This window comes from Siminovitchia terrae (genome assembly GCF_003605405.2).
GTDB classification, from domain to species: domain Bacteria; phylum Bacillota; class Bacilli; order Bacillales; family Bacillaceae_C; genus Siminovitchia; species Siminovitchia terrae.
On sequence record NZ_QYTW02000021.1, the window covers coordinates 1 to 56340 of the forward strand.

A 56340-nucleotide genomic window follows, 5' to 3' on the forward strand; every position below is an offset into this window, starting at 1 on the left:
AAAAAATTCCCTTCCTCAGGCATTCGCACAATAGCATGCCGCTTTCGCACGATTCGCCCAGATTTCGCACAATAAGTGGTTCATAGCAAAAAACATGAACCAGAGGTTAAAATAATAACTAGTTCGAAGTAAAAAAACATGATCCAGAAGATAAAAGATGAAGAAATTCTCTTTTTCAGCCATTCGCACAATAACATGCCGTTTTCGCACGATAATGTCTAATTTCGCACGATAAAATGAAAAATCGCACGATAAACTCGATTTTCGCACGATTCGCCAGGATTTCGCACAATAACCGGTTCATAGCGAAAAACATGACCCAGAAGCTAAAGCAATAACCGATTCGAAGTAAAAAACATGTTCCAGAAGGTAAAAGATGAAAAAATTCTCTTCCTCAGGCATTCGCACAATAACATGCCGTTTTCGCACGATAATGTCTAATTTCGCACGATAAAATGAAAAATCGCACGATAAACTCGATTTTCGCACGATTCGCTAGGAATTCGCACAATAAGAGCGAAAAACTTGGGCCAGAGGCTAAAATAATAACTGGTTCGAAGCAAAAAAACTGGATCAGAGCTAGTTCGCAGTCAAAGACAGGGCTCACAGGTAAAATAAATTATGTAATTTCCTCCAAAATCCAAAGTTTGTCTCCTCGGGATGTTGAATGCTTAGCGCCTTCCTTTTGCTTTTGGGATCGTTGAACAGACTTAACAACTTGCTGTATTTCCCACTGCAATCATACATCATCTACAAAACTATCCTTTAAAAATAAAGCCTTTAACTTCATTCAGAAGAAGTCTCCCACATCTGTAAGTGGAGAAATGAATGCATATTGGTATTCCATTCAGTGGGGGTTCAAACCCCGGCTGAATAAAGTTAAAGCCTCCGGCGTATGCCACAGATTTTATCGAGCGGAGCGCGATAAAATCTGGGCAAAATTGATATCATAAAGATTGATTTCAACTAAATACTTTCCTAGAATTAAATGAACTACGCCTAGGAGGAAAAGGGTATGACGATATTTGACATTACTGTTCAAAGTACAGATAGTAAAGAAATTTCCTTAAGTGAATTTCAAGGGAAAGTGTTGCTTATTGTCAATACAGCTAGCAAATGCGGGTTTACTCCTCAACTTAAAGAGTTGCAGCAGCTTTATGATACATACAAAGATCAAGGTTTCATCGTTCTTGGTTTTCCGAGCGATCAATTTATGAAACAGGAATTTGATGATATTCAACAGACGTTGGATTTTTGCCAAAAGGATTATGGTGTGAGTTTCCCGATCTTTGCCAAAGTCCAAGTAAAAGGTGAGGGGGCTCATCCGTTATTCAGGTTTCTGGCCGATTCGAAGGAGGGTTTTGTGACAAAGGACATCAAGTGGAATTTTACAAAATTTTTGATCGATCGACAAGGCCGCGTTGTAAAGAGGTATGCGCCGCAGACAAGGCCTTTGAAAATTAAACAAGTCCTTGAGGATCTATTATAGAAAGGCAATTCCCAAAGTGTTGAGATCAATCCACATCCAAGTCTTTTGTCCTAATTTGCTTTTGGAAGTGTTGACTCCATGAAAAGATGGGTAAGATAAAATAACGTATTGATTGTCAATGGGGCCGTATATTTTGTATAATATAAGTCAAATATAGTCAAAGTCAAGCAAGGTAAGGAGGTGCTTGATGTGCGAAATATATCCGATATTATTGAAAATTATTTAAAGCAAGTTTTGGAACTAAGTGAAAGCGAAATCGTAGAAATAAAAAGAAGTGAAGTGGCAGATAAATTTCAATGCGTCCCATCCCAAATAAACTATGTCATTAACACCCGATTCACTATGGAAAGGGGATACATGGTAGAAAGCAAGCGAGGCGGGGGAGGCTATATTCGCATTTCAAAGGTTAGGCTGCATACTCAGGCTCATTTGCTTGATCAATTGAAGGTTTTAATTGGTCAAAAGATATCACAAAATAGAGCAGAGGATGTTGTCGTGAGGTTGTTGGAAGAAGGTATCATATCAGAACGTGAGGCGAAGATTATTTTAAATATGATTGACCGTTCTGTGTTGTATATAGATCTACCAGAAAGAGATGAATTAAGAGCCAGGATGCTGATGGCCATACTACGGACAATAAAATATGACTAGGAAAAAGGAGGAGGGCTTTGATGATTTGTCAAGAATGTAAAGAAAGGCCGGCCTCTCTGCATTTTACAAAAGTAGTGAATGGGGAGAAAACGGTTGTCCAACTATGTGAGCGATGCGCGCAGGAAAAGGGTGAAATGTTTCTGTTGGAAGGAGATTCGGGCTTTCCAATCAATGCCTTGCTTGCTGGGCTATTGAATCCATCCTTTCATAGTACTGCTTCTCACTCTGCGCTTGGAAGCCAGATTATCCAGTGTAATGTTTGCGGTATGACCTATCAGCAATTCGCGGATATTGGCCGTTTTGGTTGTGCCAACTGTTACAGTGCTTTTAGGGAACAGTTGATACCCATATTAAAAAGGTTGCATAGCGGAAACATAACTCATGGTGGAAAGGTTCCAACGAGGATTGGCGGATCCTTGCACTTGAAAAAGAAGATTAAGGAAAATAAAAACGAGCTTGCTGTTTTGATTGAACAAGAAGAATTTGAAAAAGCCGCAGAGATACGCGACCAAATCCGCTCCCTTGAAAAAAAATTAGCTGAAGGGGAGGAGAAAACGGAATGAGTCTCGAAAAGTTTCTTAATCAGGCTGTCAGTTCCTGGATGAGCTCAGAAGGCCCCGATTCTGATATTATTCTCAGCTCCCGGATAAGATACGCTAGGAATTTACGTAATTATATGTTTCCTACTTTGTTTACTAATGATGAAGCAAGGGAAATAATTAGCAAAACGAGAAGTATTTTTGAACAAAAAGCTAACAACGACTTTGGTAAACTAGAATTCTTGGAAATTGATGATTTGAAAGGTCTGGAAAAAAGGGTGCTGGTGGAAAAGCATTTGATCAGCCCACGCTTGGCTGAACATGCAACACATGGGGCTGTTTTGCTCTCAGAGCAGGAAGATATCAGCATCATGATCAATGAAGAGGATCATATCAGGATTCAATGTTTGTTCCCAGGCCTTCAAATAAGCGAAGCGCTGGAACGGGCAAATGTTATTGATAATACCCTAGAGGAAAGGATCGATTATGCATTCGATGAGAAGTTGGGATATTTAACAAGCTGTCCAACCAATGTCGGTACTGGGCTTCGGGCATCTGTTATGGTCCACTTACCTGCCCTTATTTTGACCCATCAAATGAACCGAATTATTCCAGCAATTAACCAACTGGGACTTGTGGTACGTGGCATTTACGGGGAAGGCAGCGAAGCTTTGGGAAATATTTTTCAAATATCCAACCAAATTACGCTAGGGAAGTCTGAAGAAGACATCATTGGTGATTTGATTAGCGTTGTCCAGCAAATAGTTGCGCAGGAAAGAGCAGCAAGAGAAGCGCTGGTAAAAACATCAAGCATTCAATTAGAAAATAAAGTTTTCCGTTCCTACGGAATTTTAGCGAATAGCAGGATTATTGAAACAAAAGAAGCTTCTGAATGTTTATCTGATGTCAGATTGGGCATAGATACAGGATATATTACTCATCTTTCCAGAAATATTTTAAATGAATTGATGATCTTGACTCAACCGGGGTTTTTACAACAATATGCAGGAGGGCCGCTTCGTCCTGTGGAACGAGATATCAAAAGGGCGGCATTGATACGGGAAAGATTGAAACTAGAAGAGAGTCGGACAGGAGGAGATTAGTATGATGTTTGGTCGTTTTACAGAGAGAGCTCAAAAAGTATTAGCCCTTTCACAGGAAGAAGCAGTTCGCCTTGGACACGGAAATATCGGAACTGAGCATATTTTACTGGGATTGGTCAGAGAGGGAGAAGGGATAGCGGCTAAAGCGTTATACGGACTCGGTCTGGGTTCGGAGAAGATCCAAAAAGAGGTAGAGAACTTGATTGGCCGCGGAAAAGACACATCCCAAACCATTCATTATACGCCGCGTGCGAAAAAAGTGATTGAATTGTCAATGGATGAAGCAAGAAAGCTCGGCCATTCATACGTTGGCACTGAACATATACTGCTTGGGCTCATTCGTGAAGGGGAAGGGGTTGCGGCAAGAGTATTAAATAATCTCGGTGTGAGCCTGAACAAAGCTCGCCAGCAGGTGCTGCAACTGTTGGGCAGCAATGAAGCAAGCAGCCACGGCGGAACTTCCGCAAGTGCCAATACTCCTACACTTGACAGCCTGGCAAGAGATTTAACAGCGATAGCGAGAGAAGGAACCCTAGATCCTGTTATCGGTCGTAATAAAGAGATCCAAAGGGTTATTGAAGTATTGAGCAGGCGCACCAAGAATAATCCGGTCCTCATTGGTGAACCCGGAGTTGGTAAAACTGCGATTGCAGAAGGTCTTGCACAGCAAATTATCAATAACGAAGTGCCTGAAACCCTCCGTGACAAGCGGGTGATGACACTTGATATGGGGACTGTCGTGGCAGGTACCAAATATCGTGGTGAGTTCGAAGACCGTTTGAAAAAGGTCATGGATGAAATCAGGCAGGCAGGTAATATTATTCTATTTATCGATGAACTTCATACATTGATCGGCGCAGGGGGAGCAGAAGGAGCTATTGATGCATCAAATATTTTAAAGCCGTCGCTTGCTCGTGGAGAACTACAATGTATCGGTGCTACAACTCTGGATGAATACCGTAAGTACATCGAAAAGGACGCTGCTCTAGAGCGGAGATTCCAACCCATACAAGTAGATGAACCGACAGTTGAAGAATCCATCCAAATATTGGAGGGGCTCCGTGATCGCTATGAAGCTCACCACAGGGTATCGATTACAAATGACGCAATTGAAGCAGCAGTAAAATTGGCAGACCGTTTTATTTCAGACCGTTTCCTTCCCGATAAGGCGATTGACCTAATTGATGAAGCAGGTTCCAAAGTTCGGCTTCGATCCTATACAACACCGCCAAATTTAAAAGAATTGGAAGTGAAGCTTGAATCCATCCGCAAAGAGAAAGATGCAGCCGTTCAAAGCCAGGAATTTGAAAAAGCTGCTTCTTTAAGGGATTCAGAGCAAAAGCTCCGCGAGGAGCTGGAAGAAACGAAGAAGACATGGAAAGAAAAACAGGGCCAGGAAAATACAGAAGTGACGGTCGAAGATATTGCACAAGTCGTATCAAGCTGGACTGGTGTTCCTGTATCCAAGCTTGCCTCAACGGAAACAGAAAGATTGTTAAAACTCGAAGAGATCCTGCATTCACGGGTTATCGGACAGGAAGAAGCAGTTAAATCTGTTGCAAAAGCGGTACGAAGAGCAAGGGCAGGGCTTAAAGATCCGAAGCGTCCGATCGGTTCCTTCATCTTCCTTGGGCCGACTGGTGTAGGTAAGACAGAGCTGGCAAGGGCGCTTGCAGAATCCATGTTCGGAGATGAGGATGCCATTATCCGCCTTGATATGTCCGAGTATATGGAAAAACATTCAACGTCTCGTCTTGTTGGATCGCCTCCTGGATATGTTGGGTTTGAAGAAGGCGGCCAGTTAACTGAAAAGGTACGTCGTAAACCATATTCTGTCATCTTGCTGGATGAAATTGAAAAGGCCCACCCTGATGTATTTAACATTTTACTTCAGGTATTAGAGGACGGACGCTTGACTGATTCGAAGGGAAGAACCGTCGACTTCCGAAACACTGTTCTCATTTTGACATCGAACGTTGGAGCACAGGCATTACAGCGCAATAAATATGTCGGCTTTGCCATTCAGGATGGAGAGCAGGATTATAAAGACATGAAAGGCCAGGTCATGGAAGAACTGAAAAAGGCATTCCGTCCCGAGTTTTTGAACAGGGTCGATGAAATCATTGTCTTCCATGCTCTGGAGAAACCGCACTTGAAGGAAATTGCTACGTTGATGGCCAATCAATTGATTTCCCGCTTGAAGGAGCAGGATATGGAGCTTGAGTTGACCGATGCAGCAAAAGATAAAATCACAGAAGAAGGATTCGATCCTGAATACGGAGCTCGTCCGCTCAGAAGGGCCATTCAAAAGTTTGTAGAGGACCGACTCTCAGAGGAACTGCTGAAAGGAACGATTAAGATGGGGCAAAAAGTCGTTGTTGACGTAGAGGACGGAGAATTCAAAGTAAGAGCAGCAAGAGAAGGGTCTGCTATTTCCTAATATCTTAGGGGTACATGGAGAACGGAGCCGTGTACCCCATCTTTGTTTGTCAGCTCTGACGGACAGAAGAATAGGGCATCTTAATATGAGTTTGACGATAAACAGGAAATGCCAATGTCCCTGAGCAACGGACAGGGGTAGCTGAGCATTAATTGTTGGCAGAAGCTCAAGCTTTCCAGAATGTGCGTTTTGAGACTGTCGGTGTCCGAACTCTTAAGATCACAAGCCTAAAAGAAAGTGCGTCAAAGCCCGTTCAAAAGGAAGCATCAAAGCAAGCTGAAAGCCTTCCCTCAGGTCTTTACGCTTTTGTTGTTGAATCATGCTGATTTGACATCTACCTGACACACAGGTCCTTTATAGTTAACAGATGAGAAGGGGGAAGAGAGTAATTGGCGAAGAAAAAGACAAAATTCATGTGTCAAAGCTGTGGATATGAATCCCCTAAATGGATGGGACGTTGTCCTGGCTGTGGAGAATGGAATCAAATGGTTGAAGAGGTGGAAATCACCGGAAAGGGTAGAAAAGGATCTCTAAGCCCATCTGATGAAGCGGGAGCTAAAGCGGCGCCGATTACCACCATTCAAACTGAAAATGAACCGAGGGTAGAGACAAAGCTAAAAGAGTTCAACCGTGTGCTGGGTGGTGGAGTTGTCTCCGGTTCTCTCGTGTTAATCGGCGGGGATCCGGGAATCGGGAAATCAACTCTGCTCCTGCAGGTATCCTCCCAACTGGCAGATACGGATAAAAAAGTGCTCTATATTTCCGGCGAGGAATCTGTCAAACAGACAAAATTAAGAGCGGACAGGCTTCATGTTTCTTCCCCCAGCCTTTATATCTATGCAGAAACGAATCTCGAATTTATTCACCAGACAATCTCAGATTTATCCCCGGATTTTGTAGTAGTCGATTCGATTCAAACCGTCTATCATCCTGAGGTCACTTCTGCACCAGGAAGTGTTTCTCAAGTTCGTGAATGTACCGCTGAGCTAATGAAAATTGCGAAGACGAAAGGAATCGCCATTTTCATAGTAGGGCACGTAACAAAAGAAGGAGCCATTGCCGGACCAAGGCTTTTGGAGCACATGGTGGATACTGTTCTGTATTTTGAAGGGGAAAGGCATCATACATATCGCATCCTTAGGGCGGTAAAAAACCGTTTCGGCTCAACAAATGAAATCGGCATTTTTGAAATGAAAGAGTTTGGCTTGGATGAAGTAGAAAATCCTTCAGAGATTTTTCTAGAAGAGAGGTCAAAGGGGACGTCAGGCTCAACGGTTGTTGCATCAATGGAAGGGACAAGGCCGGTGCTTGTGGAAATACAGGCGCTGATTGCGCCGACAAGCTATGGAAATCCACGCCGGATGGCCACCGGTATTGATCATAACCGAGTCTCCTTGTTGATGGCAGTATTGGAAAAACGGGTGGGGTTACTATTGCAGAACCAGGATGCCTATTTAAAAGTGGCTGGTGGAGTAAAGCTAGACGAGCCGGCGATCGATTTGGCTATAGCTGTGAGCATTGCATCAAGCTTCCGAGACCAGCCGACAAGACAAGCAGACTGCATCATCGGAGAAGTGGGATTGACCGGGGAAGTGCGGCGTGTCTCTAGGATTGAACAGAGAGTGCAAGAAGCTGCCAAATTGGGTTTTACCCGAGTCTTGGTTCCCGATAAAAATATTGGCGGTTGGAAAGTGCCCGAAGGAATTGAACTGATTGGTGTAGCAACAGTCGAAGAAGCGCTGCGACAAGCTTTTAATTGAGCTATGTGAATCATAATTGTTACAGAAGTGAAATAGACTCACTAAAGTCATTTTGCTAAAGTAGTAGTAAGTGGGCAGAACACACTAGAGTTATATTAGTATAATATTTTTGTGGGAAACAAGAATGATTCTATAATTAATTAGGGCCTTCATGTTTTTAAAATAGGTAAGTTGCTTATAATTAGGATAAGGAGGTGAGAGCATGTTAAAACGAATAGTTCAGGCGTGTTTTTTGCTTATTGGAGGAACTCTTGGTGTTTTCTTCGTTCCTGAACTTTTAAAATTGGCTTCTCTAGATCAAATCGTTTTAATTAATAATCCATTAGTAAATGCTCTTATAGGTGCTATCATACTTTATGTCATTACTTTTTGGGCGGTTGACCATGTTGTCCATTTTGTTAAATGGTTTGAAGATCGCATTGTCAAAGCCCCTGTCTCAGATATTTTATTTGGAAGTCTGGGATTGATATTCGGACTGATTATCGCCTTCCTGGCAGGACTGGCCATTAACCAGACTGAATTACCTATCGTAAATGAAGTGGTTCCAATATTACTGACCCTGCTGATGGGGTATCTTGGTTTTCAAGTCGGTTTTAAAAAGAAAGAGGAGTTAACAAGTTTCTTCTCCTTCAATCGTGCAAATAAAAAGAAAGAGGATCCAGAAGAGGCCGCCAATCAATCCAAGTACTCTTCAAGAAGGTTGAAAATCCTCGATACAAGTGTCATCATTGATGGAAGAATTGCAGATATATGCCAGACAGGCTTTTTGGACGGTGTTCTTGTTATCCCCCATTTTGTGCTTGCAGAATTGCAGCATATTGCGGATTCTTCGGACGCGTTGAAACGAAACCGTGGAAGGCGCGGACTTGATACATTGAACCGCATCCAGAAGGAAATCAACATCGAAGTGGAAATGTACGAAGGAGATTTTGAAGACGTTCAGGAAGTAGACAGCAAGCTTGTCAAACTGGCCAAGTTAATGAACGGAACAGTTGTCACGAATGACTTCAACTTGAATAAAGTGTGTGAAATCCAAGATGTTCCCGTATTGAATATCAATGATCTTGCAAACGCAGTAAAGCCGGTTGTATTGCCTGGGGAAGAGCTGAATGTCCAGGTCATTAAAGACGGTAAAGAATACAATCAAGGTGTTGCTTATCTTGACGATGGAACAATGATCGTTGTGGAAGAAGGAAGAGATTATATTGGCAAAAGAATTGATGTCATTGTCACAAGTGTTTTACAGACATCTGCGGGTCGAATGATTTTTGCCAAGCCAAAATTATTGGAAAAAGCTTTATAGGAACAGGAGAATTTTAGTTGGATTATCAGGTGATCATCCCCGCCGCGGGATCGGGAAAAAGAATGGGCGCAGGTCGAAATAAGCTATTCATTGAAGTTGCCAATCGGCCGGTCATCCTCCATACACTGGATGTGTTTGCATATGACCCCCACTGTAAAAAAATAATCCTGGTTGTTCAGTCGGGCGATGAAAGTCACTTCAAAGACATTCTGACTGGGCATCCAGGACATGAAAAAATCGAATTTGTTTTTGGCGGTGATGAGCGCCAGCACAGCGTATTTAATGGATTGAAAGCTGCCAGTGAACAGATCATTCTCGTTCATGACGGCGCCCGCCCTTTCATCCGCCAGCATACGATCAGCCGGCTTGTTCAGTCGGCACATGACAATGGAGCTGCGATAGCAGCTGTCCCTGTAAAAGATACAATAAAAAGAGCAGATCAGAATCAAGTGGTTGAGACAGTCGATCGATCGGGCTTGTGGCAAATTCAAACTCCACAAGCTTTTCGTTTGCCAATTTTAATGAGTGCACATAAGCAAGCCGAGGAACAAGGTTATTTAGGAACGGATGAAGCCTCTCTTGTTGAAAAAATCGGCCTGCCTGTCATGATTATAGAAAGTGACTACGATAATATTAAATTAACGACCCCCGAAGATTTGTATTTTGCCGAAGCTATTTTGGCAAAAAGAAAAATGGGGGATAAGTGAGGGGGAACAATAAATATATGTTTAGAGTTGGGCAAGGATTTGATGTACATGAGTTTGCAGAAGGCAGGCCTCTAATTATAGGCGGCATCCGCATTCCTCATGAACGGGGGCTCATTGGCCATTCAGATGCAGATGTCTTATTACATACAGTTGCCGATGCCTGCCTGGGAGCTATTGGAGAAGGCGACATTGGCCGGCATTTTCCAGATACAGACATGGCGAATAAGGATCTAGATTCCGCCCGCTTACTTGCGTATGTATGGCAGCTTGTAAAAGAAAAAGGTTATAAGCTCATGAACGTTGATTGCACAATTATGGCTCAGAAACCTAAAATGGCACCATATATTGAAGCGATGAGGGAGAGAATCGCTGAATTGCTTGAAGCGGACAAAGAACAGGTGAATGTAAAAGCAACGACAACAGAGCGCCTTGGATTTGTTGGGCGGGAAGAAGGCATTGCTTCGCAAGCTGTAGTTTTGATTACAAAATCGAATGATTAGAAGCGTCGGCTTTCAAGAACGCCAGTGTTATTGTAAAATAAAAGCAATAGCGTAGGTGCCTTTGGTGTGATAAAAGATAAGGAAGTGCGAGAGTATCTGTTTATCAGCGTGAAGCAAGGTGAACGCAAGAGGGCATAGTTAATTGGCAGCCGGATAACATGTCCGGCAGGCTTCAAACGCGATATCCTGTCGCTTCGCCTGCACTAGTACTTTCTGTACGTTGGAACGAATGTTTACTTGTCACAGGGGAGCACGAAGTCTGCTAGTTGAAGCTAGGCGCAATGTTTTTCTAGTCTAGACAATTCATCATACTAAAGCAACTATGGAAATATTGAGGAGGCATTACACATGTCAAATGACATAAGGGTACGTTACGCGCCAAGTCCTACAGGGCATCTTCATATAGGAAATGCACGTACTGCACTATTCAATTATTTATTTGCCCGCAATAAGGGTGGGAAATTCATCATTCGGATCGAAGATACGGACCAAAAAAGAAATATAGAAGGCGGAGAGCAGAGCCAGCTGACCTATTTGAAATGGCTGGGCATCGATTGGGATGAGAGCATTGACAAAGACGGAGGCTACGGCCCATACCGCCAATCGGAACGCAATGACATCTACCAAAAATATTATAATCAGCTTTTGGAGAGCGGACAGGCTTATAAATGCTACTGTACGCCGGAAGAATTAGAAGCGGAAAGGGAAGCGCAAATTGCCCGTAAGGAAATGCCGCGTTACTCTGGAAAATGCCGTCATTTAACAGCAGAAGAACAGCAAAAACTCGCAGCGGAAGGCCGCGAACCAAGCATTCGCTTCAAAGTTCCTTCTGGAAGAGAATTTGCTTTTAATGATATGGTTAAAAATAAAGTTTCGTTTGATTCCGATGGGATCGGTGATTTTGTCATCGTAAAAAAAGACGGCATTCCAACGTATAACTTTGCCGTTGCCGTTGATGACTATTTAATGGAAATCAGCCATGTTTTACGTGGGGATGACCACATATCCAATACACCAAAACAATTGATGGTTTATGATGCTTTTGGGTGGGAACCTCCGGTTTTTGGCCACATGACACTCATTGTCAATGAGAGTCGCAGGAAGCTCAGCAAGCGGGATGAATCAATCATCCAGTTTATCGAGCAGTATGCGGACCTAGGGTACATTCCAGAAGCTTTATTCAACTTTATTGCTTTACTCGGATGGTCGCCTGAAGGTGAGGAAGAGATTTTCTCAAAACAAGAATTAATCGACATTTTCGATGCCAATCGCTTGTCGAAATCCCCAGCTTTGTTCGACAAAAACAAGCTTGCTTGGACGAATAATCAGTACATGAAAAAGCAGGACTTGGATAGAGTTGTCGAATTTGCCATGCCGCATTTGAAAAAGGCGGGATTAGTCCCTGAACAGCCGACAGTGGAAGAAGAAAAATGGGCACGGAGCCTCATTGCTCTTTATCAAGAGCAGATGAGCTACGGAGCGGAAATCGTCGAGTTTTCCAAGCAATTCTTCCAGGATGATATTCAATTTGGCGATGAGGAAAAGGCTGTTTTAGAAGAGGAGCAAGTACAGGAAGTACTTCAGGCATTTTATCATCAGGTTTCGGAATTGGATTCGTTTGAAGCAAGCGAAATTAAAAAGGCCATGAAAGCCGTCCAAAAAGAAACCGGGCATAAAGGCAAGAAGCTGTTTATGCCAATCAGAGTTGCTGTTACAGGCGAAATGAGAGGCCCAGAGCTTCCGAATGCAATTGAATTGTTAGGGAAGCAAAAAGTAAAATTGCGGCTTGAGCGCTTGATTCAAGGATAAAAAAGACGCTTGTTAGGAAAGGCTTCAGTTTTGTCTAGCTCCAGCGCAAGGATTAGGCTGCTCCCGTGTAATGGCTGAGTACTGCTCCTTGGGAGTGATCTTGTGATTGTTTCCTAAGTCTGCTCGCCTTTGTGCTTTCCTATTAACATTTTGAACAAAATGTAATATATTATAGTCATAGTTAAAAGCAATGACGAGGAAAAGTAGGGAATCGATGCTAATCAGAGAGAACCGCCACTGGCTGAGAGCGGTTTGAGCTACTCGATTTTTGAACATGCACCTCGGAGCCTTACGTTGAACGGCTGTTGCCAATTAAACGCAAGCGGGTACCCTCCGTTACAAGGGATAAGTTGGGGTGTGAGAATGTTTTAAGACACCCAACCAGAGTGGAACCGCGCCGTAAGCGTCTCTGTATATAGAGACGCTTTTTTATTTTCGGAAAAAAGAGAGGAGTGATCACCATGTTCAAACGAATGAAGGAAGATATTGAAACAGTGTTTGATCAGGATCCGGCTGCCCGCACAAGCATTGAAGTCATCTTGACATATTCCGGCTTGCACGCCATTTGGGCTCACAGAGTTGCCCATGTATTCTTTAAAAGGAAGATGTTCTTTATTGCAAGGCTGATTTCACAGATTAACCGTTTTTTTACCGGGATAGAGATTCACCCGGGAGCGAAAATCGGCCGCCGTTTCTTTATTGACCACGGAATGGGAGTGGTAATTGGTGAAACTTGCGAAATCGGTGACGGCGTCACCGTTTACCAAGGGGTGACACTCGGAGGAACAGGGAATGAAAAAGGTAAGCGGCATCCAACTATTAAAGACAATGCTTTAATTGCAACTGGTGCGAAAGTCCTTGGCAACATTACTATTGGAGAAAACTCTAAAGTCGGCGGAGGCTCGGTCGTTTTAAAAGATGTTCCTCCGAATTCGACTGTAGTCGGGATTCCGGGGCGGGTTGTCGTTAGAGATGGAGTAAAGGTAAGGAAGGATCTGAACCACAGTGATCTGCCAGATCCGATTTCAGATAAATTGGTAACTATGGAGCAGGAAATTGCCCGCTTGAATATGGAGCTTTCAACCCTAAAGAAAGAGAGGAGTCATTCAGGATGACAATCAGAATTTACAACACATTGACACGGCAAAAAGAGGAGTTCGTTCCGCTCGAAGAAGGAAAGGTTAAAATGTATGTTTGCGGACCAACTGTTTATAACTATATTCATATTGGGAATGCCCGCCCGGCGATTATATTTGATACGGTCCGCCGTTATTTGGAATACAGGGGCTATGATGTCCATTATGTCTCCAATTTCACAGACGTTGACGACAAAATTATTAATGCGGCTAAAGAACTTCAAATGGACGCACTCACGCTTGCAAACCGGTTTGTTGATGCTTTTTTCGAGGATGTTCTTGCCTTGGGCTGCAAAAAAGCCGATGATCATCCAAGGGTGACGGAAAATATAGATGTCATTATCGAATTTATTGAAGTGCTCATTCAAAAAGGATATGCCTATGAATCTGGTGGAGATGTTTATTACCGAACAAGGAAATTTGAGGGGTATGGAAAACTGTCGCACCAATCGGTTGATGATTTGAAGGTCGGTGCCCGTATCCAACCTGGTGAATTGAAAGAAGATGCCCTTGATTTCGCCCTTTGGAAATCGGCAAAGGAAGGGGAAATCTTCTGGGATAGTCCATGGGGAGAAGGCCGCCCTGGCTGGCACATTGAATGCTCAGCAATGGCGAGAGAATACCTCGGTGACACAATCGATATTCATGCGGGGGGGCAGGATTTGACTTTCCCTCACCATGAAAATGAGATAGCCCAATCTGAAGCCATGACTGGAAAGCTTTTTGCCCGCTATTGGATGCATAATGGCTATATTAATATCGACAATGAAAAGATGTCTAAATCACTCGGGAATTTTGTGTTGGTCAATGACATCATCAAGCAAATCGATCCGCAGGTTCTAAGATTTTTCATGCTGTCTGTACATTACCGAAATCCGATCAACTACTCAGAAAATCTCGTAGCGGATGCAGGTGCTGGACTTGAAAGGCTGAAGACGTCTTACCAAAACTTGAAACACCGGCTTGAAACAAGCGCTGACCTAGCGGGTGATGGGCAGGAATGGATAGATAAAATAAAAGCTCTACATCAGGAGTTCATAGACAAGATGGATGATGACTTCAATACAGCTGATGGTATCTCTGTCCTCTTCGAACTGGCAAAGCAAGCTAATTATTATTTAATGGAGAAAAATACATCTGTTGCTGTTATCCAGGCATTCATGGCGGAATTTGAAGATTTGTTCCCTGTATTGGGGCTTGAACTGGAAACGGAAGAGCTGCTGGATGAGGATATCGAACAACTCATTGAACAACGGAACCAGGCCAGAAGGGATCGCAATTTCCAACTGGCAGATCAAATCCGCGACCAGCTAAAAGACATGAATATCATTTTGGAAGACACGGCACAAGGCACTAGGTGGAAGCGGGGATGACCATGAATCTTCCGCCAAAAGTGGATTATAAACAGTTGAATAGTTTGGCACTCGCCTATATGGGCGATGCTATTTATGATGTTTTCATTCGCGGCTGTTTGTTGGAAAACGGGAAAACAAGGCCTAATAAGCTTCATTTGGAGGCCACTCGCTACGTTTCAGCAAAAGCACAGGCGGCCGCTTTGAAGGTATTGATCGATACCGACTTTTTATCAAAGGAAGAACTCGAAATTGCCAGGCGGGGCAGAAACGCCAAGTCAGGAACGGTCCCCAAAAACACCGATGTTCAAACATACAGGCACAGCACTGCTTTGGAGGCGTTGATTGGCTGGCTATACTTGGCAAATAAGCAAGAACGTTTGGAAGAGTTGATTGAAAAAACCATCGAAGTTATAAATCAAGAAAGAGGAGGAGCTATATGAGCCAGCAGTGGATTGCAGGGAAAAACCCCATATTGGAAGCACTCAGGTCGGAACGAGACATTCATAAAATCTTGATAGCTGAAGGATCCCAAAAAGGGCAGATGCAAGCCATCGTTAAGCTGGCCAAAGAAAAACGGGTCCAGATTCAATATGTCCCAAGAAAAAAAATCGATCAGATGACTGAAGAAAACCACCAAGGTGCCATCGCGGAAGTGGCCGCCTATCGGTATGCTGATTTGGAAGAGCTGTTCGAGCAGGCAGCATTAAAGGGAGAAGATCCCTTTTTCCTTATACTGGACGAGCTCGAGGATCCGCATAATCTCGGCTCCATTCTAAGGACAGCGGATGCAGCGAGTGTTCATGGAATCATTATCCCGAAAAGGCGGGCAGTTGGTCTGACATCAACGGTTGCGAAACTATCGACTGGTGCGATTGAACATATACCGGTTGCGCGCGTAACGAATCTTGCTAGAACAATTGATGAGTTAAAAGACCGGGGCATTTGGATCTTTGGGACGGATGCTGAAGAAAGTACGGATTACCGCCAGATGGACGCTTCCCTTCCTCTTGCCGTTGTCATTGGCAGCGAAGGCAAAGGAATGAGCCGGTTGGTTAAAGAAAAATGCGATTTTCGGATACATTTACCAATGGCTGGGCACGTAACATCATTAAACGCTTCTGTGGCGGCTGCTCTTTTGATGTATGAAGTATACCGCAAGCGCCAGCCGTTGGAGAGGTGAGTACATGGATATTTTGATCGTCGACGGTTACAACATGATCGGTGCCTGGCCCGAGCTTGTTCAACTAAAGCAAAAGGATTTGGCGGAGGCAAGGGACAGGCTCATAGAAATATTGGCAGAGTATCAGGGGTTTACTGATTTCAAAGTGATTGTTGTTTTTGATGCTTATGATGTAAAAGGGATTGAAAAAAAATATACGAAGCATCGCGTTGATGTGATTTATACAAAGTCGGAGGAGACTGCCGATGAACGGATTGAAAAATTGGCTAATGAGCTAAACACCCGTACAACGCAAGTTTATGTGGCTACTTCTGATTTTACTGAACAGTGGGCGGTTTTTGGACAGGGAGCTCTGAGGATATCAGCCCGAGAGTTGTTGGAGGAAATATTAGACACAGAACGCAGAATTGAAAAGAAGGTCGAAAAAACGCAAGAAAAGGCTCCTTTACGCAGGATAAATTTAAGTCAGGATATGACAGAAATCTTTGAAAAGTGGAGACGAGGAAAAAAATGATTGGTTGACGTTAGAAAATTCTGTCATGTATAATAATTCTATCGACGGTTTTACAGGAGCGGGGGATCAGAGTGATTTCATACATTAAACTAGATAAAGACACAGCTTTTGATTTGCTGGAAGATGAAGCGCTGATTGAACTGGTACACAAAGGTAATAGTGAAGCTCTTGATTATCTAATTAAAAAATACCGTAATTTTGTAAGGGCGAAAGCCCGGTCCTATTTTCTGATAGGAGCGGACAATGAAGATATTGTACAGGAAGGCATGATTGGGCTTTATAAAGCAATCCGTGATTTTAAGGAAGAAAAACTCGCCTCATTCAAAGCTTTTGCTGAACTTTGCATTACGAGACAAATCATTACCGCCATCAAAACTGCTACCCGTCAAAAACATATTCCACTTAACTCATATGTTTCCTTGGACAAGCCCATTTATGATGAAGAATCAGACCGGACACTCATGGATGTCATTTCCGGAGCAAAAACCATGAATCCGGAAGAACTACTCATTCATAGGGAAAGGTTTAATAGTATAGAAGATAAAATGACAGAACTGCTAAGTGATTTGGAAAGGAAAGTGCTTGCCCTTTATTTGGACGGGCGCACTTACCAGGAAATTTCCTATGAGCTAGACCGGCATGTGAAATCGATCGATAATGCTCTCCAAAGGGTGAAAAGAAAGCTGGAACGCTATTTGGAATTGCGTGAAATCACTTTTTGAACGCCGTACGCCATATTGACGATACTTTCTTTTCGTGGTATTTTTTAAAAGATATGTTGATATAAGGTGCGGTTGTGATGAAAAGCAAAATTATATGGGCTTGCAGTGATTGTGGTTCTAGAAATTATACGACGGACAACAGAGAGAAGTCATCCAAGAGGTTGACAATCAAGAAGTATTGTAAAAACTGCAATGCACACACAGTCCATCAGCAAACAAAATGACCCTTGTAAAAGAAGTCCGTTCATTTACAGATGTTGGAGGTTCGATCATGTCAAGCATAACTCAATTTTTCCGCAATGTCGGCTCGGAAATGAGAAAGGTGAGCTGGCCTAAACGGAAAGAACTTGTAGGATACACCATAACGGTTGTCACAACAGTCGTGATACTCGCTCTATTTTTTGCGCTTGTCGATCTGGGAATTTCTAGAACTGTTCGGTTCTTTCTAGATCTATAAAACAACTGACTTTTATTTGATAAATTTGTATATAAGCCTTCTTCTCGTGGTATAATATAAGAACAATAAAAATGCCGCCGTATTTTCAAAAAAGCCCGGTCAACGGGTTTTTTCACTTGCTTAAAGAAAAGCAAAAGCGCCCGTTTAGCGACGTACAAACTGGAGATGCGGAAGACGGCCGTTTAGGGGAGACAAGCGCTGGCAGGCTCAGAACGCGACATCCTGTCTAGCACATCCTATGCGCTGGAGGGCAATCTTGTGAAGTCGTTCTTTGACTTCATTGGATTGACCGAAGCGACCTTGAGCCCCTGCCGTCTGAAGCTAGACACCGGAGCACTCCATTAATGAGATAAAGGAAACACGGCACGAAGGCCTCAGGACGCGACATCTTGTCCGTCGGAGATAAAATTTAGATTAAATAGGGAGGGAAGGACATTCAGTCCCGCTCAATGGAAAAAAATTGGTACGTTGTCCACACATATTCCGGATACGAGAACAAGGTGAAAACGAATCTTGAAAAAAGAGTAGAATCTATGGGGATGCAAGATAAGATTTTCCGCGTTATTGTTCCAGAAGATGAAGAAACAGCCACGAAAAACGGAAAGACAAAAACGGTTAAGAAAAAGGTTTTCCCTGGGTATGTACTGGTTGAGCTCATCATGACGGATGATTCTTGGTACGTCGTAAGGAACACTCCGGGAGTAACAGGATTTGTCGGCTCCGCAGGCTCTGGTTCTAAACCGACTCCGCTTTTGCCAGAAGAAATCAATTATATATTAAGAAGAATGGGCATGGAGAAGACTCCTATCGACGTGCAGTTTGAAGAAGGCGAATCCGTAACGGTGAAAGAAGGGCCGTTTGCTGAATATACGGGTAAAATTGATTCGCTAGATTTGGACAAGGGTAAAGCGAGAGTGCTTGTGAATATGTTCGGACGTGAAACCCCTGTTGAACTTGACTTTGCACAAATTGAAAAAATAACATAAAATAACTTGTTTTTTGACATCAAAAGTGGTAATATTTTTTAGGTTAGATCTCGTAAGAGACGTTATGAAAGATGAGTGGGAGGGGAAAGACCCCTATTACCACATCACGGACTTAAGGAGGTGTGTCTCGTGGCTAAAAAAGTTATCAAAGTAGTAAAACTTCAAATTCCTGCGGGTAAAGCAAACCCAGCTCCGCCAGTTGGACCGGCATTGGGTCAAGCAGGTGTAAATATCATGGGATTCTGTAAGGAGTTCAATGCCCGTACATCAGATCAGGCGGGATTGATTATTCCGGTTGAGATCACTGTGTTTGAAGACAGATCCTTTACATTCATTACTAAAACTCCGCCTGCGGCTGTTCTATTGAAGAAAGCGGCTGGCATTGAATCAGGTTCCGGGGAACCGAATAAAAAGTCGGTTGCTACCGTAAAACGCGATAAAGTACGTGAAATCGCTGAAACAAAAATGCCTGACCTAAATGCAGCAAGTGTTGAAGCAGCTATGCAAATGGTTGAAGGCACTGCACGCAGTATGGGAATTAAGATCGAAGACTGATCGTTTAGGAGGTTGCAGAGCTGCATTCTTGTACCCTGCAACCTTTATTCGTGGGAGGTTTTTCCGCTAAAACCACAATATAGGAGGATTAATGATGGCTAAGAAAGGCAAGAAATATCTCGAAGCTTTAAAGCTTGTCGACCGTTCAAAAGCTTATGCAATCAATGAAGCAATTGAACTTGTCAAAAAAACAGACTTCGCTAAGTTTGACGCTACTGTTGAAGCGGCATTCCGTCTTGGAGTAGACCCGAAAAAAGCGGACCAACAAATCCGTGGCGCGGTTGTACTACCTAACGGTACTGGGAAAACTCAACGTGTCCTTGTTTTTGCAAAAGGGGAAAAAGCGAAAGAGGCTGAAGCAGCTGGCGCTGATTATGTAGGGGATGCAGAATTCATCAACAAAATCAACCAAGGTTGGTTTGACTTTGATGTAGTTGTTGCCACTCCAGACATGATGGGTGAAGTTGGTAAACTCGGACGTACGCTTGGACCAAAGGGTCTAATGCCTAACCCGAAAACAGGAACAGTTACATTTGATGTTGAAAAAGCTGTAAATGAAATCAAAGCAGGTAAAGTGGAATACCGTTTGGATAAAGCTGGTATCATCCATGTACCGATTGGAAAAGTTTCCTTTGAAGACGAAAAACTTCAAGAAAACTTTACAACGATCTTTGATACAATTCTAAAAGCTAAACCAGCAGCTGCTAAAGGAACATTCATGAAAAATGTTTCCATCACATCTACGATGGGACCTGGAATCAAGGTGGATCCTTCTACAGTAACTGTAAAAGCATAAGTTGACAACATTTTATCTTGTTGATAGAATATAAAAGTTGAAAAAATAACATTTGTACCGTAGACAGCAGGTGCTCCATGGAGCTTAATATCCCGCCGAGGTCATTGCGATATATTATATTCAATCTGTTTGTGCAGATTGGACGCAAAACCTCCATGTCTATTGCCTGGAGGTTTTTTATATTTATCCGGTATGAATGTTCATCTGAGAATTGGGAGGTGTAAGGATGAGCAAAGTAATTGAGCAAAAGAAACAAATCGTTGAAGAAATTGCAGGTAAAATGAAAGCTAGTGTATCTACTGTTATCGTAGACTACCGTGGTTTGAATGTGGCTGAAGTGACTGAGCTTCGCAAACAGCTTCGTGAAGCAGGCGTTGAATACAAAGTTTACAAAAACTCTATGGCACGCCGTGCAGCTGAGGAAGCTGGCCTTGCTGAACTTAACGAGCAGCTTGTAGGTCCAAATGCGATTGCATTCAGCACTGAGGATGTAGTTGCCCCTGCGAAAATCTTGAATGATTTCGCAAAAGATCACGATGCTTTAGAAATTAAAGCAGGTGTCATCGAAGGAAACGTTGCTACAGTTGAGGAAATCAAGGCGCTTGCAAGTCTTCCTTCCCGCGAAGGATTGCTTTCCATGTTGCTTAGCGTTCTTCAAGCTCCAATGCGTAACTTCGCACTTGCAACTAAAGCTGTTGCTGACCAAAAAGAAGAAGCGTAAACTGGGCATAGTCATATAAAATTTTTAAAAAATCTGGAGGAATAAATCATGACGAAAGAACAAATCATTGAAGCTGTCAAAGAAATGACAGTTCTTGAGCTTAACGATCTCGTAAAAGCAATTGAAGAAGAATTCGGCGTAACTGCTGCTGCTCCTGTAGCTGTTGCTGGTGGAGCTGCTGCTGCAGATGCTGGTGCAGAGCAAACAGAATTCGATGTAATTCTTGCTAGCGCTGGCGCACAAAAAATCAAAGTTATCAAAGCTGTTCGTGAAGCTACAGGCCTCGGCTTGAAAGAAGCGAAAGAGCTTGTTGATAACGCTCCTAAACCAATCAAAGAAGGCGCATCTAAAGAAGAAGCTGAAGAGCTCAAAGCGAAACTTGAAGAAGTTGGAGCAGAAGTCGAAGTTAAGTAATGATGTATTGATAGAAAAGCTCGCTTATTTAGCGGGCTTTTTTCGCACTTTTACTAGAAATGCGTAAACGCCTGTTTATTGACACACAGTCTGGGGTGTATCCGACGAGAGACAAGGTGACGAAGACAGCCTCAATTCGCTGCATCCTGTGTGTCGCTAGACAACGAGAAAAGCATTAGCTCCTATTTTCGACGTTTTTTTACCAATCGGAGGTTGCTATGACAGAGCATTATTATTCGCGTAAACCTGAAGTGGGCAGTGATCCTATTTACTGGGATGCGAGGTTACGGGATCATTCTTTTCGTTTCAAGACAGACCGCGGTGTTTTTTCAAAGCAAGAAGTGGATTTTGGTTCCCGGCTTTTGATTGATACTTTTGAAATACCGGATGTTAGCGGTCCTTTGCTTGACCTAGGGTGTGGCTATGGTCCTATCGGGTTAAGCCTTGCCAAGGACTTCCCAGAGAGAATGGTCCACATGGCTGATATTAATGAGCGTGCGGTTGGATTGGCGAAAGAAAATGCAGCTGCCAATCATATCGAAAATGTGAAAATCTATGAAAGTGACGGCTTCCAAAGTGTTGAAGAAAAAGGTTTTGCTGCCATATTGATCAACCCGCCTATCAGGGCCGGGAAACAGGTCATCTTCAACATGTTCGAAAAAGCCTTTCGTCATCTCGCAGATAATGGTGAACTGTGGATTGTGATTCAGAAAAAACAGGGCGCCCCTTCCACAAAAGTAAAATTGGAAGAGATCTTTAGTCAAGTCCAGACTGTGGGTAAGAAAAAAGGCTACTATATTTTTCAATCAAAAAAGTTTGCATCTCTTTGACTCTTGTGCTAATATTGTAAGATGCTAATACCATGCTTTCCATAATAAAGCTAATAGTTGTATATTTATTGGCTATTATGGGAAAAATTATTTAATATAGGTTCGTCTCAGGAAATTGTGGTTTTCAAAGTAAAACCATTTTTCTTTTTGTAAGAAAAAAAGTGTAAAATTAGACGAAGGTTATTATTCGAATTATGATGTGGTAGGTCTAGCTCCAGGCGCCATTGGCTCGAGGTCACAAGCCAAATTGCTGTGGTGGCTGAAAAGCTGCCTCCTCGCCATTCGTCTTGTGCTTGCCTCCTAAGGCTGCGCGCCTTACGCTTTTCTTTTTGTCTGATGATTCGTATCCTGCTTGATTAGAGCGGATAGGATGAATAAAATGCATGATTTTTGAGGGGTGAATCAGTTGACAGGTCAACTTGTTCAGTATGGACGGCACCGCCAGCGCAGAAGCTTTGCTAGGATCAGTGAAGTATTGGAACTGCCAAACCTTATTGAAATTCAATCTTCCTCTTATCAATGGTTTCTTGATGAGGGCTTAAAGGAAATGTTTCAGGACATCTCCCCAATTGAAGATTTCGCCGGGAATCTATCATTGGAATTTATCGATTATAGTCTCGGTGAACCAAAATATTCTGTGGAAGAATCTAAAGAGCGCGATGCCACATATTCCGCTCCGCTTCGTGTCAAATTGCGTCTTTTAAATAAAGAGACCGGCGAAGTTAAAGACCAGGATGTGTTCATGGGAGACTTCCCGCTGATGACAGAAATGGGAACATTCATCATCAATGGGGCAGAGCGTGTCATAGTTTCACAGCTGGTGCGTTCTCCAAGTGTTTATTACAGCGCTAAGATTGATAAGAATGGTAAGAAAGGCTTCACTGCCACTGTCATTCCGAACCGCGGCGCATGGCTGGAATATGAAACAGATGCGAAAGATGTTGTGTATGTCCGTATCGACCGGACGAGGAAACTGCCGGTAACGGTTCTTTTGCGTGCACTGGGTTTTGGTTCTGATCAAGAAATCATCGAATTAATAGGAGATAACGAGTATCTCCGAAACACACTGGAAAAAGACAACACAGAGAGCGCTGAAAAAGCGTTGCTTGAAATCTATGAACGTCTTCGCCCAGGTGAACCTCCAACAGTTGAGAACGCGAAAAGCCTTCTTGTTTCGCGCTTTTTCGATCCAAAAAGATACGATTTGGCCAACGTTGGACGTTATAAAATCAACAAAAAACTCCATATTAAAAATCGTCTTTTCGGTCAACGGCTGGCAGAAACCTTGGCCGATCCCGAAACCGGCGAAATTATTGCGGAAAAAGGCACTCTACTCGACCGCCGCACATTGGACAAATTGATTCCTTACCTTGAAAAAGGCGCAGGTTTCAAAACATATAACAATCATGGCGGTGTGCTGGAAGAGGACATTACCGTTCAAACTATTAAAATATATGCTCCGCATGATGATGAAGAAAAAGAAATCAATGTCATCGGCAATTCTTTCATAGAGGAAGAAATCAAGAATATTACGCCTGCCGATATCATTGCTTCCATCAGCTATTTCTTTGATCTTCTTTATGGAGTCGGTGATACAGATGATATCGACCATCTGGGTAACCGCCGTCTTCGTTCTGTTGGAGAACTGCTTCAAAACCAGTTCAGAATTGGATTGTCTCGTATGGAGAGGGTTGTGCGTGAGCGGATGTCTATCCAGGACATCAATACAATCACTCCACAGCAATTGATCAATATTCGTCCGGTTATTGCATCCATTAAGGAGTTTTTCGGAAGCTCTCAGTTGTCACAGTTCATGGACCAGACGAATCCATTGGCAGAATTGACTCATAAACGGAGACTTTCTGCTCTTGGACCAGGTGGTTTGACACGTGAACGTGCCGGGATGGAAGTTCGGGACGTCCACTATTCACACTATGGACGTATGTGCCCGATTGAGACACCAGAGGGCCCGAACATCGGATTGATCAACTCGCTGTCCACTTTTGCGAAGGTGAATCGCTTCGGTTTTATTGAAACACCTTACCGTCGTGTTGACCCTGAGACAGGTGCGGTCACTTCTCAAATTGACTATTTAACTGCAGACGAAGAAGATAACTATGTTGTCGCGCAGGCAAATGCTCCATTGACAGAGGAAGGCACTTTCGAAAATGACGAAGTCATTGCTCGTTTCCGTGGGGAAAACACCGTGATTAGAAGAGACCGGATTGACTACATGGACGTTTCTCCCAAGCAGGTTGTGTCTGCTGCAACAGCATGTATTCCATTCTTGGAAAACGATGACTCCAACCGTGCCCTAATGGGAGCGAACATGCAGCGACAGGCCGTTCCTCTTATGCAGCCGGAAGCACCGCTTGTAGGTACTGGAATGGAGTATGTATCTGCGAAGGATTCAGGTGCTGCTGTAATTTGCAAGCATAATGGTGTTGTGGAACACATCGAGGCGCGAGAAATTTGGGTACGCAGAATCCAGGAAATTGACGGGCAGGAAGTAAAAGGCGATCTTGATAAGTACCGCCTGCAAAAGTTTATCCGTTCTAACCAAGGAACCTGCTATAACCAGCGCCCGATCGTAAGTGTAGGCAACCGTGTTGTCAAAGGTGAAATCCTTGCAGACGGTCCATCCATGGATCAAGGGGAATTAGCACTTGGCCGAAACGTCCTCGTAGGATTTATGACATGGGAAGGCTATAACTACGAAGATGCGATCATCATGAGTGAAAGACTTGTAAAAGATGATGTTTATACATCGATTCATATTGAAGAATATGAATCTGAAGCTAGGGATACAAAACTTGGTCCTGAAGAAATGACAAGGGATATTCCAAACGTCGGGGAAGATGCCCTTAAAAACCTTGATGAGCGCGGAATCATCCGTATTGGTGCGGAAGTCAAGGACGGCGACCTGTTAGTCGGAAAAGTAACACCAAAAGGTGTAACAGAGCTGACAGCTGAAGAGCGCCTGCTTCACGCCATCTTTGGTGAAAAAGCACGTGAAGTCCGGGATACTTCCCTCCGAGTGCCTCATGGCGGCGGCGGAATCGTCTTGGATGTAAAAGTGTTCAACCGTGAAGACGGCGACGAGCTTTCTCCGGGTGTGAACCAGCTTGTCCGTGTATATATCGTTCAGAAAAGGAAAATCTCTGAAGGGGACAAAATGGCGGGACGCCACGGTAACAAAGGGGTTATCTCCCGCATTCTTCCGGAAGAGGATATGCCATACATGCCTGACGGCACACCTATCGATGTCATGCTTAACCCACTTGGGGTTCCTTCAAGGATGAACATTGGCCAGGTGCTTGAGCTGCATTTGGGTATGGCCGCGAGATACTTGGGACTGCATATGGCATCTCCAGTATTTGATGGTGCAACCGAAGAGGATGTATGGGCAACGATTGAAGAAGCCGGCATGGCTTCTGATGCGAAAACGGTCCTTTATGACGGACGAACAGGGGAAGCTTTTGATAACCGTGTCTCCGTTGGAGTCATGTATATGCTGAAACTTGCGCATATGGTTGATGATAAGCTGCATGCTCGTTCAACAGGCCCTTACTCACTCGTTACTCAGCAGCCGCTTGGTGGTAAAGCCCAGTTTGGCGGTCAGCGTTTCGGGGAGATGGAGGTATGGGCGCTTGAAGCATACGGTGCAGCATACACTCTTCAAGAAATCCTTACGGTAAAATCTGACGATGTGGTTGGACGTGTGAAAACATATGAGGCAATTGTTAAAGGTGAAAACGTCCCAGAACCGGGCGTTCCAGAATCATTTAAGGTTCTGATCAAAGAACTGCAAAGCCTTGGAATGGATGTTAAAATCCTGTCCGGGGACGAACAGGAAATTGAAATGCGCGAGCTTGAGGACGATGATGATCTTCACCAGGCAGACACATTGAACATTGCTCCTGAAACTAAAGTGGAAGAAACAGCTGCTACAAAGGAGTAAATGATGTCAGATAAGGCAATTAGGGTAAAACCTGTATATGAAAAGGGAGGTAGGCCCCTTGCTGGATGTAAATAACTTCGAGTATATGAAAATCGGTCTCGCTTCACCCGATAAGATCCGTTCATGGTCTTTTGGTGAAGTAAAAAAACCGGAAACAATCAACTATAGAACTTTAAAGCCGGAGAAGGACGGTCTTTTCTGCGAGCGGATCTTTGGTCCGACAAAAGACTGGGAATGCCACTGTGGAAAATACAAACGAGTGCGATATAAAGGAGTCGTTTGTGACCGCTGTGGCGTGGAAGTGACCAGGGCAAAAGTCCGCCGTGAGCGCATGGGGCACATCGAACTGGCTGCTCCTGTTTCTCACATCTGGTACTTCAAAGGAATTCCAAGCCGGATGGGACTTCTATTGGATATGTCCCCCCGGGCTTTGGAAGAAATTATTTATTTCGCTTCTTACGTAGTGACAGATCCTGGAGACACTACGCTTGAGAAGAAACAGCTTTTATCTGAAAGGGAATATCGTGCTTATCGTGAAAAGTACGGTTCTACTTTCAATGCTGGAATGGGTGCGGAGGCTATTAAAAAGCTTCTGCAGGACATAGATCTTGACAAAGAAGTTGAGATCTTGAAAGAAGAACTAAAGACAGCACAAGGCCAGCGGCGTACACGTGCTATCAGAAGGCTTGAGGTGCTAGAGGCCTTCCGTCACTCCGGAAATCATCCGGATTGGATGGTGCTTGATGTACTTCCAGTTATCCCGCCGGAATTGCGCCCTATGGTTCAACTTGAGGGCGGTAGGTTCGCTACATCGGATCTGAACGATTTGTACCGTCGTGTGATTAACCGGAACAACCGTCTGAAAAGACTCTTGGATCTTGGAGCTCCCGGCATTATCGTCCAAAATGAAAAGCGGATGCTGCAGGAAGCTGTTGATGCTCTCATTGATAATGGACGAAGAGGCCGTCCGGTTACAGGACCTGGAAATCGTCCGCTCAAATCCCTCTCACATATGCTGAAAGGTAAGCAAGGGCGTTTCCGTCAAAACTTGCTCGGTAAGCGGGTAGACTATTCAGGCCGTTCCGTTATCGTCGTCGGACCAAGTCTGAAGATGTATCAATGTGGTCTTCCAAAAGAGATGGCTTTGGAATTGTTCAAACCATTTGTTATGAAGGAACTCGTTGAAAAAGGCTTGGCTCATAATATTAAAAGCGCCAAGCGTAAAATCGAACGTGTTCATCCGGAGGTTTGGGATGTACTGGAAGAGGTCATCCGCGAACACCCAGTACTTTTAAACCGTGCACCGACATTGCACAGGCTGGGAATTCAGGCGTTTGAGCCAACTCTTGTCGAAGGAAGGGCAATCCGCCTTCATCCGCTTGTATGTACGGCTTATAATGCGGACTTTGACGGTGACCAAATGGCTGTCCATGTTCCGTTATCCGCTGAAGCCCAGGCAGAAGCAAGGCTTTTGATGCTGGCAGCGCAGAACATCTTGAACCCAAGGGATGGTAAGCCAGTTGTTACACCTTCTCAGGATATGGTTCTCGGGAACTATTATCTGACACTGGAGCGCGAAGGTGCTACAGGAGAGGGTATGGTATTCGGCAATGCAGATGAGGCGCTTTTGGCGTATTATAACGGATATATCCACCTGCATTCACGGATTGCAATCCATGTAGATTCTCTGCCAAATGAGAGATTCTCTGAGGAACAGCGTAAAAAATTATTGGTAACGACTATGGGTAAAATAATTTTTAATGAAATTTTGCCTACTTCGTTCCCATACATCAATGAACCGACGAAAGAGAACCTGGAACTAAATACGCCAGAAAAGTATTTTGTTGGTACAACAGAGAATGTTGCAGAATTTATTAAAAAACAACCGCTGGTAAAACCATTTAAGAAGAAAATTCTCGGGAATGTCATCGCCGAGATCTTTAAAAGGTTCCAGATCACTGAGACATCCAAAATGCTTGATAGCATGAAGGATCTTGGTTTCAAATATTCAACTAAAGCGGGAATTACGGTCGGAGTATCCGATATCGTGGTTCTTGCAGAGAAAGAAACAATTCTTGAGGAAGCTCAGACCAAAGTTGACAATGTCCTGAAGCAGTTCAAGAGGGGTCTCATCACAGATGAAGAACGCTATGACCGCGTCATTTCCATCTGGAGTGCCGCAAAAGACGAAATTCAGGATAGGTTGATGCAATCCTTGGAAAACCTCAACCCGATTTACATGATGAGTGACTCTGGTGCGAGGGGTAACCCTTCCAACTTCACACAGTTGGCGGGTATGCGTGGACTTATGGCCAACCCGGCTGGACGGATCATCGAACTTCCAATTAAATCAAGCTTCCGGGAAGGATTGACAGTACTCGAGTACTTTATCTCTACCCACGGAGCACGTAAAGGATTGGCCGATACCGCTCTGAAGACAGCTGACTCAGGTTACTTGACAAGAAGGCTGGTGGATGTGGCGCAGGATGTTATTGTCCGTGAGGATGACTGTGGTACTGACCGAGGCTTGCTTGTTTCAGCGCTAAAAGATGGCACAGAAGAAATCGAGTCTTTGGAAGAAAGGCTGATTGGACGCTTCACCCGGAAAAAGATCGTTCATCCTGAAACAGGGGAAACCATTATTGAAGAGAATACCCTTATTACAGAAGATACGGCGAAAGAAATCGTCAACGCGGGAATCGACAAAGTCTGGATTCGCTCGGCGTTCACTTGTAATACGCGCCATGGCGTTTGTAAAAAATGCTACGGCCGCAACTTGGCAACTGGCTCAGTAGTGGATGTTGGTGAAGCGGTGGGAATCATTGCCGCTCAGTCAATAGGAGAGCCAGGTACCCAGCTTACGATGAGGACTTTCCACACCGGTGGGGTAGCCGGAGACGATATCACGCAGGGTCTTCCACGTATTCAGGAATTGTTCGAAGCCCGTAATCCGAAAGGGCAGGCAGTCATTTCTGAAATCAGCGGTGTTGTTATTGCCATCAATGAGGGCAGGGATCGCCAGCATGAAATTGTCATACAGGGCGAGATTGAAAGTAAAACATACAATGCACCGTATACAGCTCGACTGCGTGTAGCAGTGAACGATCGAGTGGAACGAGGGCAGGAACTGACCGAAGGATCCATTGATCCGAAGGAACTGTTGCGTGCCAAAGACGTAGCTGCCGTACAAGAGTATCTTTTACTTGAGGTACAAAAGGTTTACCGCATGCAAGGTGTTGAAATTGGCGACAAGCATATCGAAGTGATGGTTCGCCAAATGCTGCGGAAAGTCAGAGTAACAGACGCGGGAGATACCGATGTACTACCGGGAACATTACTCGATATTCATCAGTTTACGGATGCAAACGAAAAAGTGTTGCTTGAAGGAACCCAGCCTGCAACCGGACGTCCGGTATTGCTCGGTATTACAAAAGCATCGCTTGAGACGGATTCCTTCTTGTCAGCAGCTTCATTCCAAGAAACAACACGTGTGTTGACAGACGCTGCCATCAAAGGTAAGCGGGATGAGCTGCTTGGCTTGAAAGAGAACGTCATTATTGGAAAACTGGTTCCGGCGGGAACCGGAATGCAGCGCTACAGAAGAGCGAGCGCTGTATTGAAGAAAGAAGAAGACGACGCAGTCAACGTAGAATAGCAGCAGAGCCGCCGGCGATTTTGCCGGCGGATTCTTGTAAAGAGAAGATCATGTAAGTTGGTTTTATATATATCGATGGGCAAAATCCCTAATACCAACGTACAGATTACGCACTAATTTTGCCAACGCCGCAGACGTGACATTGCGCTTTTCTCAAGCAAAAATTTCGCTTTTATTGTTGACATTAAAAATACCAGATGATACTATATTCAAGGTGATCCTATCATAATAACCTGTTGCTTTGGAGGATGCGTAAAATTGTCTTATGAAAAAGTATTGCAGGATGCAAATTTGATAATAGGAACAAAGCAAACAGTAAGAGCTCTGAGATCAGGTCATGCGAAGGAAGTTTTCGTTGCGCAGGATGCCGACTCCAGAATTACAGATAACATCATTAATACAGCGAAAGAGCTGGATGTGCCTGTTACCAAAGTCGACTCCATGAAAAAACTTGGCAAAGCATGTGGTATTGATGTAGGGGCGGCAGCTGTTGCCATCATTCACTAAAGGTGTTTTTGCAGAGGACGCGTATGTTGTCCGCAAAAACTTGTTTTTTTGCTTTAAAAAGAACCACCTGGATGTGTGGGTCTATAGAAAACCGGAAAGGAGGAAGCATTAATGCCTACAATTAATCAGTTGGTACGTAAACCAAGAAAGTCAAAAGTGACTACTTCTGACTCTCCAGCACTTAACAAAGGGTACAATAGCTTCAAGAAAGCAAGCACAAACGTTTCTTCTCCACAAAAGCGTGGCGTATGTACTCGTGTTGGTACAATGACACCTAAAAAACCGAACTCTGCGCTTCGTAAATATGCTCGTGTTCGTTTGACAAACGGAATTGAGGTAACTGCCTATATTCCTGGAATCGGACATAACCTTCAAGAGCACAGCGTTGTATTGATCCGTGGTGGACGTGTTAAAGACTTGCCGGGTGTACGCTATCACATCGTTCGTGGTGCGCTTGATACAGCTGGCGTTGAGAACCGTGCACAAAGCCGTTCTAAATACGGAACAAAACGACCTAAAGAGAAAAAGTAATGTAATATTATTCACTGTTTGTGAAAGGAGGAACAACAATGCCACGTAAAGGACCAGTCGCTAAAAGAGATGTGCTTCCTGATCCGTTATACAACTCCAAACTTGTAACTCGTCTAATCAACAAATTGATGATTGACGGTAAGAGAGGAAAAGCACAATCTATCCTATATTCAGCATTTAACCTAGTTCAAGAAAGAAGCGGTAAAGACGCAATGGAAGTCTTCGACCAAGCTTTGAAAAACATCATGCCGGTCTTGGAAGTAAGAGCTCGCCGTGTGGGTGGAGCAAATTACCAAGTGCCAGTTGAAGTACGTCCGGAACGTCGTTCAACATTAGGTCTTCGTTGGTTAGTGAACTACGCACGTCTTCGTGGAGAAAAAACCATGGAAGAGCGTCTTGCCAACGAAATTCTTGATGCTGCAAACAACAGCGGAGCTTCAGTTAAGAAGCGTGAAGATACACATAAAATGGCTGAGGCAAACAAAGCATTTGCCCACTACCGCTGGTAAGATATATTACTATTTATAAACTAGGAAGGAGAAAGACGAGATGCCTAGAGAGTTCTCCTTAGAAAAAACTCGTAATATCGGGATCATGGCACACATCGATGCCGGTAAAACAACGACAACCGAGCGCATCCTTTTCTACACAGGGCGAATCCATAAAGTGGGTGAAACTCATGAAGGTGCTTCCCAAATGGACTGGATGGAACAAGAGCAGGAACGCGGAATCACAATCACATCTGCTGCTACAACAGCACAGTGGAAAGGACACCGTGTCAATATCATCGATACTCCTGGTCACGTAGACTTCACAGTTGAAGTTGAACGTTCCTTAAGGGTTCTTGATGGAGCTGTAACTGTACTCGATGCACAATCCGGTGTTGAGCCGCAAACTGAGACAGTTTGGCGCCAAGCAACAACTTACGGAGTTCCACGTATCGTATTCGTTAACAAAATGGATAAAATCGGTGCGGACTTTTTATATGCTGTAAAAACACTTCATGATCGTCTGGATGCCAATGCACATCCAATCCAGCTTCCAATCGGCGCGGAAGATACTTTCAAAGGTATCGTAGACCTCGTTGAGATGAAAGCTTGGATTTATGAGGGCGACGTGTTGGATGCTACTGAATCAGAGATTCCGGAAGATCTTCAAGATCAAGCCGAAGAACTGCGTGCAAGCTTAATTGAGGCTGTAGCAGACTTTGATGAAGAGCTTATGATGAAATATCTCGAAGGAGAAGAAATCTCCAACGAAGAGCTTAAGGCTGCAATCCGTTCAGCAACTTTGAAAGTTGAATTCTACCCTGTACTTTGTGGAACAGCTTTCAAGAACAAAGGCGTTCAGCCTGTGCTTGATGCAGTTGTTGATTATTTGCCTGCTCCGACAGATATTGAATCAATCAAAGGGATTGTACCTGGTACAGACGAGGAACTCGAACGTCATGCTGATGATAAAGAGCCATTTTCAGCTCTTGCGTTCAAAGTAATGACTGACCCTTATGTCGGTCGTTTGACTTTCTTCCGCGTGTATTCAGGCGTTCTTGAGTCTGGTTCTTACGTTCAAAACTCTACTAAAGGGAAACGTGAAAGAATCGGACGTATCCTTCAAATGCATGCGAACCACCGTGAAGAGATCTCTACTGCTTACAGCGGTGACATCGCGGCAGCGGTAGGATTGAAAGATACAGGTACAGGTGATACGCTTTGTGACGAAAAGAATCTTGTAATTCTTGAGTCTATGGAGTTCCCTGAGCCGGTTATTTCAGTCGCTATCGAACCAAAATCAAAAGCGGACCAAGATAAAATGGGTACTGCACTTGCGAAATTGCAAGAAGAAGACCCGACTTTCCGCGCTGAAACAAACACAGAAACTGGCCAAGTAGTCATCTCGGGTATGGGTGAACTTCACCTTGATATCCTCGTTGACCGCATGAAGCGGGAGTTCAAAGTAGAAGCCAACGTGGGTGCTCCGCAGGTTTCTTACCGCGAAACATTCCGTTCTTCCGCCCAAGTAGAAGGAAAGTTCGTTCGCCAATCAGGTGGACGTGGACAGTTTGGGCACGTTTGGATTGAATTCTCTCCAAATGAAGAAGGAAAAGGCTTTGAATTTGAAAATGCCATCGTTGGTGGTGTTGTTCCACGTGAATACATCCCTGCAGTCCAAGCTGGACTTGAAGATGCACTGGATCAAGGTGTCATCGCAGGTTATCCGCTGATTGATGTCAAAGCGAAATTGTATGATGGTTCCTACCATGACGTTGACTCGAATGAGATGGCGTTTAGGATTGCTGCCTCTATGGCACTTAAAAACGCGGCAAAGAAATGTGACCCTGTCTTGCTTGAACCACTTATGAAGGTTGAAGTCGTAGTTCCTGAAGAATATCTTGGGGATATCATGGGTGATGTTACATCTCGTCGCGGACGCGTTGAAGGTATGGAAGCAAGAGGAAACGCACAAGTGGTAAAAGCTTTCGTTCCGCTTTCCGAAATGTTCGGATATGCAACATCCCTTCGTTCCAATACGCAAGGGCGCGGTACTTACACAATGCACTTTGACCACTATGAAGAAGTACCAAAATCCATCGCTGAAGAGATCATCAAAAAAAATAGCGGTGAATAATTGATTTTATTGCATCCATCAAGTATAACTACTAGTAGATGATATTCGGGCGGCTTTAAAGCGGGGAAAAAATCCTTCTTTAAAGCGCTCATCCATACTTATTATTTTTTAAAATTAAAGGAGGATTTCCTAATGGCTAAGGAAAAATTTGATCGTTCCAAAGAACATGCGAATATTGGTACAATTGGTCACGTTGACCATGGTAAAACAACTTTGACTGCTGCTATTGCTACTGTTCTTTCTAAAAAATTGGGTGGAGAAGCTAAGTCTTATGACCAAGTTGACAACGCTCCTGAAGAAAAAGAGCGTGGAATCACAATCTCTACTTCTCACATTGAATATGAAACTGAAAAACGTCACTATGCACACGTTGACTGCCCAGGACACGCTGACTATGTTAAAAACATGATCACTGGTGCTGCGCAAATGGACGGAGCTATCCTTGTTGTATCAGCTGCTGATGGTCCAATGCCACAAACTCGTGAGCATATCCTTCTTTCTCGTAACGTAGGTGTTCCATACATCGTTGTATTCATGAACAAATGTGACATGGTTGACGATGAGGAACTTCTTGAATTAGTTGAGATGGAGATCCGCGATCTTCTTTCTGAATATGAATTCCCTGGCGATGACATTCCTGTTATCAAAGGTTCTGCTCTTAAAGCTCTTGAAGGTGAAGCAGAGTGGGAAGAAAAAATCGTTGAATTGATGGACGCTGTTGATGAGTACATCCCAACTCCAGCTCGTGAAACTGACAAGCCATTCATGATGCCTGTTGAGGACGTATTCTCTATCACTGGTCGTGGAACAGTTGCTACTGGCCGTGTTGAGCGTGGACAAGTTAAAGTCGGTGACGAAATAGAAATCATCGGTCTTGCTGAAGAGTCTAAGAAAACAACTGTTACTGGAGTAGAAATGTTCCGTAAGCTTCTTGACTATGCTGAAGCTGGGGACAACATTGGTGCACTTCTTCGTGGTGTTGCACGTGAAGACATCCAACGCGGACAAGTATTGGCTGCACCTGGATCCATTACTCCACACACTAAATTTAAATCTGAAGTTTACGTTCTATCCAAAGAAGAAGGTGGACGTCATACTCCATTCTTCTCTAACTACCGTCCTCAGTTCTACTTCCGTACAACAGACGTAACAGGAGTTATTGAGCTGCCAGAAGGTGTAGAAATGGTTATGCCTGGCGACAACATTGAAATGACAGTTGAGCTTATCTCCCCAATCGCGATTGAAGACGGAACTCGTTTCTCTATCCGTGAAGGTGGACGTACAGTTGGTTCTGGTGTCGTTGCTTCAATTGAAAAATAAGAAGAATCACTTATGATAAAAGAGTAGGGGACTGATCAACCCTACTCTTTTTTTTTGTTCGATACTTGGGTTCACCACACAATTTTGCGAAAAAATACATGCAAATACCCAAAAGATTGCGGGTACAGGCGACTAACATAAAACGAATCATAGAAGCAGTGGGAGTGGAAAACCGCATTGGACTTCATGTGCAAGTAAAACCCTCAGTCATCGTCTCTGCAGATACAGATGGTCTTCAAAGCGAAGGATTCTGTTAGTGCGGGGTAGTGCTTTGTGGAGAACAATTTCTTGTCTAGGATCATAACTTTCAATTGAATGAAACCGGAATGTTGGCATATTTCCTCGACAGTACTGTAGCATAACTTATTCTTTTCCCATAGAAAAAGCACCTCAAGTTGTATTTAAACCAACTAAAGGTGCTTTTTATTTTTCTCTTTTTATAGGGCAGGCCCGAGCGTTTGTGGGAAATTCTTTTGTTGACCGATTATTTCTTCAGGCCATCGTACATGATGTCAATATTATACTTTAGATACTTAATATACGTATCGACCTCATCCCCTGGTTTTCCAATTTCATCAGAATAGATCGGTTTTTCATAGATAGGTACTCCCGATTCCTTGGAAACTGTTTCCATTGGACGCGGGTCAACATTAGATTCCCGGAAGAGGATAGGAACATTATGTTCTTTAAGGAACCCGATAAGTGCTTTTATTTGTTTGGGTGAACCATTTTCTTCTGTATCAATCGCCCAGATATAGGCTTCCTTTAATCCATAACGACTAGTCATATATTGAAAAGCCCGCTCACTTGTCACTAAGATTCTATCTTCTTCAGGTATGCTACTGAGTTTTTCTTCATATTCTTTTTCAATCTCTTTCAGTCTTTCTAAGTAAGCATTACCGCGTTTTTCGTAATTTTCTTTTTTATCAGGATCGATTTTGATGAATGCGTCTATCATGTCCTCTGCCATGATAATTCCTACATTGGGGTCGATAAAAGCATGAGGATTAATTTCTTCTTCTTTCCCATCATGGCTTGTTATATGCATTGGCTCTACACGTTCTGTCAAACTGAAGACATTCTCTTCTTTCTGTCCAACAGAATCAATCATTTTAAAAAACCAGCCGTCTTTACCGCCTTCAAGGTTTAGGCCGTTATAAAAAAGTACATCCGCATCAGTAGCTGCTTTAATATCTTCAGGCAAAGGTTCATATTCGTGAGGATCCGTACCTGTAGGGACTAAGTTATGAATAACGACATCGTCCCCGCCAATTTCCTTTGCAAGGTCTTCAATGATTGTAAATGAAGTGACGACCTTCAACTGTCCATCATCTTTAGATCCTGAACTACCTCCGGAATCCGAGGTCGATTTCTTGTCCCCGCACGCAGCAAGTAAAAATGCCGCGATACTTGCTAGCACAATCCATTTCATAAACTTCTTCATTTTCTACTAAACTCCCTTTCATTCTATAAAATATTTCTTTATTAGCTTGTTCCGGCAGGTTTTCAGTTCCTAACCAACTGATATTCTTTGTTTGTTCGTTTTTAACATTCTCCAGAAGATGCCCTGTTTCGGAGAGAACAAAAATGCAACCAAGAAAATAACTGTCGTAGCCAATGCGATAACCGGCCCAGACGGCAGATTATAGACAAAGCTGAAATATAATCCGATGATCGAAGAGAGTGCCCCAAATACCGACGCAAGCACAATCATCGTTGATAATCTATTTGTCAAAAGATAAGCTGTTGACGCCGGTGTAATTAACATGGAGACAACGAGAATAACTCCTACTGTCTGTAAGGATGCCACAGTGACAAGTGTTAGAAGCGCCATGATCATATAATGAATCAATCTTGTTTTAAGTCCATAAGCTGCGGCCATTGTTTCATCAAAGCTTGAAACGAGCAACTCCTTATAAAATAGAACAACAACAAGGATGACTGCAGCTCCAACAATAAGGGTCAGCCACATGTCAGACGTTCTGACCGAAAGGACGTTTCCGAACAAAATCTGCGTTAAGTCCGTTGCACTTTGAGCAAGGGTAATTAAAATAATTCCCAAAGCAAATGCCGCAGTAAAAACAATTCCGATCGAAGAGTCATTTTTAACACGGCTGTTTTGACTGATTAACCCGATACCGAGTGCCGTCAAGATACCTGTCGCTACGGCCCCATAGAAAAAATTGACTCCAAGCATGTATGAAATGGCCACCCCGGGAAGAACAGCATGCGAAATCGCGTCTCCCATCAAGGCCATTCCGCGCAAAACGATGAAACTGCCGATAACGCCGCAAATGATCCCGACTATAATTGATGTCACAAAAGCTTTCTGCAAAAACTCATATGTCATTAAATCATTAATGAACTCCACTACACTCCGACCCCCAGACTTCCAAGCATATTGATCGGGGCTTTGTATGCAGCCTGCATCAATTCCGGTTTGAAGACATGATCTACGGGGCCAGCGCCTATTAATTCTTTATTGATAAGAATGAGATCGTCAAAATAACTTTGTACTTTCATTAAATCATGGTGGACGACAAACACAGTTTTACCTTCATCACGTAATCCTTTTAAAATGCGAATGATGACCTCTTCGCTGGAAACATCAATTCCGACAAATGGTTCATCCAAGAAGAAATACTCCGCATTTTGTGCTAAAGAACGTGCAAGAAATACTCTTTGCTGCTGGCCTCCAGATAGCTCGCCAATTTGGCTGTTTGCAAACTGCTCCATTCCTACTTTCGCAAGACACTCCATCGCCCATTTTTTGTCTTCCTTTTTCGGACGATGAAAGAGGCCCAGTTTTGGATAGGTCCCAAGAAGCACTGTGTCTTTAACAATAATCGGAAAATCCCAATCAATATTCGACCGTTGGGGGACGTATGCAATCTTTTTCCTCATTTCTTTTAGCGGCCGTCCCCCAATATTGATCTGTCCGCTATCCCTTGGTATTAATCCCAAGGCCGCTTTCATCATTGTGGATTTACCAGCGCCATTTGGTCCAATAATCCCGACTAATTTTCCATGGCTGCAAGTGTAATTGATGTTCTTTAGAACTTCCTTTCCATAATAGGAAACAGATAAATTGCGCACGGATATAGCCTGATCTTTCAAAACCTTCACCTTCTTTTCTATAACAATGTATATTTAATTTTTTAGCCAACCTCTACTATATTGCCTCAAAGACAAATAGTTGCCCTAAGGAAACTTATTAATCATAATATACAAACCGAGCTGTTTTGTAAACACCTTTCATACAAAAAATTATTTTTAACGATATATAGAAAAGAAAAACCTTTGTTGAAAAATTATTGGAACGTCTGTATAATGAAACAGTCAAATTTAACGGCATTATTTGTTGTTTCATATTGCAATGACCATCTATTGTATGTATAATGTATAATGTTGGTCATTTGACAGCAATGATGCGGAAGGTTGCCGACACACCCGGCCGCTTTGCCATGGCGAGTGTGGGGGAAATTTCCGCGGAGTATGTCTATTTTTTAAATAGGCGAAAAGGAGGGAAAGTAATGGCAAAACAAAAAATCCGGATTAGATTGAAAGCTTACGATCACAGAATTTTGGATCAGTCTGCAGAAAAGATTGTAGAAACGGCAAAACGTTCAGGTGCAAATGTATCAGGACCAATTCCGCTTCCAACAGAGAAATCTGTTTACACAATCTTGCGTGCGGTTCATAAATACAAGGACTCCCGCGAGCAATTCGAAATGCGGACACATAAACGTCTGATCGACATCATCAGTCCTACACCACAAACTGTGGATTCATTGATGAGACTCGATTTGCCGTCCGGCGTGGACATTGAAATCAAACTTTAATAAATAATTAATGAAAGAAAGCAGGAGGTGTGACTCATGGCCAAAGGAATCTTAGGTAGGAAAATCGGTATGACGCAGATTTTTGCTGAAGACGGAAGACTTCTCCCTGTAACAGTAGTTGAAGCTGCTCCCAACGTTGTTCTTCAAAAGAAAACAGTTGAGGCGGACGGATACGAAGCTGTTCAAATCGGTTTTGAAGACAAACGCGAAAAGCTAGCCAACAAACCTGAAAAAGGACATGTTGCCAAAGCAGAAACTGCACCTAAGCGCTTCGTACGTGAGTTAAATAACGTAAATCTAGATGAATATGAAGTTGGTCAAGAGATCAAAGTTGATATTTTCGCAGAAGGCGATGTAGTGGATGTAACAGGAATTTCTAAAGGGAAAGGTTTCCAAGGTGTTATCAAACGCCACGGTCAAGGCCGCGGACCAATGTCCCACGGTTCCCACTTCCACCGCAGCCCTGGATCAATGGGCGCTGTTGACCCAGCTCGTGTATTCAAGCAAAAGAAACTCCCTGGACAAATGGGCGGACAGAAAATCACTGTTCAAAACCTTCAAATTGTCAAGGTTGATGCAGAACGTAATCTTCTTTTGATCAAAGGAAATGTCCCTGGATCGAAAAAAGCATTGCTTGAAATCAAAACTGGAATCAAGGTTAAATAAATAGTTTCGTAAGGAAAGGAGGAAATGAAATGCCAAAAGTAGCCGTATATAATCAAGAAGGTTCTAAGGTCGGAGAAGTGGATCTCAACGATTCTATTTTCGGAATTGAGCCAAACAACCATGTTTTATTTGAAGCAATCGTCATGCAGCAAGCTTCATTAAGACAAGGTACATCTAAAGTAAAAACACGTTCGGAAGTGCGCGGCGGCGGACGTAAACCGTGGCGCCAAAAGGGCACAGGTAGAGCACGACAAGGATCTATCCGCTCACCACAATGGCGCGGTGGTGGAACAGTATTCGGACCGGTTCCACGCAGCTACAGCTACAAGCTTCCTAAGAAAGTACGCCGTCTTGCTATCAAATCAGCATTGTCTGCAAAAGCTTTGGAAGAAAGCATCCTTGTAGTAGAAGCATTGACTTTCGATGCTCCTAAAACAAAGGAATTTGCTAAAGTTTTACAAAGCTTGCCAGTTGGCAAAAAAGCGTTGGTTGTAACTGATGTTCCAGAAGACAATGTGGCACTTTCTGCAAGAAACATCCCAGGAGTTACAGTTGTTGATGCAAACAGCATCAACGTGCTTGATGTTGTTGGGCATGAAACATTGATCCTGACGAAAGCCGCAGTTGAAAAAGTCGAGGAGGTGCTTGGGTAATGGATGCACGTGACGTTATAAAGCGCCCCGTAATCACAGAGCGTTCCATGGACATGACAGCTGACAAAAAGTATACTTTCGAAGTTGACGTCAAAGCCAACAAAACACAGGTGAAAGACGCAGTAGAAAGCATCTTTGATGTAAAAGTCGCAAAAGTCAATGTCATGAACTACAAAGGTAAATTCAAACGTATGGGCCGTTTTGCAGGCTACACAAACAAACGCCGCAAAGCAGTGGTCACTTTGACTGAAGACAGCAAAGAAATCGAGTTTTTTGAAGTTTAATCTTTAATCTTTCAATAAATGCAGAGGAGGGAAAAAAATGGCGATCAAAAAATACAAACCTACCTCCAACGGTCGACGCAACATGTCAAGCTTGGACTTTGCCGAGATTACTACTGATAAACCGGAAAAGACATTGCTTGCGCCTCTTAACAGAAAAGGCGGCCGTAACAGCCAAGGTAGGACTACAGTTCGTCATCGCGGAGGCGGTCATAAACGTCAATATCGTATTATCGACTTCAAACGCAACAAAGATGGTATACCCGGACGCGTTGCTACTATCGAATACGATCCAAACCGTTCCGCAAACATTGCTTTGATCCACTATAATGATGGTGAAAAGCGTTATATTCTAGCTCCAAAAAACCTTCAAGTGGGCATGGAAATCATGTCTGGTCCTGAAGCTGACATCAAAGTAGGAAATGCTCTTCCGCTTTCTTCCATTCCAGTTGGTACAGTTGTACACAACATCGAGTTGAAACCTGGTAAAGGCGGCCAGCTTATCCGTTCCGCAGGAACTTCAGCTCAGGTTCTTGGTAAAGAAGGTACAAAATACGTGCTTGTCCGTTTGAACTCAGGTGAAGTGCGCATGATCCTTGCTACCTGCCGTGCAACAGTCGGTGAAGTGGGTAATGAGCAGCATGAACTTGTAACAATCGGTAAAGCAGGTCGTTCACGCTGGTTGGGCAGACGTCCTCACGTTCGCGGTTCCGTTAAGAACCCTAACGACCATCCACATGGTGGAGGAGAAGGAAGATCACCAATCGGTCGTAAGTCTCCTGTTACTCCTTGGGGTAAACCAACTCTTGGTTACAAAACAAGGAAGAAAACAAACAAGTCGGATAAATTTATTGTACGCCGCCGCAAAAAATAACGAGGTTGTCCTACGGTTCTTTAATCGGACCGTAGCGCAATCACGAAGGGAGGTACCAGCATGGGTCGCAGCCTGAAAAAAGGACCTTTTGTAGATGAGCATTTGATGAAAAAAGTTGAGAACTTAAATGAGACTGACAAGAAACAAGTGATCAAAACTTGGTCTCGCCGTTCCACAGTATTCCCGGCATTTGTCGGACATACAATCGCAGTCTATGATGGACGCAAGCATGTTCCAGTTTACATCAGTGAAGATATGGTTGGCCACAAGCTCGGTGAATTTGCGCCAACTCGTACTTATAGAGGTCATGCCGCAGATGACAAAAAAACAAGACGCTAATGAGAGGAGGGCATCCTAATGCAAGCAAAAGCTGTTGCTAAAACAGTTAGAATTGCTCCTCGTAAAGCACGCCTGGTCGTCGATCTTATTCGAGGAAAGCAAGTAGGCGAAGCAATTGCCATCTTGAAGCATACTCCAAAAGCAGCTTCTCCGGTTGTAGAAAAGCTTTTGAAGTCTGCTGTAGCAAATGCAGAGCATAACTATGACATGGACGTAAACAACCTTTTAGTATCAAAAGTATATGTTGATGAAGGTCCGACAATGAAACGTTTCAGACCACGTGCTCAAGGTAGAGCCAGCCAAATCAACAAACGAACAAGCCACATTACAATTGTGGTATCAGAACAGAAGGAGGGGTAGTTCGTGGGTCAAAAAGTAAACCCTATTGGAATGCGTATCGGCATTATTCGTGATTGGGAATCCAAGTGGTACGCAGACAAAGAATACGCAACTTTACTTCACGAAGATATAAAGGTGCGTGAATATATCGAAAATCGTCTCAAAGACGCTTCGGTTTCCAAAATTGAAATCGAACGTGCTGCAAACCGCATCAACATCACTGTCCACACAGCCAAGCCTGGAATGGTTATCGGTAAAGGTGGAAGTGAAGTAGAAGCCCTAAGAAAAGCATTGAACAAGCTTACAGGCAAACGAGTTCATATCAACATCGTTGAAATCAAAAAAGCTGATTTGGATGCGAAACTTGTTGCTGAAAACATCGCTCGTCAATTGGAAAGCCGGATCTCTTTCCGCCGTGCGCAAAAGCAGGCGATCCAGCGTACATTGCGTGCAGGTGCACAAGGTATCAAAACAATGGTTTCCGGCCGACTTGGCGGAGCTGATATCGCTCGTTCGGAACACTACAGCGAAGGAACTGTTCCACTTCATACACTTCGCGCAGATATCGACTATGCACATGCTGAAGCAGATACAACATACGGTAAGCTCGGCGTCAAAGTTTGGATTTACCGTGGAGAGGTCCTTCCAGAAAAGAAAAAGTCTGAGGAAGGAGGAAATTAATCATGTTAATGCCTAAAAGAGTGAAATACCGTCGTCCACATCGTGGAAACATGCGCGGTAAAGCAAAAGGCGGTACTGAAGTAGCATTCGGTGAATACGGTCTTCAAGCTCTTGAAGCTTCTTGGATCACAAACCGCCAAATTGAAGCAGCAAGGATCGCCATGACACGTTATATGAAACGTGGCGGTAAAGTATGGATTAAAATTTTCCCTCATAAAGCTTATACAGCTAAACCTTTGGAAGTACGGATGGGTTCCGGTAAAGGGGCTCCTGAAGGCTGGGTAGCTGTAGTAAAACCTGGCAAGATCATGTTTGAAATTGCTGGTGTATCTGAAGAGGTGGCTCGTGAGGCACTTCGACTTGCATCCCACAAACTTCCAGTAAAATGTAAGTTTGTTAAACGAGAAGAAATTGGTGGTGAACGAAATGAAGGCTAAAGAAATCCGTGATTTGACCACTGCCGAAGTTGAACAGAATATCAAGTCTTTAAAGGAAGAATTATTTAACCTTCGCTTCCAGCTAGCTACAGGGCAATTGGAAAATACTGCCCGCATCCGAGAGGTCCGCAAAGGGATCGCCCGCATGAAAACGATCATTCGTGAAAGAGAGATCGGCATAACCAATCGATAGGTGAAAGGAGGTTGCGGATATGGCTGAACGCAATCAGCGTAAAGTATACACAGGTCGTGTTGTCTCCGATAAAATGGATAAAACTGTTACAGTAATGGTTGAAACATATAAAAAACACAGCTTGTACGGCAAACGCGTAAAATATTCCAAGAAATTCAAAGCTCATGATGAGTTGAACGAAGCTAAAGTTGGGGATGTTGTCCGTATTATGGAAACTCGCCCTCTATCGGCTACAAAACGCTTCCGTCTTGTAGAGGTAGTTGAAAAAGCGGTTATCATTTAATTTTGTTTCGGATAGTTGAGTCCGAAGGGAGGTAAACAAGGTGATCCAACAAGAATCCCGTTTGAAAGTAGCTGACAACTCCGGTGCACGTGAAGTATTGACAATCAAAGTGCTCGGCGGTTCTGGACGTAAAACGGCAAACATCGGTGATGTGATTGTATGTACGGTGAAAAATGCAACACCTGGTGGCGTTGTCAAAAAAGGTGACGTTGTAAAAGCAGTTATCGTCCGCTCTAAATCAGGTGCACGCCGTCCGGACGGTTCCTACATCAAATTTGATGAAAATGCATGTGTCATTATCCGTGACGACCAAGCTCCAAGAGGAACTCGTATCTTCGGACCAGTGGCTCGTGAGCTCCGCGATAAAAACTTCATGAAAATTGTTTCTCTGGCACCAGAGGTTCTTTAATATAAACACATGATTCGGTCACTCAAGGAGGTGCGATTCAAATGCACGTTAAAAAAGGCGACAAAGTGATGGTCCTTTCCGGCAAGGATAAAGGGAAAACAGGTACAGTACTTGCAGCATTTCCTAAGAAAGAACGCGTACTTGTCGAAGGAGTTAACATTGTGAAGAAGCATGCGAAACCTTCCCAAGAAAACCCGCAAGGCGGAATTTTTGACAAGGAAGCAGCCATTCATGCTTCTAATGTTATGGTCATTGATCCAAAAACTAATGAGCCAACAAGAATCGGCTATAAAAAAGTTACGGTCAAAGGCAAAGACGGTTTAGAAAAAGTCAAAAGTGTCCGGGTATCTAAGAAATCCGGTGAAGTTTTAGATACAGATTTAAAAGACAAGATCATTAGCCAGTAAGTAGAAGAAGGGAGGTACAAAATATGAACCGCCTAAAGGAAAAATATCAAAAAGAAATCACACCTGCTCTTATGAGCAAGTTCAACTATAAATCAGTTATGCAAGTACCAAAAATTGAAAAAATCGTAATTAACATGGGTGTTGGCGATGCTGTTCAAAACGCTAAAGCACTTGATAATGCAGTGGAAGAACTCTCTATGATCACAGGTCAAAAGCCTGTTGTGACAAGAGCGAAAAAATCCATTGCGGGATTCCGCCTTCGTGAAGGAATGCCGATTGGTGCTAAAGTGACACTTCGCGGTGAACGCATGTATGAGTTCTTTGACAAATTGGTTTCTGTATCATTGCCACGTGTTCGTGACTTCCGCGGAATCTCCAAGAAGGCATTTGATGGACGCGGCAACTATACACTTGGAATCAAAGAGCAGCTCATTTTCCCAGAAATTGATTACGATAAAGTAAGCAAGGTTCGCGGAATGGACATTGTTATTGTCACAACAGCTAACACTGATGAAGAATCACGCGAGCTATTAACTGGATTTGGAATGCCATTTCAAAAGTAATCGTAAAAGGGAGGCGAAATAGTGGCTAAGAAATCAATGGTAGTCAAGCAGAAACGTACGCCTAAGTATAAAGTTCAAGAATATACACGCTGCGAACGCTGCGGCCGTCCGCATTCTGTTCTTCGCAAATTCAAATTATGCCGTATCTGTTTCCGTGAATTAGCCTACAAAGGTCAAATTCCAGGCGTTAAAAAAGCCAGCTGGTAAGCCCGATATTGGGAAGGAGGTAAATATTAATGGTTATGACTGATCCAATTGCAGACTTGCTTACAAGAATTCGAAACGCGAACATGGTCCGCCACGAGAAATTGGAAATTCCAGGTTCTAAAATCAAGAAGGACATTGCTGATATCCTTAAAAAAGAAGGTTTCATCCGCGATGTAGAATTCATCGAAGACAACAAGCAAGGTATTATCCGCATTTTTCTTAAATATGGAGCGAATAACGAGCGCGTTATTACCGGACTAAAACGTATCAGTAAGCCCGGTCTTCGTGTTTATGCAAAAGCAAACGAGGTTCCAAAAGTATTGAACGGTTTAGGAATTGCGCTTGTATCAACTTCTCAGGGAGTACTCTCCGACAAAGAAGCAAGAGCGAAACAAGTCGGCGGCGAAGTACTCGCATATGTTTGGTAATTTAGCAGAAAGAACGGAGGTGCAACAATGTCCCGTATAGGCAATAAACCAATTGAAATCCCTTCTGGCGTAACAGTAACAAAAGAAGCAAACAAAGTGACTGTCAAAGGGCCAAAAGGTGAACTGAGCAATACATTCAATTCAGATATCAATATCAGCATTGAGGACAATGTCATCAACGTGACTCGTCCATCCGATGCAAAAGAACACCGCTCCATGCATGGAACAACACGTTCCCTTGTAGCAAACATGGTAGAAGGTGTATCTAAAGGCTTTGAAAAATCACTTGAGCTTGTCGGTGTTGGTTACCGTGCACAGAAACAGGGCAAGAAGCTTGTGCTAAACGTTGGCTATTCCCACCCTGTAGAATTTGAACCGGAAGACGGTATCGAAATCGATGTACCATCCAACACAAAAGTGATCGTTAAAGGCTTCAACAAAGAAAGAGTCGGAGCATTGGCTTCTGATATTCGCGCTGTACGTCCGCCTGAGCCATACAAAGGCAAAGGAATTCGCTACGAAGGCGAATATGTACGCCGTAAAGAAGGTAAAACAGGTAAATAAAGCCGCTAGGCATTGAAAGGAGTGACTCGCATGATTACAAAGCTTGATAAGAACAAAGTGCGCAAGAAAAGACATGCACGCGTCCGTACGAAAATCAGCGGAACAAGTGAGCGTCCACGTCTAAGCGTATACCGTTCTAATAAAAACATTTACGCTCAATTGATCGACGATGAAACCGGGGTAACTTTAGCTAGTGCCTCCACTCTTGACAAAGAGCTTGATATCGAGTCTGCCGGCAATGCAGAGGCTTCCCAGAAAGTGGGAGAGCTCATCGCAAAGCGAGCAGCGGATAAAAACATCAAATCAGTGGTATTTGACCGCGGCGGTTACTTATACCATGGGCGTGTAAAAGCATTGGCTGATGCAGCGCGCGAGAATGGACTAGAATTTTAATACAAAAAGGAGGGACGGACTACATGAGTCAAATTGATGCCAACAAACTTGAACTAGAAGAACGCGTAGTTACAGTAAACCGTGTGGCAAAAGTTGTGAAAGGTGGACGCCGCTTCCGCTTTACTGCACTGGTTGTAGTAGGTGACAAAAACGGCCATGTCGGATTTGGTACTGGGAAAGCTCAAGAAGTTCCAGAAGCGATCCGCAAAGCGATCGAAGATGCTAAGAAGAACATGGTTGATGTACCTTTAGTTGAGTCAACAATTCCACACCAAATCATTGGCCGTTACGGCGGTGGGCAAGTATTGCTTAAACCGGCTAGTGCGGGTACTGGAGTTATTGCTGGGGGACCTGTCCGTGCGGTACTTGAGCTTGCTGGAATAGCTGATATCACTTCAAAATCACTTGGATCCAGCACACCAATTAACATGGTTCGTGCAACTGTTGAAGGGATCAAAAACCTGAAACGTGCTGAAGATGTAGCGAAACTTCGCAATAAAACAGTAGAAGAATTGTTAGGTTAAGGAGGGGAGATCATGACACAAAAACTAGCAGTCACCCTCAAACGCAGCTTGATTGGACGGACACAAGATCAGCGTGACACTGTGAAAGCACTTGGGTTGCGCAAGCTTCACCAAACAGTCGAGCATACTGATAATCCGGCTATTCGGGGAATGATCAACAAAGTTTCCCATCTTATAGAAGTAAAAGAACAATAATCAACAAAGAATGAAGGAGGTGCGCAAAATGAAACTTCATGAGTTAAAACCTGCTGAAGGAGCTCGTAAAGAGCGCAACCGTGTAGGTCGCGGTATCGGTTCAGGAAACGGCAAAACTTCCGGCAGAGGACATAAAGGACAAAATGCTCGTTCAGGCGGCGGTGTACGCCTCGGATTTGAAGGTGGCCAAACTCCTTTATTCCAACGTTTGCCTAAACGTGGTTTTACAAACATCAATCGCAAAGAGTATGCGGTTGTTAACTTGGACGCACTAAACCGCTTTGAAGACGGAACTGAAGTGACTCCTGAACTTTTGATTGAAACTGGAGTTGTTCGGAACGAAAAATCCGGTATCAAGATTCTTGCGAAAGGTAACATCGAGAAAAAGCTTACTGTAAAAGCGAATAAATTCTCGTCTGCTGCAAAAGAAGCTATTGAAGCTGCCGGCGGTTCAACTGAGGTGGTTTAATGTTTCAAACGATCTCCAACCTTATGCGTGTGCGGGATATAAGAAGAAAAATCATTTTCACCTTATTGATGCTGATTGTTTTTCGAATCGGGGCTTTCATACCGGTTCCAAATGTTGATGCAAACGTACTGAAAATGCAAGATCAAGCCAGTCTGTTTGGCTTTATGAATATTTTTGGCGGCGGTGCCCTGCAAAACTTCTCTATTTTTGCGATGGGGATCATGCCATACATTACGGCATCCATTATTGTTCAGCTTTTGCAAATGGATGTCGTGCCAAAATTCACTGAATGGTCTAAGCAAGGTGAAGTGGGAAGGCGTAAACTGGCACAGTTTACCCGCTACTTCACAATTGTTCTTGCACTCATCCAGGCGTTGGGTATGTCTTACGGGTTCAATCGGATGACACAGCTTCAACTGATTAAAGATCCCGGATTCGGCACGTATATCACCATTGCCATCGTCTTGACTGCTGGGACAGCATTTTTGATGTGGCTAGGCGAACAAATCACATCACATGGCGTTGGGAACGGCATTTCCATCATTATCTTTGCTGGAATTGTCGCTGGGATTCCAGGCGCTGTGAACCAGATCTATGCTCAACAGTTTGAAGGTGCAGGAGACCAATTATTTATTCGAATTGTCGTCATGCTGCTCATCCTGCTTGCTATTATTGCCATTATTGTCGGCGTGGTCTTTGTCCAGCAGGCATTGCGTAAAATTCCAATCCAATATGCAAAACGCATGGATGGACGCAACCCTGTCGGAGGACAAAATACCCATTTGCCTTTGAAGGTAAATGCAGCTGGAGTTATTCCAGTCATTTTCGCGAGCGCGTTTATTGTTACTCCACAAACGATTACGACATTCTTTGGTTCAAGTGAACTGGCAAGCACGATCCAATCGTTTTTTGACCATACGAAACCAGTCGGAATGATTATATATGTTGCATTGATTGTTGCCTTTACTTATTTTTATGCATTTGTTCAGGTCAACCCTGAGCAGGTTGCTGAAAATCTGAAGAAGCAGGGCGGTTATATACCAGGAATTCGTCCAGGCAAAAATACTCAGGAGTACATGACACGCGTTTTGTACCGACTGACTTTTGTTGGAGCACTATTTCTGGCGTTGATTTCAATTTTACCGGTATTCTTTATTAAATTTGCTGGATTGCCGGAAGCTGCCCAAATTGGTGGAACAGGATTGTTAATTGTTGTCGGTGTTGCGCTGGAGACGATGAAACAACTGGAGGCTCAACTGGTTAAGCGCCACTATAAAGGCTTCATTAAATAAAAGACGGGTAACTTCCCGAATGAAAGCAAGGGGCGGTATGAATGAATTTAGTATTGATGGGACTTCCTGGAGCGGGTAAAGGTACACAAGCTGAAAGAGTTGTGGCGAATTACGGTATTCCGCACATTTCAACAGGAGATATGTTCCGAGCTGCAATGAAAGAAGGTACGGAGCTAGGTATGCAAGCTAAATCCTTCATGGATAAAGGCGAGCTTGTCCCGGACGAAGTGACCATCGGAATTGTTCGCGAGCGCTTGAGCAAAGCAGATTGTGACAATGGATTCCTGTTGGACGGCTTCCCGAGAACAGTGCCGCAAGCCGAAGCTCTTGAAAATATCCTTACAGATCTGGGAAGAAAAATTGATTATGTGATCAATATTCAAGTAGACCAGGAAATTTTGATGGAAAGACTGACTGGGCGTCGTATTTGTAAAAGCTGCGGTGCCACTTATCATTTAGTCTTCAATCCGCCTGCTTCAGCAGGCGCCTGTGATCGCTGCGGTGGAGAGCTGTATCAACGACCTGATGATAATGAAGAAACAGTTCAGAACAGACTTGAAGTAAATGTGAAGCAGACACAGCCACTCCTTGATTTTTATCAAGCAAAAGGCTATTTGAAGAATATCAATGGCCAGCAGCACATTGACCAGGTTTTCTCTGATATTGATTCACTTCTAAGGGATTTGAAATAATGATTATTTGCAAAACACCTCGAGAAATAGAAATCATGAGAGAAGCGGGACGGATTGTTGCGCTGACTCATCAAGAGTTGGTAAAGCATATTCAGCCAGGGATCACAACAAAAGAGATCGATTCGATTGCTGAAAAGTTCATCAAAAAGCATGATGCGCATCCATCTTTCCTCGGGTATAACGGGTTTAAAGGAAGTGTCTGTGCATCTGTAAATGAAGAGCTTGTTCACGGAATACCAGGTGACCGCATTCTAAAGGATGGCGACATCATCACATTGGACATCGGAGCCGAGTACAACGGCTATCACGGTGATTCCGCGTGGACATATGCAGTAGGCAAAATCGATGAGGAAACGAAAGAATTGCTTGATGTTACAGAGGAATCCCTCTATAAAGGCTTGGAAGAAGCGAAGCCGGGTGCTCGTCTTTCAAACATTTCCCATGCGATTCAAGCGTATGTGGAATCCAATGGACTTTCCATTGTCCGTGAGTATGTAGGGCATGGTATTGGTCAAAACTTACATGAGGATCCACAAATCCCAAACTACGGACTCCCAAATAAAGGACCTCGTTTACGACCTGGTATGGTGCTTGCCATTGAACCGATGGTAAATGCCGGAAGCCGCTATGTAAAAACATTGGCGGACAATTGGACGGTCGTGACGGTTGACGGCAAAATGTGTGCACATTTTGAGCACACCATAGCCATTACAGATACAGGTTTTGAGATATTAACAAAGTTGTGAGCGTAGGTGATCGGGTTGAAAGAGTCTGATTCGAACCCCCAGATAGGCCAGGTCGTCTGTATTCATAAGGGGCGAGATACCGGGCAGTACGCGATTGTTATTCAACTCATTGATGAACGGTTTGTTTTGATTGCGGATGGTGATAAACGAAAGTTTGACCGCCCCAAAAAGAAAAACATTCAACACCTGGAATGTTTCGACTATATTTCTCCGGAAGTACGCACTAGCATGCTAGATACCGGAAAAGTCACTAACGGGAAGTTGCGATGGGCTCTTGGAAAATTCATGGAAGATGTTTTGGAAGTTTTAGAGAAGGGAGACGAGTATGATGGCGAAGGAAGATGTAATTGAAGTTGAAGGCAAGGTAGTAGATACTTTGCCAAACGCCATGTTTAAGGTAGAATTAGAAAATGGTCATACGGTGCTAGCACATGTATCGGGAAAAATTCGCATGCATTTCATTCGAATTTTGCCTGGTGATAGAGTAACCGTAGAACTTTCTCCGTACGATTTAACTAGAGGAAGAATCACTTACCGTTTTAAATAAGTGTGCACTTCAGGCTCTTAAGGAGGTTTTTAAAAAATGAAAGTACGGCCATCAGTAAAGCCGATCTGCGAGAAGTGCAAAATCATCCGTAGAAAAGGCAAAGTCATGGTGATCTGTGAAAACCCTAAGCATAAACAAAAACAAGGATAAATGAAGGAGGTGCTAGCGCATGGCACGTATTGCTGGTGTAGATATTCCGCGTGAAAAACGCGTAGTAATTGCTTTGACATATATTTACGGGATCGGTCAAAACACAGCTTCCAAAATTCTTGCAGAAGCGGGTGTTTCCGAAGATACACGCGTACGCGACTTGACTGACGACGAACTGGATAAAATCCGTGGAATCATTGACGCATTGAAAGTCGAAGGTGACCTTCGCCGTGAAGTGTCTTTGAACGTGAAACGCTTGATGGAAATTGGTTCTTATCGTGGTCTTCGCCACCGCCGTGGACTTCCTGTACGTGGACAAAATACGAAGAACAACGCTCGTACACGTAAAGGCCCACGTAAAACAGTAGCAGGTAAGAAAAAATAATAAGTAAAGGAGGTTTTTAATCAATGGCACGCAGAACTAACACTCGTAAACGTCGTGTGAAAAAGAATATTGAAAGTGGTATTGCACACATCCGTTCCACTTTTAACAATACAATTGTAACGATCACTGATACACAAGGTAATGCAGTATCCTGGTCTTCTGCCGGAGCACTTGGCTTCAAGGGTTCCCGTAAATCTACTCCATTTGCGGCTCAAATGGCTGCTGAAACAGCTGCAAAAGTTGCAATGGAAAACGGCATGAGAACTCTTGAAGTAACAGTTAAAGGACCTGGTGCAGGACGGGAAGCTGCCATTCGTGCACTTCAAGCTGCTGGACTTGAGGTTACAGCTATCAGAGACGTAACTCCTGTACCTCACAACGGATGCCGTCCACCAAAACGTCGTCGTGTATAATGAATTTGTATAAACTCTGTATTACTTGTCTATAATGGGGTAATATATGAATTTATCGTGAAAATTCTATTTTTCCTCACCAGTTGTTGCAAATTCGAAATGTAACATGGGGAATTTCGGACAATCTGACCGGAGTTTCGACGTTTTGAAGGAGGGTATATGTGAATGATCGAGATTGAAAAACCAAAAATAGAAACGATTGAGATCAGCGAAGACGCCAGATACGGGAAATTTGTTGTTGAACCGCTTGAACGTGGATATGGTACAACTTTGGGTAACTCCTTACGTCGTATTTTACTATCTTCACTCCCGGGTGCGGCGATCACATCTATTCAAATTGAAGGTGTACAACATGAATTTTCAACCGTTGAAGGTGTAGTCGAAGATGTTACCTCTATCATCCTTAATCTAAAAAAATTAGCTTTGAAAATATATTCGGATGAAGAAAAGACATTGGAAATCGACGTGCAAGGCGAAGGGGAAGTAAAAGGTTCCGACATTATGCATGACAGTGATGTTGAAATTTTGAATCCCGATCTGCCTATTGCTACGCTTGCAGCCAATGCGAATTTCCGTGTCCGTATGACCGCACAGCGCGGTAGAGGCTATACGCCTGCTGATTTGAACAAACGTGACGACCTTCCAATCGGCGTCATTCCTATCGATTCTATTTATACACCAGTTTCCCGTGTAAACTATCAGGTGGAAAATACTCGTGTAGGCCAAATGACAAACTACGATAAACTGTCGCTCGATGTTTGGACAAATGGCAGCATCAGCCCCGAAGAAGCTATTTCTTTAGGTGCAAAAATTTTAACAGAGCACTTAAATATCTTTGTCGGTTTGACGGACGAAGCTCAACATGCCGAAATTATGGTTGAAAAAGAAGAGGATCAAAAGGAAAAGGTTCTGGAAATGACAATCGAAGAGCTGGATCTTTCTGTTCGTTCTTACAACTGCTTGAAGCGTGCAGGAATCAATACTGTCCAAGAACTTGCCAACAAAACGGAAGAAGATATGATGAAAGTGCGTAACCTTGGAAGAAAATCGTTGGAAGAAGTAAAAGGCAAGTTGGATGAACTGGGCCTCGAACTTCGCAAAGACGACTAATTGAAAAATACACGTCACCATGAAGGAGGGAAACCTGAATGTCTTATCGTAAATTAGGACGCACGAGTTCTCAACGCAAAGCTATGCTTCGAGACCTGGCAACAGACTTAATTATCAGTGAACGCATTGAAACAACTGAAGCACGCGCGAAAGAACTTCGCTCTGTTGTTGAGAAAATGATCACACTTGGAAAACGCGGAGACTTGCACGCACGCCGTCAGGCAGCGGCTTTCATCCGTAAAGAAATTGCAAACGCGGAAGAAAACCAAGATGCATTGCAAAAACTGTTTTCTGACATCGCGCCTCGTTACGCTGAACGTCAAGGCGGATACACTCGAATCATGAAATTGGGACCTCGCCGTGGAGACGGAGCCCCAATGGTTATCATCGAATTAGTTTAATTCGCGATGGAAAAGGGCAGGGCGCGCGGGTCTCGCCCTTTTTCTTTAAAGAGTAAAAAAGTACAAAGTTAGATGGAATATTTTGTTCTAATTAAGATTTAATATGTCTAGCTACGACGTACAGGAAGTACTAGTGCAAGCGAAGCGACAGGATGTCGCGCCCTGAGCCTGCAGGCGCCATCGGCTCGAGGTCACAAGTCAAATTGCTGTGGTGGCTGAGGGAACTGCCTCCTCGCAATTCGCCTTGTGCTTGTCGCCGCTAGGCGGGCGCCTTGCGCTTTTCTTAAAACATGAAGCTAAAAAAGAGCGTTACGATAGGCACAAACAAATAGAAAGTGATCCTGTCTAGCTCCATGCACCTTCTCCCCCTGCTTAGCCGCATGGGCCAAGGTACCGGTTGTCCGGCACCTGGAGCAAGGTGCAGGCTTTTTTCTATTTATAGAGGTAGTTCAAAAAGGACCAAATGGCTATGAAGAGCTTCTTTTCATTGCCTGCTTTTTGGTAGCCTTTTGAACACCTGCTAACAAACGCTTGTTAAAAGGAAATGAAGCAAAGGCACGAGGAGGAATAGGGGATGGCCTGTCCGGTGATTACCATTGAAGATGTTTCCTTCCGCTATAATGGACAGGAGGCGTACGCCTTAAAGGATGTATCTTTTTCAGTTGATGACGGGGAGTGGCTGGCAGTAGTAGGCCATAACGGATCAGGAAAGTCCACTCTTGCAAAAATTTTGAACGGACTACAGTTTCCCGAACAAGGAACGGTCAAGGTTCAGAATCTTCTTTTAAGTGAAGAAGCGATCTGGGATATCCGTCGGATGGTGGGGATGGTATTCCAAAGTCCGGACAACCAGTTTGTCGGAACGACAGTACAAGATGATGTGGCTTTTGGGTTGGAGAATAACGGAGTGCCGCACGATGAAATGGTTAGCCGTGTCAAAGAAGCTCTTGAACGTGTTCATATGGCAGACTTTCTTAACCAAGAGCCACACCATCTTTCCGGCGGCCAAAAACAGAGGGTGGCAATTGCAGGTGTTATAGCATTGCGTCCTAATGTGATTATTCTGGATGAAGCGACTTCCATGCTGGATCCTCTTGGCCGGGAGGAAGTATTGCAGACCGTCAGGGAATTGAAAGAGGAGCAGGGGCTGACAGTCATCTCGATCACGCATGATCTGGAAGAAGCGGCCAGGGCGGATCGAATTATTGTCATGAATAAGGGCCAGGTATATAAGGAAGGAAAACCAGAAGAGATTTTTGAACTGGAAGAGGAACTGATCACTCTGGGGCTGGATATCCCTTTTCCTGTAAAAATGAGCCACCTATTGCGTAATGCAGGCTTAGACTTGCCTAAAATGTACCTGACAGATAAAGAGTTGGTGAATGATCTGTGGAAATTACATTTCAAGAAGTAGAATACCGTTATTCAGCCGGTACGCCTTTTGAGCGGCTGGCCATCCAAGATGTCAACCTGAACATTAAACAGGGTGTGTTTATGGCATTGATCGGGCATACAGGCTCTGGGAAGTCGACAATCCTTCAGCATTTGAATGCCTTGCTGCAGCCGACAAAAGGCCGGGTGATCATAGGCGATAGAACGATTGAAGGCGGGAAGAAAGAGAAAAATCTTCGAGGCATTCGTCAGAAGGTCGGCATCGTCTTTCAGTTTCCGGAGCATCAGCTTTTTGATGAAACTGTAGAGAAGGACATATGCTTTGGTCCAATGAACTATGGTGTTTCTGAAGAGGAAGCAAAGCAAAGAGCCAAGAGACTTATAAAAGAAGTCGGACTGCCAGAAGATGTTCTTCAGAAGTCCCCATTTGATTTGTCAGGCGGACAGATGAGAAGAGTAGCCATTGCCGGAGTACTCGCCATGGAACCGGATGTATTGGTTTTGGACGAACCGACAGCAGGGCTTGATCCTCGCGGCCGTACAGAAATAATGGACATGTTTCACCATCTTCACAAAAAGGAAAAACTGTCTACCATTCTAGTAACTCACAGTATGGAAGATGCGGCGAAATATGCGGACGAAATTGTCATCATGCATAAGGGGCAAGTACAAAGGATCGGGGATCCGGAGAGTATTTTTTCAAATCCTGCAGAGCTCCTTGAATTAGGATTAGATGTTCCCCAGGTCGTCAAATTTCAATATCAGCTTGAACAGCAGATGAATATTAAATTTGAAAAGACTTATTTAACGTTAGAGGAACTAACCAATGCTTTGGCAAGATTGAAAGAGCAAGGCGGTGGCGGCTCATGATGGAGAAAATGATATTTGGGCGCTACATTCCAGGCGATTCTTTCCTTCATCGGATGGACCCTCGTTCAAAGCTATCATTTGTATTTGGCTTTATTCTTATTGTATTTTTGGCGAATAATATCATGACTTATAGTATCCTAGTGGGCTTTGTCATCATGCTGATCCTCCTTTCTAAAATGAATATCAAGTTTCTGGTGAATGGTTTGAAGCCGGTCATTTACCTGATCATCTTTACTTTCATTTTACAGCTGTTCTTTAATAAAGAAGGGGAGATTATCTACAGTATCGGCAAGCTTCATATTTATGAAGAAGGGCTTCGTATGGCTATTTTCATCTCCGTACGCTTCTTCCTCCTGGTTTTTGTAACAACCTTGATGACTTTGACAACAACGCCGATTACCTTAACAGACGGGCTTGAAAGCTTGATGAATCCCTTAAAACGTTTCAAATTCCCAGTCCATGAGCTGGCGCTCATGATGTCTATTTCTTTGCGTTTCATTCCGACACTGATGGATGAGACGGATAAAATCATGAAAGCGCAAATGGCCAGGGGTGTGGAATTTTCCAGCGGGCCCATTAAGGATCGGATTAAAGCCATTGTGCCTTTGCTCATCCCGCTGTTTGTCAGCTCCTTTAAAAGAGCGGAGGAATTAGCAACCGCCATGGAGGCGAGGGGCTACCGTGGAGGCGAGGGCAGGACGAAATACCGATTGCTTGAGTGGACAGGACGTGATACGGCTACTGTTGTCGTGTTTATCATTCTTACAGGAGTTCTGATCTGGTTCAGGACGTAAAGGGTATCATGTGAGGAGAAAAGATATGCAGCGTTATAAAGCGGTCGTCGCCTATGACGGCTCCGGTTTTTCCGGCTATCAGATTCAACCGAGAGGGCGGACGGTTCAGGGAGAAATCGAACAGGTACTCCGAAAACTGCATAAAGGCGAGGTTATAGGCGTGACAGCTTCTGGAAGGACGGATAGCGGCGTCCATGCTCGTAGGCAAGTTATTCATTTTGATTCACCTCTGAAG

General features: G+C 43.7%; 70 protein-coding genes and 2 other annotated features (1 of these 72 only partly in view). Of the genes, 67 read left to right on the forward strand and 3 right to left on the reverse strand.

Going from position 1 to position 56340, the window contains the following annotated elements; genetic code table 11:
- The first annotated feature begins 824 nt into the window (after positions 1-824).
- The 32 genes from D5F11_RS27850 to tuf all read left to right on the forward strand — a co-directional run bounded on the left by D5F11_RS27850 (position 825) and on the right by tuf (position 34566).
- Positions 825-953 carry a hypothetical protein gene (locus D5F11_RS27850; protein WP_281277099.1) on the forward strand — a complete coding sequence of 43 codons (129 nt, stop codon included), beginning with the start codon at positions 825-827 and terminating at the stop codon, positions 951-953.
- A 62-nt stretch (positions 954-1015) separates the two neighbouring features.
- Positions 1016-1489 (forward strand): glutathione peroxidase, encoded by a 474-nt coding sequence (locus tag D5F11_RS17710; protein WP_120118069.1) that lies wholly within the window; start codon positions 1016-1018, stop codon positions 1487-1489.
- Positions 1490-1678: 189 nt separating this feature from the next.
- Positions 1679-2140, forward strand: coding sequence for a CtsR family transcriptional regulator (locus tag D5F11_RS17715; RefSeq protein ID WP_120118068.1), 462 nt, complete (start codon positions 1679-1681; stop codon positions 2138-2140).
- A 20-nt stretch (positions 2141-2160) separates the two neighbouring features.
- Positions 2161-2703, forward strand: a complete 543-nt coding sequence (gene mcsA / locus D5F11_RS17720) for a protein-arginine kinase activator protein McsA (RefSeq protein WP_120118067.1) — start codon at positions 2161-2163, stop codon at positions 2701-2703.
- Entirely contained in the window at positions 2700-3782 is a 1083-nt protein-coding gene (mcsB, locus tag D5F11_RS17725; RefSeq protein ID WP_120118066.1) for a protein-arginine kinase McsB, read from the forward strand. Before mcsA ends, mcsB begins: the two co-directional genes overlap by 4 nt.
- Position 3783: 1 nt before the next feature.
- Positions 3784-6222 (forward strand): ATP-dependent protease ATP-binding subunit ClpC, encoded by a 2439-nt coding sequence (gene clpC / locus D5F11_RS17730; protein ID WP_120118065.1) that lies wholly within the window; start codon positions 3784-3786, stop codon positions 6220-6222.
- Between the two features lie 389 nt (positions 6223-6611).
- Positions 6612-7982: a DNA repair protein RadA gene (radA, locus tag D5F11_RS17735; protein WP_120118064.1), complete on the forward strand. Its 1371-nt coding sequence runs from the start codon at positions 6612-6614 to the stop codon at positions 7980-7982.
- Between the two features lie 202 nt (positions 7983-8184).
- On the forward strand, positions 8185-9285 hold the full coding sequence (locus D5F11_RS17740; RefSeq protein ID WP_120118063.1) for a PIN/TRAM domain-containing protein: 1101 nt from the start codon (positions 8185-8187) through the stop codon (positions 9283-9285).
- 17 nt (positions 9286-9302) lie between these two features.
- Positions 9303-9992: a 2-C-methyl-D-erythritol 4-phosphate cytidylyltransferase gene (gene ispD, locus D5F11_RS17745; RefSeq protein ID WP_120118062.1), complete on the forward strand. Its 690-nt coding sequence runs from the start codon at positions 9303-9305 to the stop codon at positions 9990-9992.
- Between the two features lie 17 nt (positions 9993-10009).
- Positions 10010-10492, forward strand: coding sequence for a 2-C-methyl-D-erythritol 2,4-cyclodiphosphate synthase (gene ispF, locus D5F11_RS17750; RefSeq protein ID WP_120118061.1), 483 nt, complete (start codon positions 10010-10012; stop codon positions 10490-10492).
- Positions 10493-10840: 348 nt separating this feature from the next.
- Positions 10841-12301 (forward strand): glutamate--tRNA ligase, encoded by a 1461-nt coding sequence (gene gltX / locus D5F11_RS17755; RefSeq protein WP_120118060.1) that lies wholly within the window; start codon positions 10841-10843, stop codon positions 12299-12301.
- Between the two features lie 181 nt (positions 12302-12482).
- Positions 12483-12715, forward strand: a binding site (T-box leader).
- A gap of 47 nt (positions 12716-12762) precedes the next feature.
- Entirely contained in the window at positions 12763-13416 is a 654-nt protein-coding gene (gene cysE, locus D5F11_RS17760; RefSeq protein WP_120118058.1) for a serine O-acetyltransferase, read from the forward strand.
- Positions 13413-14810, forward strand: a complete 1398-nt coding sequence (gene cysS, locus D5F11_RS17765; RefSeq protein WP_120118057.1) for a cysteine--tRNA ligase — start codon at positions 13413-13415, stop codon at positions 14808-14810. The genes cysE and cysS overlap by 4 nt, the downstream gene beginning before the upstream one ends.
- A complete protein-coding gene (locus D5F11_RS17770; RefSeq protein WP_120118056.1) occupies positions 14807-15232 on the forward strand; it encodes a Mini-ribonuclease 3 in 426 nt (141 codons plus the stop codon). The genes cysS and D5F11_RS17770 overlap by 4 nt, the downstream gene beginning before the upstream one ends.
- Entirely contained in the window at positions 15229-15972 is a 744-nt protein-coding gene (gene rlmB, locus D5F11_RS17775; RefSeq protein WP_120118055.1) for a 23S rRNA (guanosine(2251)-2'-O)-methyltransferase RlmB, read from the forward strand. Before D5F11_RS17770 ends, rlmB begins: the two co-directional genes overlap by 4 nt.
- A 4-nt stretch (positions 15973-15976) precedes the next feature.
- Entirely contained in the window at positions 15977-16486 is a 510-nt protein-coding gene (locus D5F11_RS17780) for an NYN domain-containing protein (RefSeq protein WP_120118054.1), read from the forward strand.
- 71 nt (positions 16487-16557) lie between these two features.
- Positions 16558-17208 carry an RNA polymerase sporulation sigma factor SigH gene (gene sigH, locus D5F11_RS17785; RefSeq protein WP_120118053.1) on the forward strand — a complete coding sequence of 217 codons (651 nt, stop codon included), beginning with the start codon at positions 16558-16560 and terminating at the stop codon, positions 17206-17208.
- 77 nt (positions 17209-17285) lie between these two features.
- Positions 17286-17432, forward strand: a complete 147-nt coding sequence (gene rpmG / locus D5F11_RS17790) for a 50S ribosomal protein L33 (protein ID WP_120118052.1) — start codon at positions 17286-17288, stop codon at positions 17430-17432.
- Positions 17433-17479: 47 nt separating this feature from the next.
- Entirely contained in the window at positions 17480-17665 is a 186-nt protein-coding gene (secE, locus tag D5F11_RS17795) for a preprotein translocase subunit SecE (protein ID WP_120118051.1), read from the forward strand.
- A 449-nt stretch (positions 17666-18114) separates the two neighbouring features.
- Positions 18115-18651, forward strand: a complete 537-nt coding sequence (gene nusG / locus D5F11_RS17800; RefSeq protein WP_120118050.1) for a transcription termination/antitermination protein NusG — start codon at positions 18115-18117, stop codon at positions 18649-18651.
- Between the two features lie 129 nt (positions 18652-18780).
- Positions 18781-19206, forward strand: a complete 426-nt coding sequence (gene rplK, locus D5F11_RS17805) for a 50S ribosomal protein L11 (RefSeq protein WP_018708714.1) — start codon at positions 18781-18783, stop codon at positions 19204-19206.
- A 94-nt stretch (positions 19207-19300) separates the two neighbouring features.
- Positions 19301-20002 carry a 50S ribosomal protein L1 gene (rplA, locus tag D5F11_RS17810; RefSeq protein ID WP_120118048.1) on the forward strand — a complete coding sequence of 234 codons (702 nt, stop codon included), beginning with the start codon at positions 19301-19303 and terminating at the stop codon, positions 20000-20002.
- A gap of 39 nt (positions 20003-20041) precedes the next feature.
- Positions 20042-20191 (forward strand) — a sequence feature (ribosomal protein L10 leader region).
- Positions 20192-20228: 37 nt separating this feature from the next.
- On the forward strand, positions 20229-20723 hold the full coding sequence (gene rplJ, locus D5F11_RS17815; RefSeq protein WP_120118047.1) for a 50S ribosomal protein L10: 495 nt from the start codon (positions 20229-20231) through the stop codon (positions 20721-20723).
- A 48-nt stretch (positions 20724-20771) separates the two neighbouring features.
- The gene (rplL, locus tag D5F11_RS17820) at positions 20772-21137 is read left to right on the forward strand and encodes a 50S ribosomal protein L7/L12 (RefSeq protein WP_120118046.1); all 366 of its coding nucleotides are present in this window, start codon (positions 20772-20774) and stop codon (positions 21135-21137) included.
- Between the two features lie 218 nt (positions 21138-21355).
- The gene (locus D5F11_RS17825) at positions 21356-21967 is read left to right on the forward strand and encodes a class I SAM-dependent methyltransferase (RefSeq protein WP_120118045.1); all 612 of its coding nucleotides are present in this window, start codon (positions 21356-21358) and stop codon (positions 21965-21967) included.
- A gap of 406 nt (positions 21968-22373) precedes the next feature.
- Positions 22374-25928, forward strand: a complete 3555-nt coding sequence (rpoB, locus tag D5F11_RS17830) for a DNA-directed RNA polymerase subunit beta (RefSeq protein ID WP_120118044.1) — start codon at positions 22374-22376, stop codon at positions 25926-25928.
- A gap of 58 nt (positions 25929-25986) precedes the next feature.
- Positions 25987-29583 carry a DNA-directed RNA polymerase subunit beta' gene (gene rpoC / locus D5F11_RS17835; protein WP_120118043.1) on the forward strand — a complete coding sequence of 1199 codons (3597 nt, stop codon included), beginning with the start codon at positions 25987-25989 and terminating at the stop codon, positions 29581-29583.
- A gap of 258 nt (positions 29584-29841) precedes the next feature.
- On the forward strand, positions 29842-30090 hold the full coding sequence (locus tag D5F11_RS17840; RefSeq protein ID WP_120118042.1) for a 50S ribosomal protein L7ae-like protein: 249 nt from the start codon (positions 29842-29844) through the stop codon (positions 30088-30090).
- Between the two features lie 111 nt (positions 30091-30201).
- Positions 30202-30621, forward strand: coding sequence for a 30S ribosomal protein S12 (gene rpsL / locus D5F11_RS17845; protein ID WP_018708722.1), 420 nt, complete (start codon positions 30202-30204; stop codon positions 30619-30621).
- A gap of 38 nt (positions 30622-30659) precedes the next feature.
- Complete coding sequence (gene rpsG / locus D5F11_RS17850) at positions 30660-31130, forward strand: 30S ribosomal protein S7 (RefSeq protein ID WP_120118041.1); 471 nt, start codon at positions 30660-30662, stop codon at positions 31128-31130.
- 40 nt (positions 31131-31170) lie between these two features.
- Positions 31171-33246, forward strand: a complete 2076-nt coding sequence (fusA, locus tag D5F11_RS17855; protein ID WP_120118040.1) for an elongation factor G — start codon at positions 31171-31173, stop codon at positions 33244-33246.
- Between the two features lie 132 nt (positions 33247-33378).
- The gene (gene tuf / locus D5F11_RS17860; protein WP_120118039.1) at positions 33379-34566 is read left to right on the forward strand and encodes an elongation factor Tu; all 1188 of its coding nucleotides are present in this window, start codon (positions 33379-33381) and stop codon (positions 34564-34566) included.
- Positions 34567-35050: 484 nt separating this feature from the next.
- Here tuf and D5F11_RS17865 read toward each other — a convergent pair whose 3' ends face one another.
- The 3 genes from D5F11_RS17865 to D5F11_RS17875 form a co-directional block, all read right to left on the reverse strand.
- Positions 35051-36010: a metal ABC transporter solute-binding protein, Zn/Mn family gene (locus D5F11_RS17865; protein WP_120118038.1), complete on the reverse strand. Its 960-nt coding sequence runs from the start codon at positions 36008-36010 to the stop codon at positions 35051-35053.
- A gap of 69 nt (positions 36011-36079) precedes the next feature.
- Positions 36080-36916, reverse strand: coding sequence for a metal ABC transporter permease (locus D5F11_RS17870; RefSeq protein WP_185830774.1), 837 nt, complete (start codon positions 36914-36916; stop codon positions 36080-36082).
- Positions 36917-36936: 20 nt separating this feature from the next.
- Positions 36937-37683: a metal ABC transporter ATP-binding protein gene (locus D5F11_RS17875; RefSeq protein ID WP_120118036.1), complete on the reverse strand. Its 747-nt coding sequence runs from the start codon at positions 37681-37683 to the stop codon at positions 36937-36939.
- A 416-nt stretch (positions 37684-38099) separates the two neighbouring features.
- Here D5F11_RS17875 and rpsJ point away from each other — a divergent pair, with 416 nt between their 5' ends.
- From rpsJ to truA, 35 genes are all read left to right on the forward strand, one after another.
- The gene (gene rpsJ, locus D5F11_RS17880) at positions 38100-38408 is read left to right on the forward strand and encodes a 30S ribosomal protein S10 (protein WP_018708729.1); all 309 of its coding nucleotides are present in this window, start codon (positions 38100-38102) and stop codon (positions 38406-38408) included.
- A 36-nt stretch (positions 38409-38444) separates the two neighbouring features.
- Entirely contained in the window at positions 38445-39074 is a 630-nt protein-coding gene (rplC, locus tag D5F11_RS17885; RefSeq protein ID WP_120118035.1) for a 50S ribosomal protein L3, read from the forward strand.
- Positions 39075-39103: 29 nt separating this feature from the next.
- Entirely contained in the window at positions 39104-39727 is a 624-nt protein-coding gene (gene rplD / locus D5F11_RS17890) for a 50S ribosomal protein L4 (RefSeq protein ID WP_120118034.1), read from the forward strand.
- The gene (gene rplW, locus D5F11_RS17895; RefSeq protein ID WP_120118033.1) at positions 39727-40011 is read left to right on the forward strand and encodes a 50S ribosomal protein L23; all 285 of its coding nucleotides are present in this window, start codon (positions 39727-39729) and stop codon (positions 40009-40011) included. Before rplD ends, rplW begins: the two co-directional genes overlap by 1 nt.
- 37 nt (positions 40012-40048) lie before the next feature.
- Positions 40049-40882: a 50S ribosomal protein L2 gene (gene rplB, locus D5F11_RS17900; RefSeq protein ID WP_120118032.1), complete on the forward strand. Its 834-nt coding sequence runs from the start codon at positions 40049-40051 to the stop codon at positions 40880-40882.
- Positions 40883-40942: 60 nt separating this feature from the next.
- Positions 40943-41221 carry a 30S ribosomal protein S19 gene (gene rpsS / locus D5F11_RS17905; protein WP_120118031.1) on the forward strand — a complete coding sequence of 93 codons (279 nt, stop codon included), beginning with the start codon at positions 40943-40945 and terminating at the stop codon, positions 41219-41221.
- An 18-nt stretch (positions 41222-41239) separates the two neighbouring features.
- Positions 41240-41581 carry a 50S ribosomal protein L22 gene (gene rplV / locus D5F11_RS17910; protein ID WP_120118030.1) on the forward strand — a complete coding sequence of 114 codons (342 nt, stop codon included), beginning with the start codon at positions 41240-41242 and terminating at the stop codon, positions 41579-41581.
- A 3-nt stretch (positions 41582-41584) separates the two neighbouring features.
- Entirely contained in the window at positions 41585-42241 is a 657-nt protein-coding gene (gene rpsC, locus D5F11_RS17915; RefSeq protein ID WP_018708736.1) for a 30S ribosomal protein S3, read from the forward strand.
- 2 nt (positions 42242-42243) lie between these two features.
- Positions 42244-42678 (forward strand): 50S ribosomal protein L16, encoded by a 435-nt coding sequence (gene rplP / locus D5F11_RS17920; protein WP_018708737.1) that lies wholly within the window; start codon positions 42244-42246, stop codon positions 42676-42678.
- Positions 42668-42871: a 50S ribosomal protein L29 gene (gene rpmC / locus D5F11_RS17925; RefSeq protein WP_018708738.1), complete on the forward strand. Its 204-nt coding sequence runs from the start codon at positions 42668-42670 to the stop codon at positions 42869-42871. The genes rplP and rpmC overlap by 11 nt, the downstream gene beginning before the upstream one ends.
- 19 nt (positions 42872-42890) lie before the next feature.
- Positions 42891-43154, forward strand: a complete 264-nt coding sequence (rpsQ, locus tag D5F11_RS17930; RefSeq protein ID WP_120118029.1) for a 30S ribosomal protein S17 — start codon at positions 42891-42893, stop codon at positions 43152-43154.
- 40 nt (positions 43155-43194) lie between these two features.
- Complete coding sequence (rplN, locus tag D5F11_RS17935; protein WP_120118028.1) at positions 43195-43563, forward strand: 50S ribosomal protein L14; 369 nt, start codon at positions 43195-43197, stop codon at positions 43561-43563.
- Positions 43564-43604: 41 nt separating this feature from the next.
- Positions 43605-43970: a 50S ribosomal protein L24 gene (rplX, locus tag D5F11_RS17940; protein ID WP_120118027.1), complete on the forward strand. Its 366-nt coding sequence runs from the start codon at positions 43605-43607 to the stop codon at positions 43968-43970.
- Between the two features lie 23 nt (positions 43971-43993).
- Positions 43994-44533: a 50S ribosomal protein L5 gene (rplE, locus tag D5F11_RS17945; RefSeq protein WP_120118026.1), complete on the forward strand. Its 540-nt coding sequence runs from the start codon at positions 43994-43996 to the stop codon at positions 44531-44533.
- Positions 44534-44554: 21 nt separating this feature from the next.
- Complete coding sequence (locus D5F11_RS17950; protein ID WP_018708743.1) at positions 44555-44740, forward strand: type Z 30S ribosomal protein S14; 186 nt, start codon at positions 44555-44557, stop codon at positions 44738-44740.
- A 29-nt stretch (positions 44741-44769) separates the two neighbouring features.
- Entirely contained in the window at positions 44770-45168 is a 399-nt protein-coding gene (rpsH, locus tag D5F11_RS17955; RefSeq protein WP_120118025.1) for a 30S ribosomal protein S8, read from the forward strand.
- Positions 45169-45195: 27 nt separating this feature from the next.
- Positions 45196-45732 carry a 50S ribosomal protein L6 gene (gene rplF / locus D5F11_RS17960; RefSeq protein WP_120118024.1) on the forward strand — a complete coding sequence of 179 codons (537 nt, stop codon included), beginning with the start codon at positions 45196-45198 and terminating at the stop codon, positions 45730-45732.
- 30 nt (positions 45733-45762) lie between these two features.
- Complete coding sequence (gene rplR / locus D5F11_RS17965) at positions 45763-46125, forward strand: 50S ribosomal protein L18 (RefSeq protein WP_120118023.1); 363 nt, start codon at positions 45763-45765, stop codon at positions 46123-46125.
- 23 nt (positions 46126-46148) lie between these two features.
- The gene (gene rpsE / locus D5F11_RS17970) at positions 46149-46649 is read left to right on the forward strand and encodes a 30S ribosomal protein S5 (RefSeq protein ID WP_120118022.1); all 501 of its coding nucleotides are present in this window, start codon (positions 46149-46151) and stop codon (positions 46647-46649) included.
- Positions 46650-46661: 12 nt separating this feature from the next.
- Positions 46662-46844: a 50S ribosomal protein L30 gene (rpmD, locus tag D5F11_RS17975; protein ID WP_120118021.1), complete on the forward strand. Its 183-nt coding sequence runs from the start codon at positions 46662-46664 to the stop codon at positions 46842-46844.
- Positions 46845-46872: 28 nt separating this feature from the next.
- Positions 46873-47313: a 50S ribosomal protein L15 gene (gene rplO, locus D5F11_RS17980; protein ID WP_120118020.1), complete on the forward strand. Its 441-nt coding sequence runs from the start codon at positions 46873-46875 to the stop codon at positions 47311-47313.
- Complete coding sequence (gene secY, locus D5F11_RS17985; protein ID WP_120118019.1) at positions 47313-48605, forward strand: preprotein translocase subunit SecY; 1293 nt, start codon at positions 47313-47315, stop codon at positions 48603-48605. Before rplO ends, secY begins: the two co-directional genes overlap by 1 nt.
- A 41-nt stretch (positions 48606-48646) precedes the next feature.
- Positions 48647-49297, forward strand: a complete 651-nt coding sequence (locus D5F11_RS17990) for an adenylate kinase (RefSeq protein WP_120118018.1) — start codon at positions 48647-48649, stop codon at positions 49295-49297.
- On the forward strand, positions 49297-50043 hold the full coding sequence (map, locus tag D5F11_RS17995; RefSeq protein WP_120118017.1) for a type I methionyl aminopeptidase: 747 nt from the start codon (positions 49297-49299) through the stop codon (positions 50041-50043). The genes D5F11_RS17990 and map overlap by 1 nt, the downstream gene beginning before the upstream one ends.
- Before the next feature lie 15 nt (positions 50044-50058).
- Complete coding sequence (locus tag D5F11_RS18000; protein WP_120118016.1) at positions 50059-50394, forward strand: KOW domain-containing RNA-binding protein; 336 nt, start codon at positions 50059-50061, stop codon at positions 50392-50394.
- The gene (gene infA / locus D5F11_RS18005) at positions 50372-50590 is read left to right on the forward strand and encodes a translation initiation factor IF-1 (protein WP_018708754.1); all 219 of its coding nucleotides are present in this window, start codon (positions 50372-50374) and stop codon (positions 50588-50590) included. Before D5F11_RS18000 ends, infA begins: the two co-directional genes overlap by 23 nt.
- A gap of 36 nt (positions 50591-50626) precedes the next feature.
- Positions 50627-50740, forward strand: coding sequence for a 50S ribosomal protein L36 (gene rpmJ / locus D5F11_RS18010; RefSeq protein ID WP_016205879.1), 114 nt, complete (start codon positions 50627-50629; stop codon positions 50738-50740).
- A gap of 19 nt (positions 50741-50759) precedes the next feature.
- Complete coding sequence (gene rpsM, locus D5F11_RS18015) at positions 50760-51125, forward strand: 30S ribosomal protein S13 (RefSeq protein WP_120118015.1); 366 nt, start codon at positions 50760-50762, stop codon at positions 51123-51125.
- A gap of 23 nt (positions 51126-51148) precedes the next feature.
- A complete protein-coding gene (rpsK, locus tag D5F11_RS18020) occupies positions 51149-51538 on the forward strand; it encodes a 30S ribosomal protein S11 (protein ID WP_120118014.1) in 390 nt (129 codons plus the stop codon).
- A gap of 165 nt (positions 51539-51703) precedes the next feature.
- Positions 51704-52648: a DNA-directed RNA polymerase subunit alpha gene (locus tag D5F11_RS18025; RefSeq protein ID WP_120118013.1), complete on the forward strand. Its 945-nt coding sequence runs from the start codon at positions 51704-51706 to the stop codon at positions 52646-52648.
- 38 nt (positions 52649-52686) lie between these two features.
- On the forward strand, positions 52687-53049 hold the full coding sequence (rplQ, locus tag D5F11_RS18030; protein WP_018709171.1) for a 50S ribosomal protein L17: 363 nt from the start codon (positions 52687-52689) through the stop codon (positions 53047-53049).
- Between the two features lie 574 nt (positions 53050-53623).
- Positions 53624-54463: an energy-coupling factor ABC transporter ATP-binding protein gene (locus D5F11_RS18035; protein WP_120118012.1), complete on the forward strand. Its 840-nt coding sequence runs from the start codon at positions 53624-53626 to the stop codon at positions 54461-54463.
- Positions 54439-55311 carry an energy-coupling factor ABC transporter ATP-binding protein gene (locus tag D5F11_RS18040; protein ID WP_120118011.1) on the forward strand — a complete coding sequence of 291 codons (873 nt, stop codon included), beginning with the start codon at positions 54439-54441 and terminating at the stop codon, positions 55309-55311. The genes D5F11_RS18035 and D5F11_RS18040 overlap by 25 nt, the downstream gene beginning before the upstream one ends.
- The gene (locus tag D5F11_RS18045; RefSeq protein ID WP_120118010.1) at positions 55308-56105 is read left to right on the forward strand and encodes an energy-coupling factor transporter transmembrane component T family protein; all 798 of its coding nucleotides are present in this window, start codon (positions 55308-55310) and stop codon (positions 56103-56105) included. Before D5F11_RS18040 ends, D5F11_RS18045 begins: the two co-directional genes overlap by 4 nt.
- 25 nt (positions 56106-56130) lie before the next feature.
- On the forward strand, positions 56131-56340 hold the beginning of the coding sequence (truA, locus tag D5F11_RS18050; protein WP_120118009.1) for a tRNA pseudouridine(38-40) synthase TruA. The gene runs 531 nt beyond the window's last position; only the first 210 of its 741 coding nucleotides appear in the window; its start codon is at positions 56131-56133; its stop codon lies off the right edge, out of view.

Coding starts and splice junctions, on each gene's coding strand:
- D5F11_RS27850 (WP_281277099.1), top strand. CDS start 825: ATGAATGCATATTGGTATTCCATTCAGTGGGGGTTCAAACCCCGGCTG.
- D5F11_RS17710 (WP_120118069.1), top strand. CDS start 1,016: ATGACGATATTTGACATTACTGTTCAAAGTACAGATAGTAAAGAAATT.
- mcsA (WP_120118067.1), top strand. CDS start 2,161: ATGATTTGTCAAGAATGTAAAGAAAGGCCGGCCTCTCTGCATTTTACA.
- mcsB (WP_120118066.1), top strand. CDS start 2,700: ATGAGTCTCGAAAAGTTTCTTAATCAGGCTGTCAGTTCCTGGATGAGC.
- clpC (WP_120118065.1), top strand. CDS start 3,784: ATGATGTTTGGTCGTTTTACAGAGAGAGCTCAAAAAGTATTAGCCCTT.
- D5F11_RS17740 (WP_120118063.1), top strand. CDS start 8,185: ATGTTAAAACGAATAGTTCAGGCGTGTTTTTTGCTTATTGGAGGAACT.
- ispF (WP_120118061.1), top strand. CDS start 10,010: ATGTTTAGAGTTGGGCAAGGATTTGATGTACATGAGTTTGCAGAAGGC.
- gltX (WP_120118060.1), top strand. CDS start 10,841: ATGTCAAATGACATAAGGGTACGTTACGCGCCAAGTCCTACAGGGCAT.
- cysE (WP_120118058.1), top strand. CDS start 12,763: ATGTTCAAACGAATGAAGGAAGATATTGAAACAGTGTTTGATCAGGAT.
- cysS (WP_120118057.1), top strand. CDS start 13,413: ATGACAATCAGAATTTACAACACATTGACACGGCAAAAAGAGGAGTTC.
- D5F11_RS17770 (WP_120118056.1), top strand. CDS start 14,807: ATGACCATGAATCTTCCGCCAAAAGTGGATTATAAACAGTTGAATAGT.
- rlmB (WP_120118055.1), top strand. CDS start 15,229: ATGAGCCAGCAGTGGATTGCAGGGAAAAACCCCATATTGGAAGCACTC.
- D5F11_RS17780 (WP_120118054.1), top strand. CDS start 15,977: ATGGATATTTTGATCGTCGACGGTTACAACATGATCGGTGCCTGGCCC.
- rpmG (WP_120118052.1), top strand. CDS start 17,286: ATGAAAAGCAAAATTATATGGGCTTGCAGTGATTGTGGTTCTAGAAAT.
- secE (WP_120118051.1), top strand. CDS start 17,480: ATGTCAAGCATAACTCAATTTTTCCGCAATGTCGGCTCGGAAATGAGA.
- nusG (WP_120118050.1), top strand. CDS start 18,115: ATGGAAAAAAATTGGTACGTTGTCCACACATATTCCGGATACGAGAAC.
- rplA (WP_120118048.1), top strand. CDS start 19,301: ATGGCTAAGAAAGGCAAGAAATATCTCGAAGCTTTAAAGCTTGTCGAC.
- rplJ (WP_120118047.1), top strand. CDS start 20,229: ATGAGCAAAGTAATTGAGCAAAAGAAACAAATCGTTGAAGAAATTGCA.
- rplL (WP_120118046.1), top strand. CDS start 20,772: ATGACGAAAGAACAAATCATTGAAGCTGTCAAAGAAATGACAGTTCTT.
- D5F11_RS17825 (WP_120118045.1), top strand. CDS start 21,356: ATGACAGAGCATTATTATTCGCGTAAACCTGAAGTGGGCAGTGATCCT.
- rpsL (WP_018708722.1), top strand. CDS start 30,202: ATGCCTACAATTAATCAGTTGGTACGTAAACCAAGAAAGTCAAAAGTG.
- rpsG (WP_120118041.1), top strand. CDS start 30,660: ATGCCACGTAAAGGACCAGTCGCTAAAAGAGATGTGCTTCCTGATCCG.
- fusA (WP_120118040.1), top strand. CDS start 31,171: ATGCCTAGAGAGTTCTCCTTAGAAAAAACTCGTAATATCGGGATCATG.
- tuf (WP_120118039.1), top strand. CDS start 33,379: ATGGCTAAGGAAAAATTTGATCGTTCCAAAGAACATGCGAATATTGGT.
- D5F11_RS17865 (WP_120118038.1), bottom strand. CDS start 36,010: ATGAAGAAGTTTATGAAATGGATTGTGCTAGCAAGTATCGCGGCATTT.
- D5F11_RS17870 (WP_185830774.1), bottom strand. CDS start 36,916: ATGACATATGAGTTTTTGCAGAAAGCTTTTGTGACATCAATTATAGTC.
- rpsJ (WP_018708729.1), top strand. CDS start 38,100: ATGGCAAAACAAAAAATCCGGATTAGATTGAAAGCTTACGATCACAGA.
- rplC (WP_120118035.1), top strand. CDS start 38,445: ATGGCCAAAGGAATCTTAGGTAGGAAAATCGGTATGACGCAGATTTTT.
- rplD (WP_120118034.1), top strand. CDS start 39,104: ATGCCAAAAGTAGCCGTATATAATCAAGAAGGTTCTAAGGTCGGAGAA.
- rplW (WP_120118033.1), top strand. CDS start 39,727: ATGGATGCACGTGACGTTATAAAGCGCCCCGTAATCACAGAGCGTTCC.
- rplB (WP_120118032.1), top strand. CDS start 40,049: ATGGCGATCAAAAAATACAAACCTACCTCCAACGGTCGACGCAACATG.
- rpsS (WP_120118031.1), top strand. CDS start 40,943: ATGGGTCGCAGCCTGAAAAAAGGACCTTTTGTAGATGAGCATTTGATG.
- rplV (WP_120118030.1), top strand. CDS start 41,240: ATGCAAGCAAAAGCTGTTGCTAAAACAGTTAGAATTGCTCCTCGTAAA.
- rplP (WP_018708737.1), top strand. CDS start 42,244: ATGTTAATGCCTAAAAGAGTGAAATACCGTCGTCCACATCGTGGAAAC.
- rpmC (WP_018708738.1), top strand. CDS start 42,668: ATGAAGGCTAAAGAAATCCGTGATTTGACCACTGCCGAAGTTGAACAG.
- rpsQ (WP_120118029.1), top strand. CDS start 42,891: ATGGCTGAACGCAATCAGCGTAAAGTATACACAGGTCGTGTTGTCTCC.
- rplX (WP_120118027.1), top strand. CDS start 43,605: ATGCACGTTAAAAAAGGCGACAAAGTGATGGTCCTTTCCGGCAAGGAT.
- rplE (WP_120118026.1), top strand. CDS start 43,994: ATGAACCGCCTAAAGGAAAAATATCAAAAAGAAATCACACCTGCTCTT.
- rpsH (WP_120118025.1), top strand. CDS start 44,770: ATGGTTATGACTGATCCAATTGCAGACTTGCTTACAAGAATTCGAAAC.
- rplF (WP_120118024.1), top strand. CDS start 45,196: ATGTCCCGTATAGGCAATAAACCAATTGAAATCCCTTCTGGCGTAACA.
- rplR (WP_120118023.1), top strand. CDS start 45,763: ATGATTACAAAGCTTGATAAGAACAAAGTGCGCAAGAAAAGACATGCA.
- rpsE (WP_120118022.1), top strand. CDS start 46,149: ATGAGTCAAATTGATGCCAACAAACTTGAACTAGAAGAACGCGTAGTT.
- rpmD (WP_120118021.1), top strand. CDS start 46,662: ATGACACAAAAACTAGCAGTCACCCTCAAACGCAGCTTGATTGGACGG.
- rplO (WP_120118020.1), top strand. CDS start 46,873: ATGAAACTTCATGAGTTAAAACCTGCTGAAGGAGCTCGTAAAGAGCGC.
- secY (WP_120118019.1), top strand. CDS start 47,313: ATGTTTCAAACGATCTCCAACCTTATGCGTGTGCGGGATATAAGAAGA.
- D5F11_RS17990 (WP_120118018.1), top strand. CDS start 48,647: ATGAATTTAGTATTGATGGGACTTCCTGGAGCGGGTAAAGGTACACAA.
- map (WP_120118017.1), top strand. CDS start 49,297: ATGATTATTTGCAAAACACCTCGAGAAATAGAAATCATGAGAGAAGCG.
- infA (WP_018708754.1), top strand. CDS start 50,372: ATGGCGAAGGAAGATGTAATTGAAGTTGAAGGCAAGGTAGTAGATACT.
- rpmJ (WP_016205879.1), top strand. CDS start 50,627: ATGAAAGTACGGCCATCAGTAAAGCCGATCTGCGAGAAGTGCAAAATC.
- rpsM (WP_120118015.1), top strand. CDS start 50,760: ATGGCACGTATTGCTGGTGTAGATATTCCGCGTGAAAAACGCGTAGTA.
- rpsK (WP_120118014.1), top strand. CDS start 51,149: ATGGCACGCAGAACTAACACTCGTAAACGTCGTGTGAAAAAGAATATT.
- D5F11_RS18025 (WP_120118013.1), top strand. CDS start 51,704: ATGATCGAGATTGAAAAACCAAAAATAGAAACGATTGAGATCAGCGAA.
- rplQ (WP_018709171.1), top strand. CDS start 52,687: ATGTCTTATCGTAAATTAGGACGCACGAGTTCTCAACGCAAAGCTATG.
- D5F11_RS18035 (WP_120118012.1), top strand. CDS start 53,624: ATGGCCTGTCCGGTGATTACCATTGAAGATGTTTCCTTCCGCTATAAT.
- D5F11_RS18045 (WP_120118010.1), top strand. CDS start 55,308: ATGATGGAGAAAATGATATTTGGGCGCTACATTCCAGGCGATTCTTTC.